This window comes from Pseudomonas sp. AP42 (assembly GCF_001728935.1).
GTDB classification, from domain to species: Bacteria; Pseudomonadota; Gammaproteobacteria; order Pseudomonadales; family Pseudomonadaceae; genus Aquipseudomonas; species Aquipseudomonas lactis.
Genome location: NZ_LYSO01000040.1, coordinates 1 through 49,102 on the forward strand (window position 1 = coordinate 1; position 49,102 = coordinate 49,102).

The 49,102-nt window shown below is 61.0% G+C and carries 41 protein-coding genes and 2 tRNA genes; 32 read left to right on the forward strand and 11 right to left on the reverse strand.

Features of this window, described 5'->3' with window-relative positions:
• Positions 1-156 precede the first annotated feature (156 nt).
• The 5 genes from A7K61_RS16115 to A7K61_RS16135 all read left to right on the forward strand — a co-directional run bounded on the left by A7K61_RS16115 (position 157) and on the right by A7K61_RS16135 (position 6,933).
• A complete protein-coding gene (locus A7K61_RS16115) occupies positions 157-765 on the forward strand; it encodes a YqiA/YcfP family alpha/beta fold hydrolase (protein WP_069557928.1) in 609 nt (202 codons plus the stop codon).
• 46 nt (positions 766-811) lie between these two features.
• Complete coding sequence (parE, locus tag A7K61_RS16120; RefSeq protein ID WP_003188026.1) at positions 812-2,716, forward strand: DNA topoisomerase IV subunit B; 1,905 nt, start codon at positions 812-814, stop codon at positions 2,714-2,716.
• Positions 2,716-3,711: an esterase-like activity of phytase family protein gene (locus A7K61_RS16125; RefSeq protein WP_047712438.1), complete on the forward strand. Its 996-nt coding sequence runs from the start codon at positions 2,716-2,718 to the stop codon at positions 3,709-3,711. Before parE ends, A7K61_RS16125 begins: the two co-directional genes overlap by 1 nt.
• Before the next feature lie 70 nt (positions 3,712-3,781).
• Complete coding sequence (gene parC / locus A7K61_RS16130) at positions 3,782-6,046, forward strand: DNA topoisomerase IV subunit A (protein ID WP_069557929.1); 2,265 nt, start codon at positions 3,782-3,784, stop codon at positions 6,044-6,046.
• Positions 6,047-6,219: 173 nt separating this feature from the next.
• Positions 6,220-6,933, forward strand: coding sequence for a membrane integrity-associated transporter subunit PqiC (locus tag A7K61_RS16135; RefSeq protein WP_032873461.1), 714 nt, complete (start codon positions 6,220-6,222; stop codon positions 6,931-6,933).
• 215 nt (positions 6,934-7,148) lie between these two features.
• Here the strand turns inward: A7K61_RS16135 and A7K61_RS16140 are convergent, their stop codons facing one another.
• Positions 7,149-8,681 (reverse strand): HAMP domain-containing protein, encoded by a 1,533-nt coding sequence (locus tag A7K61_RS16140; RefSeq protein ID WP_044270970.1) that lies wholly within the window; start codon positions 8,679-8,681, stop codon positions 7,149-7,151.
• Between the two features lie 133 nt (positions 8,682-8,814).
• Between A7K61_RS16140 and serB the strand changes: the two genes are divergently transcribed.
• Entirely contained in the window at positions 8,815-10,029 is a 1,215-nt protein-coding gene (gene serB / locus A7K61_RS16145) for a phosphoserine phosphatase SerB (RefSeq protein ID WP_003188034.1), read from the forward strand.
• A gap of 130 nt (positions 10,030-10,159) precedes the next feature.
• On the opposite strand, the gene asd is transcribed toward serB, so the two are convergent.
• The 3 genes from asd to A7K61_RS16160 are packed head-to-tail and all read right to left on the reverse strand — an operon-like array spanning position 10,160 to position 13,444.
• Entirely contained in the window at positions 10,160-11,020 is an 861-nt protein-coding gene (gene asd / locus A7K61_RS16150; protein WP_003188035.1) for an archaetidylserine decarboxylase, read from the reverse strand.
• Positions 11,021-11,035: 15 nt separating this feature from the next.
• Positions 11,036-11,851: a rhodanese-like domain-containing protein gene (locus tag A7K61_RS16155; RefSeq protein ID WP_044270973.1), complete on the reverse strand. Its 816-nt coding sequence runs from the start codon at positions 11,849-11,851 to the stop codon at positions 11,036-11,038.
• A 57-nt stretch (positions 11,852-11,908) separates the two neighbouring features.
• Positions 11,909-13,444, reverse strand: a complete 1,536-nt coding sequence (locus A7K61_RS16160) for an HDOD domain-containing protein (RefSeq protein WP_069557930.1) — start codon at positions 13,442-13,444, stop codon at positions 11,909-11,911.
• Positions 13,445-13,610: 166 nt separating this feature from the next.
• On the opposite strand from A7K61_RS16160, the gene motA reads away from it, so the two are divergent.
• A complete protein-coding gene (motA, locus tag A7K61_RS16165) occupies positions 13,611-14,462 on the forward strand; it encodes a flagellar motor stator protein MotA (protein WP_003188041.1) in 852 nt (283 codons plus the stop codon).
• Between the two features lie 3 nt (positions 14,463-14,465).
• Positions 14,466-15,485: a flagellar motor protein MotB gene (motB, locus tag A7K61_RS16170; RefSeq protein WP_034134753.1), complete on the forward strand. Its 1,020-nt coding sequence runs from the start codon at positions 14,466-14,468 to the stop codon at positions 15,483-15,485.
• Between the two features lie 58 nt (positions 15,486-15,543).
• Here the strand turns inward: motB and A7K61_RS16175 are convergent, their stop codons facing one another.
• Positions 15,544-15,939, reverse strand: a complete 396-nt coding sequence (locus A7K61_RS16175; protein ID WP_044270978.1) for a type II toxin-antitoxin system PemK/MazF family toxin — start codon at positions 15,937-15,939, stop codon at positions 15,544-15,546.
• Positions 15,940-16,225: 286 nt separating this feature from the next.
• Complete coding sequence (rsgA, locus tag A7K61_RS16180) at positions 16,226-17,257, reverse strand: small ribosomal subunit biogenesis GTPase RsgA (RefSeq protein ID WP_003188044.1); 1,032 nt, start codon at positions 17,255-17,257, stop codon at positions 16,226-16,228.
• Between the two features lie 108 nt (positions 17,258-17,365).
• On the opposite strand from rsgA, the gene orn reads away from it, so the two are divergent.
• Together orn and A7K61_RS16190 are read left to right on the forward strand one after the other, a co-directional pair.
• Entirely contained in the window at positions 17,366-17,908 is a 543-nt protein-coding gene (orn, locus tag A7K61_RS16185) for an oligoribonuclease (protein WP_069557931.1), read from the forward strand.
• Positions 17,909-18,099: 191 nt separating this feature from the next.
• Positions 18,100-18,717, forward strand: coding sequence for a trimeric intracellular cation channel family protein (locus A7K61_RS16190; RefSeq protein ID WP_169913170.1), 618 nt, complete (start codon positions 18,100-18,102; stop codon positions 18,715-18,717).
• On the opposite strand, the gene queG is transcribed toward A7K61_RS16190, so the two are convergent.
• Positions 18,714-19,778, reverse strand: a complete 1,065-nt coding sequence (gene queG, locus A7K61_RS16195) for a tRNA epoxyqueuosine(34) reductase QueG (protein ID WP_069557932.1) — start codon at positions 19,776-19,778, stop codon at positions 18,714-18,716. The two genes, A7K61_RS16190 and queG, sit on opposite strands and share 4 nt — an antisense overlap.
• 63 nt (positions 19,779-19,841) lie before the next feature.
• Between queG and A7K61_RS16200 the strand changes: the two genes are divergently transcribed.
• From A7K61_RS16200 to A7K61_RS16255, 12 genes are all read left to right on the forward strand, one after another.
• A complete protein-coding gene (locus A7K61_RS16200) occupies positions 19,842-20,702 on the forward strand; it encodes an NAD(P)H-hydrate dehydratase (RefSeq protein WP_069557933.1) in 861 nt (286 codons plus the stop codon).
• Positions 20,690-21,160: a tRNA (adenosine(37)-N6)-threonylcarbamoyltransferase complex ATPase subunit type 1 TsaE gene (gene tsaE, locus A7K61_RS16205; protein ID WP_032893846.1), complete on the forward strand. Its 471-nt coding sequence runs from the start codon at positions 20,690-20,692 to the stop codon at positions 21,158-21,160. The genes A7K61_RS16200 and tsaE overlap by 13 nt, the downstream gene beginning before the upstream one ends.
• Before the next feature lie 15 nt (positions 21,161-21,175).
• Entirely contained in the window at positions 21,176-22,597 is a 1,422-nt protein-coding gene (locus A7K61_RS16210) for an N-acetylmuramoyl-L-alanine amidase (protein WP_003188054.1), read from the forward strand.
• Positions 22,597-24,513 (forward strand): DNA mismatch repair endonuclease MutL, encoded by a 1,917-nt coding sequence (gene mutL, locus A7K61_RS16215; RefSeq protein WP_032893843.1) that lies wholly within the window; start codon positions 22,597-22,599, stop codon positions 24,511-24,513. The genes A7K61_RS16210 and mutL overlap by 1 nt, the downstream gene beginning before the upstream one ends.
• Positions 24,513-25,484 (forward strand): tRNA (adenosine(37)-N6)-dimethylallyltransferase MiaA, encoded by a 972-nt coding sequence (miaA, locus tag A7K61_RS16220; protein WP_044270989.1) that lies wholly within the window; start codon positions 24,513-24,515, stop codon positions 25,482-25,484. The genes mutL and miaA overlap by 1 nt, the downstream gene beginning before the upstream one ends.
• Positions 25,485-25,578: 94 nt before the next feature.
• Positions 25,579-25,839, forward strand: coding sequence for an RNA chaperone Hfq (gene hfq, locus A7K61_RS16225; protein ID WP_003188059.1), 261 nt, complete (start codon positions 25,579-25,581; stop codon positions 25,837-25,839).
• Between the two features lie 12 nt (positions 25,840-25,851).
• Complete coding sequence (hflX, locus tag A7K61_RS16230; protein WP_003188061.1) at positions 25,852-27,153, forward strand: ribosome rescue GTPase HflX; 1,302 nt, start codon at positions 25,852-25,854, stop codon at positions 27,151-27,153.
• A gap of 96 nt (positions 27,154-27,249) precedes the next feature.
• Complete coding sequence (gene hflK / locus A7K61_RS16235) at positions 27,250-28,425, forward strand: FtsH protease activity modulator HflK (protein WP_003188062.1); 1,176 nt, start codon at positions 27,250-27,252, stop codon at positions 28,423-28,425.
• Positions 28,425-29,291 carry a protease modulator HflC gene (hflC, locus tag A7K61_RS16240; protein WP_003188064.1) on the forward strand — a complete coding sequence of 289 codons (867 nt, stop codon included), beginning with the start codon at positions 28,425-28,427 and terminating at the stop codon, positions 29,289-29,291. Before hflK ends, hflC begins: the two co-directional genes overlap by 1 nt.
• Positions 29,292-29,584: 293 nt before the next feature.
• Positions 29,585-30,772, forward strand: coding sequence for an ATP phosphoribosyltransferase regulatory subunit (locus A7K61_RS16245; protein WP_044270992.1), 1,188 nt, complete (start codon positions 29,585-29,587; stop codon positions 30,770-30,772).
• A gap of 54 nt (positions 30,773-30,826) precedes the next feature.
• Complete coding sequence (locus A7K61_RS16250; protein ID WP_003188067.1) at positions 30,827-32,116, forward strand: adenylosuccinate synthase; 1,290 nt, start codon at positions 30,827-30,829, stop codon at positions 32,114-32,116.
• A gap of 139 nt (positions 32,117-32,255) precedes the next feature.
• Entirely contained in the window at positions 32,256-34,190 is a 1,935-nt protein-coding gene (locus A7K61_RS16255) for a methyl-accepting chemotaxis protein (RefSeq protein WP_069557934.1), read from the forward strand.
• 93 nt (positions 34,191-34,283) lie between these two features.
• Here the strand turns inward: A7K61_RS16255 and A7K61_RS16260 are convergent, their stop codons facing one another.
• The 4 genes from A7K61_RS16260 to A7K61_RS16275 all read right to left on the reverse strand — a co-directional run bounded on the left by A7K61_RS16260 (position 34,284) and on the right by A7K61_RS16275 (position 37,334).
• Complete coding sequence (locus A7K61_RS16260; protein WP_069557935.1) at positions 34,284-35,837, reverse strand: iron ABC transporter permease; 1,554 nt, start codon at positions 35,835-35,837, stop codon at positions 34,284-34,286.
• Positions 35,837-36,862 (reverse strand): extracellular solute-binding protein, encoded by a 1,026-nt coding sequence (locus tag A7K61_RS16265; RefSeq protein WP_003188071.1) that lies wholly within the window; start codon positions 36,860-36,862, stop codon positions 35,837-35,839. Before A7K61_RS16265 ends, A7K61_RS16260 begins: the two co-directional genes overlap by 1 nt.
• 144 nt (positions 36,863-37,006) lie before the next feature.
• Positions 37,007-37,093, reverse strand: a tRNA-Leu gene (locus tag A7K61_RS16270).
• A gap of 154 nt (positions 37,094-37,247) precedes the next feature.
• A tRNA-Leu gene (locus A7K61_RS16275) sits at positions 37,248-37,334 on the reverse strand.
• 224 nt (positions 37,335-37,558) lie between these two features.
• Here A7K61_RS16275 and rnr point away from each other — a divergent pair.
• The 10 genes from rnr to A7K61_RS16325 all read left to right on the forward strand — a co-directional run bounded on the left by rnr (position 37,559) and on the right by A7K61_RS16325 (position 48,918).
• Positions 37,559-40,186 (forward strand): ribonuclease R, encoded by a 2,628-nt coding sequence (gene rnr / locus A7K61_RS16280; RefSeq protein WP_069557936.1) that lies wholly within the window; start codon positions 37,559-37,561, stop codon positions 40,184-40,186.
• Positions 40,183-40,944, forward strand: a complete 762-nt coding sequence (gene rlmB / locus A7K61_RS16285; RefSeq protein WP_003188074.1) for a 23S rRNA (guanosine(2251)-2'-O)-methyltransferase RlmB — start codon at positions 40,183-40,185, stop codon at positions 40,942-40,944. Before rnr ends, rlmB begins: the two co-directional genes overlap by 4 nt.
• 325 nt (positions 40,945-41,269) lie before the next feature.
• Positions 41,270-41,686, forward strand: a complete 417-nt coding sequence (gene rpsF, locus A7K61_RS16290) for a 30S ribosomal protein S6 (RefSeq protein ID WP_034134759.1) — start codon at positions 41,270-41,272, stop codon at positions 41,684-41,686.
• A 29-nt stretch (positions 41,687-41,715) separates the two neighbouring features.
• A complete protein-coding gene (gene rpsR, locus A7K61_RS16295; protein ID WP_002551829.1) occupies positions 41,716-41,946 on the forward strand; it encodes a 30S ribosomal protein S18 in 231 nt (76 codons plus the stop codon).
• 36 nt (positions 41,947-41,982) lie between these two features.
• Positions 41,983-42,876, forward strand: coding sequence for a hypothetical protein (locus A7K61_RS16300; RefSeq protein WP_032893827.1), 894 nt, complete (start codon positions 41,983-41,985; stop codon positions 42,874-42,876).
• Between the two features lie 18 nt (positions 42,877-42,894).
• Positions 42,895-43,341, forward strand: a complete 447-nt coding sequence (rplI, locus tag A7K61_RS16305; RefSeq protein WP_003171376.1) for a 50S ribosomal protein L9 — start codon at positions 42,895-42,897, stop codon at positions 43,339-43,341.
• A 110-nt stretch (positions 43,342-43,451) separates the two neighbouring features.
• Complete coding sequence (gene dnaB, locus A7K61_RS16310) at positions 43,452-44,849, forward strand: replicative DNA helicase (RefSeq protein ID WP_003188079.1); 1,398 nt, start codon at positions 43,452-43,454, stop codon at positions 44,847-44,849.
• Positions 44,850-45,033: 184 nt separating this feature from the next.
• On the forward strand, positions 45,034-47,337 hold the full coding sequence (locus A7K61_RS16315; protein ID WP_003188080.1) for a YgiQ family radical SAM protein: 2,304 nt from the start codon (positions 45,034-45,036) through the stop codon (positions 47,335-47,337).
• A gap of 202 nt (positions 47,338-47,539) precedes the next feature.
• On the forward strand, positions 47,540-48,472 hold the full coding sequence (locus A7K61_RS16320) for an NAD synthetase (RefSeq protein WP_069557937.1): 933 nt from the start codon (positions 47,540-47,542) through the stop codon (positions 48,470-48,472).
• Positions 48,469-48,918, forward strand: coding sequence for a hypothetical protein (locus tag A7K61_RS16325; RefSeq protein ID WP_069557938.1), 450 nt, complete (start codon positions 48,469-48,471; stop codon positions 48,916-48,918). Before A7K61_RS16320 ends, A7K61_RS16325 begins: the two co-directional genes overlap by 4 nt.
• Positions 48,919-49,102: the final 184 nt, after the last annotated feature.

Genomic DNA, 49,102 nt, shown 5'->3' on the forward strand with positions numbered 1-49,102 from the left:
GACTCGCTTCGCATCGTGGTTACCGGAGGCTGCGGCTAACTGCACAGGCAAGCCAGCTCCCACAGGGGGATTCGGTGCCTGATAGATTGAGGTGCTCACAGCCGGCCTTGATCCCTGTAAACTGCGCCTCTTTGGCCCCAGCACGGAGAGCCCGGCATGTCCGCTTCGATCCTGTATATCCACGGTTTCAACAGTGCGCCGGCTTCCAACAAGGCCAGCCAGTTGACCACTGTGATGGATGCCCTTGGCCTGTCCGACCAGTTGCGTGTGCCGGCGCTGCATCACCACCCTCGTCAGGCAATTCTTCAATTGGAGCAAGCGATTGCGCAACTGGACCGGCCACTGCTGGTCGGCAGCTCACTCGGCGGCTACTATGCAACCCATCTTGCCGAACGCCATGGCCTCAAGGCGCTGCTGGTCAACCCGGCGGTCAGCCCCCATCGGATGTTTGACGGTTACCTGGGCACCCAGAAGAACCTCTACACCGATGAGACCTGGGAATTGACACAGGACCACGTCACGGCGCTGGCCGAGCTGGAAGTACCGGCGCCCCAGGATGCCGGGCGTTATCAGGTGTGGTTGCAGACCGGGGACGAAACCCTGGATTATCGCCTGGCCCAACAGTATTACCGGGCCTGTGCCTTGCGCATCCAGGCCGGTGGCGACCATGGTTACCAGGGGTTCGCCCAGCAATTGCCGGCACTGTTGTGCTTTGCCGGTATTGGCGCAGATCAGTTTCAATCCTTCGATTTTTCGTCACTGTAGAAAATCGCAGGTCACTTTTTAATCGAACGACTCACGACGAGACCCCATGGCCACTCCCAGCGCTAGCTCTTATAACGCCGACGCCATCGAAGTCCTCTCGGGCCTCGACCCGGTGCGCAAACGCCCCGGCATGTACACCGACACCAGTCGGCCGAACCACCTTGCCCAGGAAGTCATCGACAACAGCGTCGACGAAGCCTTGGCCGGGCACGCCAAGTCGGTGCAAGTCATCCTTCACGCCGACCATTCCCTGGAAGTGTCCGACGACGGTCGTGGCATGCCGGTGGACATTCACCCCGAAGAGGGTGTGCCGGGCGTCGAGCTGATCCTTACCAAGCTGCATGCCGGCGGCAAGTTCTCCAACAAGAACTACCAGTTCTCCGGCGGTTTGCACGGCGTGGGTATTTCCGTGGTCAACGCCCTGTCGACCCTGGTGCGGGTCAAGGTCAAGCGCGACGGCAACGAGTACCAGATGACCTTCGCCGATGGATACAAAGCCACCGACCTGGAAGTGATCGGCACCGTGGGCAAGCGCAACACCGGCACCAGCGTGTACTTTGCGCCGGACCCCAAGTATTTCGATTCGCCCAAATTCTCCATCAGCCGCCTCAAGCACGTGCTCAAGGCCAAGGCTGTGTTGTGCCCGGGGCTGCTGGTCAGCTTTGAAGACAAAGGCACCGGCGAGAAGGTCGAGTGGCACTACGAAGACGGCCTGCGCTCTTACCTGGAAGATTCGGTCAGCGACTTCGAACGCCTGCCCAACGAGCCGTTCTGCGGCAGCCTGTCGGGTAATAAAGAAGCGGTGGACTGGGCGCTGCTGTGGTTGCCCGAAGGTGGCGACAGCGTGCAGGAAAGCTACGTCAACCTGATCCCCACGGCCCAGGGCGGCACCCACGTCAACGGTTTGCGCCAAGGCTTGCTGGATGCCATGCGTGAATTCTGCGAATACCGCAGCCTGTTGCCGCGCGGCGTGAAGCTGGCGCCGGAAGACGTGTGGGAGCGCATCGCGTTCGTGCTGTCGATGAAGATGCAGGAACCGCAATTTTCCGGCCAGACCAAAGAGCGCCTGTCGTCCCGCGAGGCGGCGGCGTTTGTCTCGGGTGTGGTCAAGGACGCCTTCAGCCTGTGGCTCAACGAGCACCCAGAGCTGGGCCTGGCCCTGGCGGAACTGGCGATCAACAACGCCGGCCGTCGCTTGAAAGCCAGCAAGAAGGTCGAGCGCAAGCGCATCACCCAGGGCCCGGCATTGCCCGGCAAACTGGCCGATTGCGCCGGGCAAGACCCGATGCGTTCCGAGCTGTTCCTGGTGGAGGGTGACTCCGCCGGCGGTTCCGCCAAACAAGCGCGGGACAAGGAATTCCAGGCGATCCTGCCGTTGCGCGGCAAGATCCTCAACACCTGGGAAGTCGATGGCAGCGAAGTGCTCGCCAGTCAGGAAGTACACAACATTGCCGTGGCCATCGGGGTAGACCCAGGCGCGGCGGACATGAGCCAGTTGCGCTACGGCAAGATCTGTATCCTCGCCGACGCCGACTCCGACGGCCTGCACATTGCTACCTTGCTGTGCGCGTTGTTCGTCCAGCATTTCCGCCCGTTGGTGGATGCCGGTCACGTCTACGTCGCCATGCCGCCGCTGTACCGCATCGACCTGGGCAAGGAAATTTTCTACGCCCTGGACGAAGCCGAGCGCGATGGCATCCTCGACCGCCTGGTGGCCGAGAAGAAACGCGGCAAGCCACAGGTCACGCGATTCAAGGGCCTGGGTGAAATGAACCCGCCGCAACTGCGCGAAACCACCATGGACCCGAACACCCGGCGCCTGGTGCAGTTGACCCTGGAAGACTTCGCCGCCACCTCGGAAATGATGGACATGCTGCTGGCGAAGAAACGCGCCGGCGACCGCAAGACCTGGCTGGAATCCAAAGGCAACCTGGCCGAGGTGCTGGGCTGATGCGCACAGGCGTCGCCCTGGCGATCCTGATGTTGAGTGGGCTGGCGGTCACCCAGGTGGCTGCCGCCAGCGTGGCAGAGCTCAAGCTGGTCTCGGAACATCCGGTGGACGGCATGCGCGGTGGGAACCTGTCGGGCCTGGCGTTGTGTGGCAACGAGCTGTGGACGGTTTCGGACCGCGATGACGACCAGATCTACCGCCTGGATACCCGTGCGCCGACCTGGAGCGCCGAGGCAATAAAGATCGACGTGCCGCCCGTGCCCGAGTCCGGCCTGCCTTGGGGCTTGCGTTCGCGTACCAAGGCCGCTTCGTTCATACGCGGCGGTGACCTGGACTTTGAAGGCATCAGCTGTGATGCCGCAGGCAACCGCTACATTGTCAGCGAAGCCCATGCCGCGGTGCTGCAGGTGCCGGCGGCGGGCGCGCCCGAATGGTTGAAAATCGCGCCGGGGATGGTGCGCGAAGCCAGAGCCAGTGGCATGTTGCTGCACTTTAATGCCTTGTTCGAAGGCCTGGCGGTAAACCCGGAAGGCAATCAGATCTGGCTGGCTGCCGAGCGCGAACGTCGTGGCCTGGTCTCGATCAAGCGTGGGCAGAGCGTATGGGATTGCGATGGCCGTTGTGTATTGTTGAGCGAGGCCGGCCAGGAAGTGCAGCCGGCGCAGTTCCCCAACGCCAAGGCCGTGTCCAAGGACTTTGCCGACTTGTCGCTGTTCAACGGCAAGCTGTTTACCCTGGAGCGCAATGCGTTCCAGATCTGCCGACGCGACCCGCTCACGGCCAAGGTTGAGCTGTGCTGGTCGTTTGCCGACGAAGCCCTGACACCGCAGCGACGTTACCCACAGTCGTATGGCCTGGCTGAAGCCCTGTTGGTGGATGCCGACGGTGCCTGGGTCGGCATCGATAACAATTTCGGCCCGCGTGCCGATGGTGAAAAGCGTCCGATGGTCTATCGTTTCGCCGCCCCGGACGGCGGCTGGAGTGCCCAGCCATGAATCGAGATTTTTTTGAATTGAATCAGCGCAGCGGCAGTTCCACTGCGCCTTACCCCATGATGAGGCCCGCATGAGTGACATCCTCGCAGACAGTTTAGATGGCGTAGAACGCCGGTCGCTGGCTGAATTCACCGAAAATGCCTACCTCAACTACTCCATGTACGTGATCATGGACCGTGCCTTGCCGCATATCGGCGACGGCCTGAAGCCCGTGCAACGGCGCATCATCTACGCCATGAGTGAGTTGGGCCTGGACGCCGATTCCAAGCACAAGAAGTCGGCGCGTACCGTCGGTGACGTGCTAGGTAAATTTCACCCCCACGGCGATTCGGCGTGCTATGAAGCCATGGTGTTGATGGCCCAGCCGTTCAGCTACCGCTATACCCTGGTGGACGGCCAGGGTAACTGGGGTGCACCGGATGACCCCAAATCCTTCGCCGCCATGCGTTACACCGAGGCGCGGCTGTCGCGTTATTCCGAAGTGCTGCTCAGCGAGCTGGGCCAGGGCACGGCCGACTGGGGGCCGAACTTTGACGGCACCCTCGACGAACCCCTGGTGTTGCCGGCGCGTTTGCCGAACATCCTGCTCAATGGCACCACCGGTATTGCAGTCGGCATGGCCACCGACGTGCCGCCGCACAACCTGCGCGAAGTCGCCACCGCCTGCGTGCGCTTGCTCGATGAGCCCAAGGCTACGGTCGAGCAGCTCTGCGAGCATATCCAGGGCCCGGATTACCCGACCGAAGCAGAAATCATCACGCCGCGCGCCGACCTGCTGAAGATGTACGAAACCGGCAAGGGCTCGGTGCGTATGCGCGCCGTGTACCACATCGAGGACGGCGACATTATCGTGACCGCGCTGCCGCACCAGGTGTCAGGTGCCAAGGTGCTGGAGCAGATCGCCGCGTTGATGCAGGCCAAGCCGTCGAAATTGCCGCAAGTGGCCGACCTGCGTGACGAGTCCGACCACGAGAACCCGTGCCGCATCGTGATCATCCCGACCAACAGCCGGGTGGATCATGAAGTGCTGATGCAGCACTTGTTTGCCAGCACCGACCTGGAGTCCAGCTACCGGGTCAACGTCAACATCATCGGCCTGGACGGTAAGCCGCAGCTCAAGAACCTGCGCAACCTGCTGGTGGAATGGCTGGAGTTCCGCGTACAGACCGTGCGCCGCCGCCTGCAATTCCGCCTCGACAAGGTTGAGCGCCGCTTGCACCTGTTGGACGGCTTGCTGATCGCCTACCTCAACCTGGATGAAGTGATCCATATCATCCGTACCGCCGAGCACCCGAAGGCCGAGCTGATCGCGCGTTTCGAGCTGAGCGAAATCCAGGCGGACTACATCCTCGACACCCGCTTGCGCCAGTTGGCACGCTTGGAAGAAATGAAGCTGCGCGACGAGCAGGATGCGCTGCTCAAGGAACAAGCCAAGCTGCAAGCCTTGCTGGGCAGCGAAGCCAAGCTCAAGAAGCTGGTGCGCAGCGAACTGATCAAAGATGCCGAAACCTATGGCGATGACCGTCGCTCGCCTATCGTCGAGCGCGCTGAAGCGAAAGCTCTGACCGAAACCGAGCTGTTGCCCAACGAGAAAATTACCGTCGTTCTGTCGGAAAAGGGTTGGGTTCGCTCCGCCAAAGGGCATGATATTGACGCCTCCGGCCTTTCGTACAAAGCCGGTGATGGCTTCAAGACCGCTGCCGCCGGGCGTTCCAATCAGTTCGCGGTGTTTATCGACTCGACCGGGCGCAGTTATTCGGTGCCGGCCCATACCCTGCCATCTGCACGGGGGCAGGGCGAGCCGTTGACCGGGCGCCTCACGCCGCCACCGGGGGCGAATTTCGAGTGCGTACTGCTGCCGGACGATGATTCGCTGTATGTCATCGCTTCCGATGCCGGTTACGGTTTCGTGGTCAAGGGTGAAGACCTGCAGGCCAAGAACAAGGCAGGCAAGGCGCTGTTGAGCTTGCCGAACAACGCCAAGGTGATTCTGCCAAGGCCGGTGGAAGATCGTGAAAGCAACTGGCTGGCGTCGGTGACCACTGAAGGGCGTCTGCTGGTGTTCAAGATCAGCGACTTGCCGCAGTTGGGCAAGGGCAAGGGCAACAAGATTATCGGGATTCCCGGTGACCGGGTGGCCAGTCGCGAGGAGTATGTGACTGATATCGCCGTGGTCCCGGAAGGCTCTACCTTGGTACTCCAGGCCGGCAAGCGCACGTTGTCATTGCGCCCTGACGACCTTGAACACTACAAGGGTGAGCGTGGCCGGCGAGGTAACAAACTGCCACGAGGCTTCCAGCGAGTGGATGCCTTGCTGGTCGAAACGCCGGTTTAAGCGGTACTAGAGGCCTCGATCTACGATTTAACGCGTAGATCGATGCTTTCGCGCTGGAGTCATGGCGCATATTCACGGATGATATGGCCTTTCCAGCGCCGGCGTGGCCGAGCGTGTTCAGGTTATTTTTAGTATTACATTGTGGTTCGCCTTGTGGCAGCCACTTGGATGGGATGATGACTGCTCCACGCCTTCCTCTATTTTTGATGCTCGCTGGCCTTTTGGGGTTGGCGGGTTGCAGCACACACCAACCGGTGTCGCTGTACCAGCTGGACAGCGGAAGTCCGGCTCAGCCAGCTCAAACCGCTGGCATGGCAGTATTGCTGGGGCCGGTAGTCGTTGCCGACTACCTGCAACGCGAAACCCTGCTTCAACGTCAGAACGACGGCAGCCTGCAAGGTTCCACAGATGGTCGTTGGGCCGGTAGCCTGTCGTCGGATATCAATCAGTTGATGTTGCGTCAGGTCGCCGGCCAGCTGGACAGCCAGCGTGTGGTCTTGGCACCGGGACCCTCCGGGTTCACCCCGGATGTACAGGTATTGCTGACCATCACGCGGCTGGACTCCGGCAAGTCGCAACCGGCGATCCTGGATGCACAGTGGCGCCTGATCGACCGTCGCGGGCAAGTGCGGGACAACCGCATTGTGCACCTGCAGGAAGAACATGCAGGCACCACCGCGTCCCAGGTCCAGGCCCAGGGTGTGCTGTTGCAGCATTTGGCTCAGCAGTTGTCGGTGGCGCTCAAGCCATTGGCCAACCAGCCGCCGATTGCCGAAGCGCAGCCGCGTAAGCAAGCCCCGGCCCAGGCCAAGCCTGCGGCCCCGGAAAAACCGAAGATGCCGATGGCTACGCCGATTCGCACCGATCTGGAAGTGTTCAGGTTCTGATCTGAATCGCGCACAAACAAAAGGCCCGCTGAATAAGCGGGCCTTTTTATTGGGCTGCGAATACCACAAACCAAATGTAGGAGCGAGCTTGTGTAGGAGCGGGCTTGCTCGCGAATGAGGTGTGTCAGGGTCACATCAGTTGACTGACACGCCGCTTTCGCGAGCAAGCCCGCTCCCACATAAGCCCAACTCCACAGTAGGTATAACGCTATGCCTCAGGGCTTGCGGGTCTCATGCATCCGCGCCAACTGCCGTTCCAGCATCGACGGATACGGCTCCATCAACCGCTCCACACAGCTGGCACCCTCAGGGCTGGCAATCGGGCGGATACGTGCGCGTTGGCGGATCAGTGTGTCTTCGCTGATCTTGCGCTCCACCAGCAACAGGTTGCGGCTGTGCTGGGACAGGGCCAGGGCATCCTGGGCGATTTCAGTGAGCAGCAGGTCGATCTGGCTCATGCCAAACAGGTCGTCACCCACGGTTAGGCCCAACTGCAGTTGCAGGGTAATGCCGCTGTCGGCCACTTCGATCTGCAGGGCGTGGCCCAGGGCGCGCAACAGCTCGCCGCAGCAGATGGCGTTGGTCAGGTAGTCTTCGCCGCTGTCTTCGCTGTGGAACAGCATCAGCGTGCTGCCATCGTTCAGGGTATGCAGTTCGCTCTGATAGAGCGAAGCAGCCTGGTCGAGGCAGTCGCGGTAGCGTTCGAGCAGTTCGGTCAGGCGGGCACGGGGCAGGCGGCGCAGTTGCTCCTGGGCACCCAGTTGCACGGCGAGTACGGCGCTGTGCTGCGGCTCGGCGTTCTTGACCACAACCGGTTTCGGTGCGGCGACCGGGGCGGCTGCCGAGGTGTCGCGCAGGTCGGCGAACGGGTCTTCGTCGTCCAGCTCGTCTTCCTCGGCCTTGATCACATGGCGCGGTGCAGGCTTGAGGCCGGCCACCGGGGCGCTGTCGTCGAAGCCTGGGTCGCGCAGGTCGCGCACTTCAAACTCAGGCTCGTCGGTGTAGTCCTCGGCGTCGTCGTACTCAGGCTCGGGCTCGACTTCAGGCGCTTTGGGCTCCGGGGCAAAGCTGGCGTGGAGCTGGCGCGCGAGGTCGCCGATTTCGTCCTGGCGATCGGTAGCCGGGGTGTGTTCGTCGATATCCCGCAGCCAGATGCGCAGTTGCATCAACGGCGTGGAAATATGCCGGCCCAGGCGCAGGCTCAAGGCCAGGGCCAAAGCCAGCAGGATCGCGCTCAGGATGCCCATGCTCTGCAGGCTGATGGTCATGGGCTGCTGGAACTGTTGCATATCAAGGCTGATACGCAGTTGGCCGGCCTTCACGTCCTGGAACGTAATATTGCTCTGGTACAGGCCTTCGGCCTCACCGAGCAGGCCGTTTTTCGGGCGTTGCCCGGCTTCGGCCATGATCCGGTTGTCCACGCTATAGATAGCGGCGTGGGCCACCAGCGGGTTCTTGGTCAGGTTGTTGAGCAGCACGTTGAGGCTGAGGATGTCGTTGGACACCAGCAACTCAGTCGCCGAAGTGGCGGTCTGGGTTGTCAGGCTCGCGCCCAGGGCATCAGCCTGCTCGTGCATGGCCTGCTTGAACTGCAAACCCATCACGCAGGCGTAGATCACCAGGGCCAGAGCGACCAGGATCACGTTATGGCTGGCGATGCGCAATGCAATCGGTACACGGCGATGGCGCAGTGCCCGGAAGATCAGCAGGAAGAAGTTATCGGTTTTTACTGGCGTGGGCCGGTTCACTTGCGCTCGGCTCTTGGTCCGTGAAGTTGACGCGCAGTATAGCGACAGGCCCATGGCCGGCAAAGCGCTGGCTGTGCCCGATGGTCACTGAAAGTGGGTAGAATGCGGTTTTTTTCCAGCCTGGGGGTGCGCTTTGCGCGAAATTGTCCTGATCAACATCACGGGTGAAGACCGACCGGGTCTCACCGCAGCCATTACCGGCGTCCTGGCCCAGGGTGGTGTGAACATTCTCGACATCGGCCAGGCGGTGATCCACGACACCTTGTCGTTCGGCATCCTGGTGGAAATCCCCAGCACCGAACAGGCCTCCTCGGTACTCAAGGACATCCTGTTTACGGCGTATAAGCTCGATCAACAGGTACGTTTCACCCCGGTGTCCGAAGCCGATTACCAACACTGGGTCGAAGGCCAGGGCAAAAAGCGCCACATTGTCACCCTGTTGACCCGCAAGGTAACGGCGGAGCAGTTGCAGCGCGTCAGTTCCATTACCGCGCAGTACGGATTGAATATCGACCATATCGACCGTCTGTCGGGTCGCATGCCATTAGACACTCCGGCCGACAAGGGCAAGGGCTGCATCGAGTTCTCCGTACGCGGCGAACCGGCTGACGCGCAAGCGCTGCGCGCCGACTTCCTGAGCGTGGCCCAGGAACTGAACGTCGATATCGCCTTCCAGGAAGACTCCCTGTTCCGTCGCAACCGCCGCCTGGCGGTGTTCGACATGGACTCCACCTTGATCGAAGCCGAAGTCATCGACGAGCTGGCCAAGGCGGCCGGTGTGGGCGAGCAAGTGTCTGAGATTACCGAGCGGGCGATGGCCGGCGAGCTGGATTTTCGTGCCAGCTTCAAGGAACGTCTGGCGTTGCTCAAGGGCCTAGACGTGGGCGTGCTGGATTCGATCGGCGCGTCGCTGCGCCTGACTGAAGGCGCCGAAACCCTGTTCGCCGAACTCAAGCGCCTGGGCTACAAGACTGCCATCCTGTCCGGCGGCTTCACTTACTTCGCCAAGCAGTTGCAGGCCAAGCTGGGCATTGACTATGTATTCGCCAACGAGCTGGAAGTGGTGGATGGCAAAGTGACTGGCGTGGCGGTGGAGCCGATTGTCGACGCGCAACGCAAGGCCGACCTGCTCAAGGAATTGGCGCACAAGGAAGGCTTACGTCTGGAGCAGACCATTGCGGTCGGCGATGGCGCCAATGACTTGCCGATGCTGGCGATTGCCGGGTTGGGCGTGGCGTTCCGTGCCAAGCCGTTGGTCAAGCAATCGGCCAAGCAGGCGATTTCGACCTTGGGGTTGGATGGCGTGCTGTACCTGCTGGGCTTGCGTGACCGCGACGGTCAGCTCTAGGGCGCCACTCAACCCCCTGTAGGAGCGAGCTTGCTCGCGAAAATCGTCAACGATTACCCGGGCATTCTGGATGCCCGCGGTGCTCTTGAGTGCTTCGCGAGCAAGCTCGCTCCTACAGGGGTTGTGTCGATCAGGCTTTAGGCAAGGCGATACCCTGGCCCATCTGCACCGGCGTACCCGCTGCCAGTTCTTCAGCCCACTTGACCTGGTCCGGCCCGAACAGCACGATGGCGGTCGATCCCAGTTTGAAACGACCCAGTTCCGCACCTTTTTCCAGATGAATCGGCGCGCGAGCCGCTTCGTCGTAGCGGAAGGTTTTCAGCTCGCGCTTGGGCGGCGTCACCAAGCCGGCCCACACGGTTTCAATCGACGCAACGATCATCGCACCCACCAACACCACGGCCATCGGGCCGCGTTCGGTGTCGAACAAGCAGACAGCGCGCTCGTTACGGGCGAACAACTCCGGCACGTTTTCGGCGGTGGTCTGGTTGACCGAGAAAATCCGCCCTGGCACATACACCATCTCGCGCAGGGTACCGGCCAATGGCATGTGCACCCGGTGGTAGTCCTTGGGCGACAGGTAAATAGTTGCGAACTCGCCGCCCATGAACGGCGCAGCCATTGCCGCATCGCCACCGAGCAGTTCCAGCACGCTGAAGCTGTGGCCTTTGGCCTGGAAGATACGGCCATGTTCGATCGGGCCCAGTTGGCTGACCGCGCCATCGGCGGGGCTCAGGACTGCGCCTGGGGTTGGATCCAACGGGCGGGCGCCGTCTTTCAACGCGCGGGTGAAGAAGGCGTTGAAGTGCTCGTAGGCGCTCAGGTCTTCCACCAGGGCCTGGGACATGTCCACCTGGTAGCGCTTGGCGAACCAGGCAGTGAAGGCGTTCTTGAACCAGCGCACGCGGCACTCGGCGATACAGCCGGCCAGGCGCGACAGCAAGTGGTGTGGCAGCAAGTACTGGCTGAGGATAAACAACTGCTTTTTCATAACTGTCCTTAAACCTTAAATCTCAACGGGGGTGTCGGGGTGGTTGCCCCATTCGCCCCAGGAACCGGCATAACCTTTGACTCGCGGATAACCGAGCGCCTTGGCCACCAGGTAGGTGAAGCCAGAGCGGTGGTGAGTCTGGCAGTGGGTGATGATTTCTTTGTCTTTGGTCAGCCCGAGGTCTTCGAGGATCTGCGGCATGTCACGGCGGATACGCAGGTTGCGTGCCTTGTCCATGCCGGCGGTCCATTCGAAGTTCACCGCGCCGGGAATGTGGCCGCCCTTGGCTGCGAGCACTTTCTCGCCGGAATACTCCAGCGGGCCACGAGCATCCCAGATCCCCAGGTCGGCCGCGCCGAGACGGCTTTGCAGGTATTCACGGGTGGCGGTAGGGCCGTCGTGCAGCGTAAGGCTGACCGGGCCGCCGGCTGCTGGGGGCACATCGGTGGAAAGCGCGTGGCCTTCATCCAGCCATACCAGCAGGCCACCGTCGAGGTAGTGATATTTCTGGTGGCCGATCACGTCGAGCATCCAGATAAAGCGCCCGGCCCAACCGCCGCCTTCGTCGTCATAGACCACATAGGTGGCGTCCGGGGTGTGGCCTAGTTCGCCGAACAGTTTTTCCAGGTCGGCCTTGCTCGGCAGCAGGCCGGGTGCGGGCGGCTGGCCCAGTTGGGTGCGCTTGGGGTCAACGAAATGCGCGCCGGGGATATGCCCTTCGGCGTAGCGGGCGGCACTGGTGAGGTCCACCAGTATCAAGTGCTTGGAATCGAGGCGACTCGACAGGTCGGCGGATTCGATCACCAGCGGCAAGCCAGAGAAGTCAGGCATGTGAGGTCTCCTGGGCACAAATGTTGGCGATAAAGGCCGGTGATTGTAGCGCAAGCATCAGGCGCTGCGGTTGGTAAAGCTGTGCAGGGCTTTCTCGATGCATTGGGCGGTTTTGCCGAACGCTTGCACGGTAGTTTCCGAGAACGGCCCGCCGCCCTGGTCCGCCACGATCAGCATGACCACCCGGCCGTTGCAGCTCAGTGAGCGCAACAGCAGGTGCTCGCCGACAAACAGGCGACGCAGGATCGGTGGCAGCAAGGCGGAAAACTGCGCATGGTTGTCGGGGTTCAGGCGTACCTGGGCGGACTTTTCCAGCAGGCGTTGCAGCAACGTGCTGTTGACCACATCCAGGCTCAGGTGAGCCGCGTCCTTGGGCAGGCCGTCGGCCTGGTGCACACGCAAGGTGCTCAAGGCGCGATCGGCCATGAATATCAGTACCCGCTGCATGCCACTGGCCACCAGGGCTTCCTTGGCGCAAGTGGTCAGGTGCATGGCGTTGGCAAAGCGGCTCGGTTCCACCAGCAACTCGGTGCAACGCGTGCGCCACACGGCCAAGGCTTCGGCAGTCGGAGGCGGTGCAGGCAACAAGCCGCGATGGACCTTCTGCACATGCCACGGCCAGATCAGCGACAGCGCGGGGTGCCAGAGGTCGGGCATCAAGGTGGTGCGCGCGCTGGTCACCGCTTGCTGGTGGGCTTGCTGTTGCACATCGCTCAATGGCGTTTGCAGGTACAGCGCCGTCAGGTATTGCCAGCGCTCGGTGTGCGGGCAGGTCCAGGATTCTTGGGCCGACATCGCCAGGCCATTGGCCAGCAACACGGTGTTGGCCGGCTGGTTCAGCCAGCGCCGCAGGTTGGGCTCGGCATCGAGCAATTGCTGGTGGCGCAGGGCATCGTCTTGACGGGCAATGTGCAGCGCCTTGACCAGCAGGCGTTGCTCGGCCAGCAGCAACTTGTAGCCCTGTGAAACCCAGATCGGCAGGTGCCAGGCTTCGGTCAGGCCCAGGCACAGGTCGAGCAAGCGCACGCCGAACAGCTGTTGCTCGACCTGGCGCGCCGATTGGCCTTTATGGATCACCCGCAATTCCCATTCTTCCAAAAGCTTGGGGTAGGCGACGGCCATCGGCCACAGCGGCGACAGAAACAGCAGGCTGCCCCAGTGGATGTCCTGCCACAGTCGCGCCAGGCGACTGCCGAACAAACCGTTGGCTTGCTGGGATGCGTGCTGGCTGATCAGCAACAGTTGACGCAAGGCCACGGGAATTTCCCGGGCGGGTACCGAAGGCAGGCGCGCCAACAACTCCTCTGCACGTTTGAGGCCCAGGCGGTTAAGCGCGACTTCAAGGTTTTCCGCAGGTTCGGCCAGGCTGCCGTGGGCTTGGCTGTTGGCTTCGCGCATCACGCTCAACACCAGGGCCGGGCTGTTGTGCATCAGCTCCGCAATATCTCGCAATGAACTGCGGCTATCGCGAATGGCTTTGCATACGCGCTCATGACTGGCCTGGGGCACGGGCAGCAGCACGTCGTCCAGGCACTTGATCCAAGCGGCGAGGGTGGTGGGGCGGTTCGTTGGGACTGTCGTTTCAATTGCCATGATTGGGGCGCGATCATCACTTGCGTTCTACACGCCCGGAACGGGCCGAATTGGCTTTTCGCCTTAACGGGCTATAGTCTGGCGCAGTTTTGCCGATAAGTAGAACAAGAGTTTTGTGCAACACCCCCTATGTCCATGAACCCGACGGCGCAAGTACCCCTCTCCTATGGCTAAAATTATCGGCATCATTGTCGTCATCGCAAGTGTGCTCGGAGGGTACGTCCTCTCCCACGGTAAAATCGCCGCACTGATCCAGCCTTTCGAAGTGCTGATTATTGGCGGTGCCGCGTTCGGCGCATTTTTGCAGGCCAACCCAGGCTATATGACCATGCACGTGGTCAAGAAGTCCCTGGGCATGTTCAGCTCGCGCTTCTCCCACACGTTTTATCTGGAAGTGCTGGGGCTGATCTACGAGATCCTCAACAAGAGCCGCCGCGAAGGCATGATGGCGATCGAGGGTGATATCGAAGACGCCGCAGCCAGCCCGATTTTTGCCAAGTACCCGGCCGTGCTCAAAGACGAGCGCATGACCGCGTATATCTGTGATTACCTGCGCATCATGTCCTCCGGCAACATGGCACCCCACGAACTGGAAGGCCTGTTCGACATGGAGCTGTTCAGCCTCAAGGAAGAGCTGGAGCATCCTTCCCACGCCGTGACCGGCATCGCCGACGGCATGCCCGGTTTCGGTATTGTCGCGGCGGTACTGGGTATCGTGGTGACCATGGCGTCCCTGGGCGAGGGCGATCAGGCGGCCATCGGCATGCACGTAGGTGCGGCGCTGGTGGGGACCTTCTTCGGTATTCTCGCCGCCTATGGTTTCTTCGGCCCGCTCGCCACTTCCCTGGCCCACGATGCCAAGGAAGAGATCAACCTCTACGAAGCGATCAAGGCGTGCCTGGTGGCATCGGCCTCGGGCATGCCGCCGTCGCTGGCCGTGGAGTTTGGGCGCAAGGTGCTGTACCCGAAACATCGCCCGAGTTTCTCCGAGCTGGAACAAGCGGTTCGCGGTCGTTAAGCCATGGAAAACAACCAGCCGATCATCATCAAGCGCGTCAAGCGCTTCGCTGCGGGGCACCATGGCGGCGCCTGGAAAATCGCCTTCGCCGACTTTGCCACGGCGATGATGGCGTTCTTCCTGGTGCTGTGGCTGATGTCCACCGCGACGCCAGAACAGAAGATTGCCATCGCCGGCTACTTCAAAGACCCGATTGGCTTTTCGGAAAGCGGCACGCCGTTTGTCATTGACCTGGGCGGCTCGCCGGAACTGGCGCCAGAGCGCACCATCAACCCCGAAGTGCAAACGGAGTCGCCCCAGGAAAAAATTCCGATTGAGCGCGACACTGTCGAGTCCATGGCTGAGCAGGTCGAACAGGAGCGCCTGGAACTGTTGCTGCAGGAATTGCAGAACAAGGTTGAAGAAAACCCACAGTTGCTGAAGTTCAAGGACCAGATTTCCTTCGAGATCACCCCCGAGGGGCTGCGCATCCAGATTACCGATGCGGCCAACCGGCCGATGTTCGACTCTGGCAGTGCGCGCTTGAAGCCGTACTTTGAAGACATCCTGCTGGCCATGGCTGACACCATCAAGGCGGTGCCGAACAAGATCAGCATCAGCGGGCATACCGACGCCAAGCCCTACGCGGGCCAGGGCGATTTCGGCAACTGGGAACTCTCGGCCAACCGCGCCAATGCCGCCCGGCGTGCGCTGGTAGCCGGCAGCTACCCGGACCCGCAAGTGGCGCGCGTGGTGGGCTTTGCCTCCTCGCAGCTGTTTGATCCCAAAGACCCGTTCAACCCGGTCAACCGCCGTATCGACATCGTGGTGCTGACCAAAAAAGCCCAGCGTGCGATTGAGGGCGATCAACCACCGCCACCGGCACCGACCCAGGGCGACGGTGCGCCAGGCGAAGTGCCGGCCGACCCGAACGCGCTACCGCCGGAGCAGGAACCGTTGCCAGCCCATGAGCTGCGCCAGAAGCTGAACCTGTTTGATGATGGGGGCGTCAAGGATCCTACGGCGCCCGCACCTGGGTCATAATTGATCTATGCGCTGGAAACGTAAACGCCCCGATCATTCGGGGCGTTTTCATGTGTGTTCAAAGTGGGAGGTATGCTTTGACACCACTGACTACGCCTCGCATGTCGTCGGCGCACAGGCGCGGGACGAAGTACTCCCGACCTTTGGTGCGAGTCTTTCTATGCAACTTGTCGAGGCGCTCAAAGCTGACGGTATAAATCATGTCGCACTTCACCCATAGCTCTTTATAACCATCGGACTGAAGTGGATTGGTGCGTAGCAAATGGTGCCAGTCGTATTGGGTCGCTGGTGCAGTAGAGGAGATTGGCACCACGGTGCAGAGCTTGCGACTGTGGGTCGAGGTAGGAGATATCACGACGACTTTGCGGATCTTCAGCATTTCCGGGGCGACAAAGCCTCGGGTGAAGTCACACAGCAAAACGTCGCCTTGTTTGGGGTGATAGTAGAGAGCCAAATGTTAATTCCCCACAAAAAGCAAAGCCGCCCGAAGGCGGCTTCATTCGACACGCAGCGGAGCTTGCTTCGCCCCTTCTGCGCCGCTGGATCAACTCCGAAAAGGATCCAGACTCCTGCCAGCTTTCGCTGGTGACGGAGCAATTATGAGCATCAGGAAATCCGAATACAAGCTGGCTTGTGCGTATCAGCCACCCAGTTGGCTCGAATTCTTGATGCCTGCTCCTGTTAAATCAATGGGCTAGGGCTTTCAGCCCCCCGGTTTATGTGTATCAAGAAATTGACCGTCAATAACTGCTCTCAGGCAAGCTCGCAATAATCGACCGATAGCTGTTCATCCGCTGCTGCTGCACGCGCCCATCTTCCAGTGCCTTGAGCAACGCACAACCCGGCTCGCGGTCGTGTTTGCAGTCACGGAAGCGGCAGGTGCCGATCAGGTCGTTGAACTCGATGAAGCCCGCTTCCACATCGCTGCGGCTGACGTGGCCCAAGCCGAATTCACGAATACCCGGTGAGTCGATCAACTCGCCGCCGCCCGGGAAGTGGAACAACCGCGCGGTGGTGGTGGTGTGGGTGCCCTGGCCGGACAGTTCCGACAGCGGGCCCACGCGGGTTTCGACTTCCGGTAACAGGCTGTTGACCAGCGACGACTTGCCCACGCCTGACTGGCCGACGAACACGCTGATCCGCCCGTCCAACTGCTGCTGCAGCTGTTCCATGCCGTTGCCGTGGTGAGCCGACACTTCCAGCACCGGGTAGCCCAGGGTGCGGTAGACCGCCAGCAACGCATTGAGCGCCGGGGCGTTCTGCTCGTCGATCAGGTCGAATTTGTTCAGCAGCAGCAACGGGCGGATACCAGCATGCTCAGCCGCGACCAGGTAACGGTCGATCAGGTTGGCATGGGGCTCGGGCAGCGGCGCGAACACGATCACGATCATGTCGACGTTGGCCGCCACCGGCTTGAGCTGGCCACGGCTGTCGGGGCGGCGCAGTTCGGTGCTGCGCGGCAACTGGGCGACGATGACGCCGATGCCCTGGTTGCCGGCACGCCACACCACCTTGTCGCCGGTGACCAGCGCAGGCAGGTTGGCGCGCAAGTGACAACGGAATACCTGGCCTGCGAGTTCGCCTTCGAGCGCCTCGACTTCGACCTGCACACCAAAGTGCGCGATCACCAGGCCCGTTTGTTCGGGGCCCAGGTCGCCGCCCTCGAGCGCTTCCACGGCGGAGGATTCACGTTTGGCGGCGCGGGCGGCGCGTTCACCTTGAATCTTTTCGATGCGCCAGTTTTGGCGACGGTTGAGCTGGCGTTTGGCCATTGGTGTTCCGTGTCGATAATGCAAAAGTTGGGTAAAACGGTCGCGAGTCTAGCACGCCCCCGCCTGCTAAACTGCCCGGCTACGCCAAGGTGCCAAGAGAATCAAGCCATGCAAAACCCACAGAACCTGATTTGGATCGATCTGGAAATGACCGGTCTGAACCCCGACACCGACGTCATCATCGAGATGGCGACCATTGTCACCGACAGCAACCTCAACACTTTGGCCGAAGGCCCGGTGATCGCCATCCACCACAGCGAGGCCGTACTCGCCACCATGGACGAGTGGAACACCCGCACCCACGGTAACTCCGGGCTGACCCAGCGCGTGCGCGACAGCCACATCAGCATGGCCGAAGCCGAAGCCCAAACCATCGCCTTTCTGGAACAGTGGGTGCCCAAGGGCAAATCGCCGATCTGCGGCAACAGCATCTGCCAGGACCGTCGCTTCCTTTATACGCACATGAAGGGGCTGGAAAGTTACTTCCACTACCGCAACCTCGACGTGTCGACCTTGAAGGAACTGGCTGCGCGCTGGGCGCCTGAAGTCAAAGACAGCTTCCATAAAGGCAGCACGCACTTGGCGCTGGATGATATTCGCGAGTCGATTGCCGAGTTGCAGCATTACCGCAAGCATTTCATCAAGGCTTGAAGATGTAGCGCCTGGCCCGGCGTCTTCGCGAGCAAGCCCGCTCCCACATCTGTTCCTCGTTCGTCATGACAACTCGGTCAAGTGTGGGAGCGAGCTTGCTCGCGAAGGGCGCGACGCGGTCTTTAGCCAAACGCCCCCTTTTGGTGCCCTCGGCAAATGATTAGACTGCCGGCCTCTCTGTCAGGATCGCCATCATGTTGCTGATGCTCTACCTCGTCGCCATCACCGCCGAAGCCATGACTGGCGCCCTGTCCGCGGGTCGGCGTGGCATGGACTGGTTTGGCGTGGTGCTGATCGCTTGCGTGACCGCCTTGGGCGGCGGTTCGGTGCGCGATGTGTTGCTCGGCCACTACCCGCTGACCTGGGTTAAACACCCGGAATATTTGGTGCTGACCTCCGTTGCGGCATTGGTGACGATCTTTATCGCACCCTTGATGCGCCACCTGCGCTCGCTGTTCCTGGCGCTGGATGCGGTGGGGTTGGTGGCGTTCACTCTGATCGGCTGCATGACCGCCTTGGAGATGGGCCACGGCATGTTGGTGGCGTCGGTCAGCGGGGTCATCACCGGGGTATTCGGCGGCATCCTGCGGGATATCTTCTGTAACGACATCCCGCTGATCTTCCGCCGCGAGCTATATGCCAGCGTGTCTTTCCTGGCCGCGTGGTTCTACCTGCTGTGCCTGTACCTGGAGCTGCCCAGCGAGCAAGCGATTCTGCTGACGCTGTTCAGTGGCTTCCTGTTACGCCTGCTGGCGATCCGTTTTCACTGGGAAATGCCCAAGTTCGTCTACAACGACGACGTTCACTAACGCGCAGCGTGTTGCTCCAGCGCCCATTCCACGTGTTCGCGCACCAACTCCGACGGGTAGTCCCGCCGCGCCTTGAGCGCTTCCAGCACCGGAATGCTGGAGGGTGCATTGCCCAGGCCCACCGCCAGGTTGCGTAACCAGCGTTCGTAACCGGCGCGGCGCAAGGCTGAGCCTTCGGTGCTGCTGAGAAATTTATCCTCGTCCCACATAAACAATTCGGCCAGTTCAGCGTTATCCAGATTGTGCCGTGGCTTGAAATCGCTTTCGGCGGTGGGTCGGGCGAAACGATTCCACGGGCAAACGATCTGACAGTCATCGCAGCCAAACACGCGGTTGCCGATCAGTGGACGCAGGTCTTCGGGGATGGCGCTCTTGAGTTCGATGGTCAGGTACGAAATGCAGCGTCGCGCGTCCAGCACGTAAGGGCCGACGAAGGCGTTGGTGGGGCAGATGTCCAGGCACGCCGTGCAGCGGCCGCAGTGTTCGGTGGCGTGGGGTGGGTCGACCGGCAACGGTAAATCGACAAACAGTTCGCTCAGGAAGAAATAACTGCCGGCCTTGCGGTTGAGAACCAAGGTGTTTTTACCGATCCAGCCCAGGCCCGCTTGTTCGGCGATGGCTTTTTCCAGGACGGGCGCGCTGTCGACGAAGGCGCGAAAGCCGAACGGCCCGATCTGCGCCTGGATACGGTCGGCCAGTTGCTGCACGCGCTTGCGGATCAGCTTGTGGTAATCGCGGCCCAGGGCGTAGCGCGAGATGTAGGCTTTTTCTGGTTGGGCCAGCAATTGCGCCATCTGGGTGTCGCCGGGCAGGTAGTCCATGCGCAGTGACACCACGCGCAAGGTGCCGGGCACCAGCTCGTCCGGGTGCGAGCGTTTGCTGCCGTGGGCGCCCATGTATTCCATTTCGCCGTGGTAACCCGCGTCGAGCCAGCGTTGCAGGTGCTGTTCATGCTCAGCCAGGTCGAGGCCGCTGATGCCCACTTGTTGAAAGCCCAGCTCGCGTCCCCAGTCTTTGATCGATTGGGCGAGGGCGGGCAGATCGGAGGTAATAGCAGGCATGAGACACGGGAAACCACAGGTTAGATGCGTATAATTCTGCCAGACATCGGAGCTTGAAGACGCATGCCTCAGACAAAACACCCAATTACCGACGTTCAGCTGTTGTTGCCCGGCCATTTGCCGCAACTGGCTGCGCGTTCCCCGGACGCCCATAAGGGCCAGTTCGGCCACCTGCTGGTCATCGGTGGTGACCGTGGCTTTGGCGGCGCGGCGCTGCTGAGCAGCGAAAGTGCCCTGCGAAGCGGCGCCGGCATGGTCTCGCTGGCGACGCGGCCGGAGCATGTGTCGGCCGCTCTGGCTCGGCTGCCGGAGGTCATGGCCGTCGGCGTGAGCTCGGCCAACCAGTTGATGGGCCTGCTGGAAAAAATCTCGGTGATCGTCATTGGCCCAGGCCTGGGCGATGCCGCCTGGGGCAAGAGCCTGTTGTCGGTCGCGGCCAATGCCAGTCAGCCGCAGGTGTGGGATGCCGACGCGCTCAACCAACTGGCCACTGGCAGCGTCGAGCTGCCGGCCCACTGTGTGATTACCCCTCATCCGGGCGAAGCTGCGCGTTTGTTGGGGTTATCGACAGCCGAGGTTCAGGCAGATCGCCTTAAGGTGGCGCGCGCGTTGAGTCAGAAATTCAATGCAGTGGCTATCCTCAAGGGTGCTGGCAGTTTGATTGCCAGCCCTGATGGGCGTGTGTCGCGGTGTGATCAAGGCCATCCGGCGATGGCTACGGCGGGGCTCGGCGATGTGCTGGCCGGCCTGGTCGGCGCACTATTGGCTCAGGGTATGCCCGCGTACGAAGCGAGCTGCCTGGCCGTGTGGTTGCACGCGATCGCCGGAGACCGCCAGGGCAGTTTTGGTCGCGGCTTGGCTGCCAGCGACCTGATCCCCGCCATTCGTCAATTGCTGGAGGAGCAGTCGCCGTGCCTGAAGTAATTCTTTTCCTGGCAGATGAAGAGGCCATGGTCGCGTTGGGTCAGCGTATTTCGCAGGTCACGCAAGGGGCCGGGTTGATCTTTCTCGAGGGCGACCTGGGCGCAGGTAAAACCACCCTGTCCCGGGGGATTATTCGCGGCCTGGGCCATACCGGCGCGGTAAAAAGCCCGACGTTCACGTTGGTCGAGCCCTACGAGATCGGGGATGTGCGCGCCTTCCACTTCGACCTCTATCGCCTGGTCGATCCGGAAGAGCTGGAGTTCATGGGCATCCGTGATTACTTCGACGAGGATGCGTTATGCCTGATCGAGTGGCCAAATAAAGGCACAGGCTTTTTGCCAAAGCCGGACCTGACCATTACCATTACGCCGCATGAGCACGGACGTCAGCTGAAGTTGTTGCCCCAGAGCCCACGCGCTGAGTCGTGGTGTGCTGCTCTGGCATTGGAATTCAAATAATTGGTGGGGTTAGGTATGCGCTTTCGCGCGTTGGTTGCTGTCGTGGGGGTGTTGCTTGCGGCAATGACTGTCAATGCTCTGGCTGCTTCACAGGTGAAAAGTGTTCGCCTGTGGCGAGCGCCGGATAACACGCGACTGGTGTTCGACCTGTCTGGCCCGGTCCAGCACAGCGTCTTTACCTTGACGGCGCCTGATCGCCTGGTGATCGACATCAACGGTGCCAGCCTGGCCGCGCCGCTGAAAGTCTCCACCGCCAACACACCCATTACTGCGATGCGCTCGGCTCAACGTACGCCGACCGACCTGCGTGTGGTCATCGACCTGAAAAAGGCCGTGACCCCCAAAAGCTTCTCCCTGGCCCCCAACGCCCAGTACGGCAACCGCCTGGTGGTCGACCTGTTCGACAACCCCGCCGACGCCGCACCGCCGCCTGCGCCAACGCCGAGCGTGGCGACGGTGCCTGCGGTGCCGGTCAACCCTTCGCAACCCCAGGTCAAGCTGCCACCGCCGCCGCCCGCACCGGCCGGCAAGCGCGACATCATCGTGGTGATCGACGCCGGCCACGGTGGCGAAGACCCGGGGGCTTCCGGCTCACGCGGCCAGCATGAGAAAGACGTGGTGCTCGCCATCGCCCGTGAACTGCAGCGCCAGGTCAACGGTATGAAAGGCTACCGCGCCGAACTGACCCGCACCGGTGACTACTTCATTCCGTTGCGTGGCCGTACCGAAATTGCCCGTAAGAAGGGCGCGGACCTGTTCGTGTCCATTCACGCCGACGCCGCGCCTTCAACCGCTGCGTTTGGCGCCTCGGTATTTGCCCTGTCGGATCGCGGCGCTACCTCCGAGACCGCGCGCTGGCTGGCCGACAGCGAAAACCGTTCCGACTTGATCGGTGGCGCGGGCAACGTGTCCCTTGATGACAAGGACAAGATGCTCGCAGGCGTACTGCTCGACCTGTCGATGACCGCCTCGTTGACCTCCAGCCTCAACGTGGGCCAGAAAGTCCTGAGCAATATCGGGCGCGTGACCTCGCTGCACAAACAGCGCGTGGAACAAGCCGGGTTCATGGTGTTGAAATCGCCGGATATCCCGTCGATCCTGGTGGAAACCGGGTTTATCTCCAACGCCAACGAAGCGTCGAAACTGGCCAGCGCCAGCCACCAGCAAGCGTTGGCGCGCTCGATCAGCGCCGGCGTGCGCCAGTTCTTCCAGCAGAACCCGCCGCCGGGCACTTATATCGCCTGGCTGCGCGACTCCGGCAAAATCGCCCAGGGCCCGCGTGACCATCGTGTGCAACCCGGTGATACCGTTGCCATGCTGGCCGTGCGTTTCCAGGTCACGCCTGCAGCGTTGCGCAGCGCCAATAACCTGAAAACCGATGAGTTGAAGATCGGCCAGGTGTTGACCATCCCCGGCACTTCATTGGCGGCGCAGTAATGAGCGAATCCACCTTGAACAGCGGCTCGCGCATTGAATTGCTCAGCCCGCGCCTTGCCAACCAGATCGCCGCGGGTGAGGTGGTTGAGCGCCCGGCGTCGGTGATCAAGGAATTGCTGGAAAACAGCATCGACTCCGGTGCCAAACGCATCGATGTCGATGTGGAGCAGGGCGGCGTCAAGCTGCTGCGGGTACGTGACGATGGCAGCGGCATCTCTTCGGATGACCTGCCCCTGGCCCTGGCCCGTCACGCCACCAGCAAGATCCGCGACCTGGAAGACCTGGAGCGGGTCATGAGCCTGGGCTTTCGCGGTGAGGCCCTGGCCTCCATCAGCTCCGTGGCCCGCCTGACCCTGACCTCCCGCACCCGCAGCGCCGAGCAAGCGTGGCAAGTGGAAACCGAAGGCCGCGACATGGCGCCTCGGGTCCAGCCGGCGGCGCATCCGGTGGGCACCTCGGTGGAAGTGCGCGACCTGTTCTTCAATACCCCGGCGCGGCGCAAATTCCTCAAGGCCGAGAAAACCGAATTCGATCACCTGCAAGAAGTCATCAAGCGCCTGGCCTTGGCGCGTTTCGATGTGGCCTTTCACTTGCGCCACAATGGCAAGACCATCCTCAGCCTGCACGAAGCCAACGACGACGCCGCGCGTGCTCGGCGGGTGGCGGCGGTGTGTGGCAGCGGGTTCCTGGAGCAGGCGCTGCCGATTGAGATCGAGCGCAATGGCTTGAGGTTGTGGGGCTGGGTCGGGTTGCCGACGTTCTCCCGCAGCCAGGCCGACTTGCAGTATTTCTTTGTAAACGGCCGGGCGGTACGCGACAAACTGGTGGCCCACGCGGTACGCCAGGCTTATCGCGATGTGCTGTTTAACGGGCGCCACCCCACCTTTGTGCTGTTCTTTGAGGTTGACCCTTCGGTGGTCGACGTCAATGTGCACCCGACCAAGCACGAAGTGCGCTTCCGTGACGGGCGCATGGTGCATGACTTCCTGTATGGCACGCTGCACCGCGCCTTGGGCGACGTGCGTCCGGATGATCAACTGTCCGCGCCGATTGTCACAGCGGTGGTACGCCCGAGCGGTCCGGAAGCCGGCGAGTTCGGTCCCCAGGGTGAGATGAGCCTGGCGGCCAACCTGCTGCAATCGCCGCAGGCGCAGCCAGCCTACACCGCGCCAAATTCGGGTGCCGGTGCGGGTTATCAGTATCAATACACCCCGCGTCCGCAATCGACGGTGCCGGTGGCCGAGGCCCAGGCGGCGTACCGTGAGTTTTTCGCGCCGCTGCCGGGTGCCGAACCGGGTGCTGCTGTGGCGTTGCCCGAAGGCGGTGGTGATATTCCGCCGCTGGGCTATGCCCTGGCGCAGCTCAAAGGCATTTATATCCTCGCCGAAAACGCCCATGGCCTGGTGCTGGTGGACATGCACGCCGCCCATGAGCGGATCATGTACGAGCGCCTGAAGATCGCCATGGCCAGCGAAGGCCTCAGCGGCCAGCCGCTGCTGGTGCCTGAATCCTTGGCGGTGAGCCAGCGTGAAGCCGACTGCGCAGAAGAACATCACAGTGTGTTCCAGAAGCTGGGCTTCGAACTGCAACGCCTGGGCCCGGAAACCCTGGCGATCCGCCAGATTCCCGCGCTGCTCAAGCAGGCCGAGGCCAACCGCCTGGTGGCCGACGTACTGGCAGACCTGATGGAGTACGGCACCAGCGACCGTATCCAGGCGCATATCAACGAATTGCTTGGCACCATGGCCTGCCACGGCGCCATCCGCGCCAACCGCCGCCTGGCCCTGCCGGAAATGAACGGCCTGCTGCGCGACATGGAAAACACCGAGCGCAGCGGTCAATGCAACCATGGCCGACCGACCTGGACCCAGATGGGCCTGGACGATCTGGACAAACTGTTCTTGCGCGGCCGCTGATGAGCGCCTTGCCCCCCGCCATCTTCCTGATGGGCCCCACGGCCGCCGGCAAGACCGACCTGGCCATCGAGCTGACCAAGGTGCTGCCTTGCGAGCTGATCAGTGTCGACTCTGCCCTGGTTTACCGGGACATGGATATCGGCACCGCCAAACCGTCGAAAGCGCTATTGGCCCAATATCCGCACCAGTTGATCGACATCATTGACCCGGCGCAGAGCTATTCGGCGGCGGATTTTCGCACCGACGCCCTGGCAGCCATGGCCGAGATCACCGCGCGCGGCAATATCCCGCTGCTGGTGGGCGGCACCATGCTCTACTACAAGGCGTTGCAGGAAGGCCTGGCCGATATGCCGCCTGCCGATGCCCAGGTGCGCGCCGAACTGGAAGAAGAGGCTGCGCGCCTTGGCTGGCAGGCCCTGCACGACCAGTTGGCGGCGGTAGATCCGGTGTCTGCGGCACGTATTCACCCCAATGACCCCCAGCGGCTCACCCGTGCTCTGGAAGTCTGGCGTGTCAGCGGCCAGACCATGACTGAACATCGGCTGAAACAAAGTGCGCAAAGTGCTGACGCAGGCGCATCTGGACAGTCACAATTGCCCTATACTGTGGCGAATCTGGCCATCGCTCCGGCAAACCGCCAGGTGTTGCATGAACGAATTGCACAAAGATTCACACTAATGTTGGAACAGGGGTTTGTGGACGAGGTCGTAGCATTGCGTTCAAGAGGTGACCTGCATGCAGGGCTGCCTTCGATACGTGCTGTAGGCTACCGCCAAGTCTGGGATCATCTGGATGGCAAGCTGACGTCAGCCGAAATGCAGGAGCGCGGCATCATCGCCACGCGCCAATTGGCGAAGCGCCAGTTCACCTGGCTGCGCAGCTGGAGCGAGTTGCACTGGTTGGACAGCCTGGACAGCGACAATCTGTCACGCGCCTTGAAATACTTGGGAACGGTCTCCATATTGAGCTGAGTCCTTGCAATTGCCGTCTATCCTTGGGGGTGTGACGGCCATAAGCTATCTATTTTCCGATTTTTTATTATTGATCCTTAAAGGAGTGCGGCACATGTCAAAAGGGCATTCGCTACAAGACCCTTACTTGAATACTTTACGTAAAGAGAAAGTTGGGGTTTCCATCTATCTGGTCAACGGCATCAAACTGCAAGGTACGATCGAGTCGTTCGACCAATTCGTTATCCTGCTGAAAAACACCGTCAGCCAGATGGTTTACAAGCACGCTATCTCGACAGTCGTTCCAGTTCGTCCAATCCGTCTGCCTAGCGCAGCAGGTGATGAACAGGGTGACGCTGAGCCAGGTAACGCCTGATAGGAGTCTCCTTTGTTCTTTGAGCGCCACGGTGGTGGTGAGCGAGTAATCCTCGTTCACTTGGATGGACAGGACCCTGAGGCGCGCGAAGATCCGCAGGAGTTTCAGGAGTTGGCAAATTCGGCCGGCGCCGAGACCGTTGCGTTTTTTAACGTGCCGCGTCATCGGCCAACCGCCAAATACCTGATTGGCAGCGGCAAGGTCGAGGAACTGCGCGACCTGGTTCATGCCGAAGAAGCCGATCTGGTGATCTTCAATCACACCCTCACGCCCAGTCAGGAACGTAACCTCGAACGTGTTTTCGAGTGTCGCGTGATCGACCGTACCGGTCTGATTCTCGATATTTTCGCCCAACGCGCCCGCACCCATGAAGGCAAGCTCCAGGTTGAACTGGCCCAGCTTGACCACATGAGCACGCGCCTGGTTCGCGGCTGGACTCACCTTGAGCGTCAGGGTGGCGGTATCGGCATGCGTGGCCCGGGTGAAACCCAGTTGGAAACCGACCGGCGTCTGCTGCGGGTTCGCCTGCGCCAGATCAAGGGCCGCCTGGAAAAAGTACGCAGCCAGCGCGAGCAGTCGCGACGTGGCCGTTCCCGTGCGGATATCCCTACGGTGTCGTTGGTGGGCTACACCAACGCCGGTAAATCCACGCTGTTCAATAACGTGACCAAGTCGGATGTGTACGCGGCCGACCAACTGTTCGCCACCCTCGACCCGACCCTGCGCCGTCTGGACATCGACGACCTGGGGCCGATTGTGCTGGCCGACACCGTGGGTTTCATTCGTCACCTGCCCCACAAGCTGGTGGAGGCATTTCGGTCTACGCTCGAAGAGTCGAGCAATTCCGACCTGCTCTTGCACGTGATCGATGCGGCCGAACCGGATCGCATGTTGCAGATTGAGCAGGTGATGGTGGTGCTGGGCGAGATTGGTGCCCAGGACTTGCCGATCCTCGAGGTCTATAACAAACTCGATTTGCTTGAGGGCGTTGAGCCACAGATACAGCGCGACGAGAACGGCAAGCCCCAGCGGGTCTGGCTGTCGGCGCGAGATGGCAGCGGTCTGGAGCTGTTGGAACAAGCCATTGCCGAATTGCTCGGCAGCGATTTGTTCGTCGGCACCTTGCGCTTGCCGCAGCGTTTTGCTCGACTGCGTGCACAGTTTTTCGAGCTGGGCGCGGTACAGAAAGAAGAACACGACGAAGAAGGTGTCAGCTTGCTGGCTGTTCGATTGCCACGCTCGGAACTCAATCGGCTGGTCAGCCGAGAGGGTGTTGTACCGGCAGAGTTCATCGAACAACACACTTTGCAATAAAAGCCTGAGAAAGCGGTTGTGCCGCAGTAGCAGGCATTCTGTAGCATTGGTCGGCGCGCCGTGGGTGCGTCTTTGCTTTATCAGATGGAGAGCGCTATGGCTTGGAATGAGCCGGGTGGCAACTCGAATAATCAGGATCCTTGGGGTGGTAAGCGCCGCAATAATGGCGACCGCAAGGGGCCACCGGATCTCGACGAGGCCTTCCGAAAGCTGCAGGAAAGCCTGAATGGGTTGTTCGGTGGTGGGAAAAAACGTGGTGGTGACGACGGCGGTCGCACAAGCAAGGGCGGTGGCTATGGCCTGCTGGGCCTGGGGCTTGTCGTGCTGGCGGCCGTATGGCTCTACAGCGCCGTGTACGTGGTGGACGAGCAGGAGCAAGCCGTGGTGCTGCGCTTCGGCAAGTACTACGAGACTGTCGGTCCGGGCCTGAATATCTATTTCCCGCCGATCGACAAGAAGTACATGGAGAACGTGACGCGTGAGCGTGCGTACACCAAGCAGGGCCAGATGCTGACCGAAGACGAGAACATCGTCGAAGTGCCGCTGACCGTGCAGTACAAGATCAGCAACCTGCAAGACTTCGTGCTGAACGTTGATCAGCCGGAAATCAGCCTGCAACACGCAACCGAAAGTGCCCTGCGCCACGTGGTGGGTTCCACCGCCATGGACCAGGTGCTCACCGAAGGTCGTGAGTTGATGGCCAGCGAAATCAAGGAGCGTCTGCAACGCTTCCTCGACACTTACCGTACCGGTATCACCGTTACCCAGGTGAACGTACAGAGCGCAGCGGCACCGCGTGAAGTGCAGGAAGCCTTTGACGACGTGATCCGTGCCCGTGAAGACGAGCAGCGTTCGCGCAACCAGGCTGAAACCTATGCCAACGGCGTTGTGCCGGAAGCCCGTGGTCAGGCCCAGCGCATCCTTGAAGATGCCAACGGTTACCGCGACGAAGTGGTCTCCCGCGCCAAGGGTGAGGCAGATCGTTTCACCAAGCTGGTTGCCGAGTACCGCAAGGCACCTGAAGTGACCCGCGAGCGTCTGTACCTGGACACCATGCAGGAAGTCTTCAGCAACACCAGCAAGGTTCTCGTGACCGGCAGCAAAGGTGGGCAGAACAACCTGCTGTACCTGCCGCTGGACAAGATGATCGAAGGTGGTCGTAGCGGCGCCAGTGCACCGTCCACCGGTTCGAATGCCGCTGCCAACGAAGCGAGCGCCCGTGCGGCCGCTGACTTGCTGCAACAGCAAACACGTACCAGGGAGAGCCGTTGATGAGCAATAAATCGCTGACCGCCCTGATTGTGGGCGTCGTCGTGGTCATCGCTGCCTGGAACTGCTTCTACATCGTCGCTCAGACCGAGCGTGCGGTGCTGCTGCAATTCGGTCGCGTGGTCCAGGCAGATGTCCAGCCGGGCCTGCATGTGAAAGTCCCCTACGTCAACCAGGTGCGCAAGTTCGACGCCCGCCTGATGACCCTGGATGCACCGACACAGCGCTTCCTGACCCTGGAAAAGAAAGCCGTGATGGTCGACGCCTACGCCAAGTGGCGCGTCAAGGATGCCGAGCGCTTCTACACCGCGACTTCCGGCCTCAAGCAGATTGCCGACGAGCGTTTGTCCCGTCGTCTGGAATCGGGCCTGCGTGACCAGTTTGGTAAGCGCACCCTGCATGAGGTGGTATCCGGTGAACGTGATGCGCTGATGGCTGACATCACCCGTTCGCTGAACACCATGGCGGAAAAAGAATTGGGTATCGAAGTGGTCGACGTCCGCGTCAAGGCCATTGACTTGCCCAAGGAAGTGAACCGCAGCGTGTTCGAGCGTATGAGCACCGAGCGTGAGCGTGAGGCTCGTGAGCACCGCGCCAAGGGTAACGAGTTGGCTGAAGGTATCCGTGCCGATGCCGACCGTCAGCGTCGTGTACTGCTGGCAGAAGCCTACCGTGAGTCTGAAGAGGCGCGTGGTGATGGCGATGCTCAAGCCGCGGCGATCTACGCCAAGGCCTACGGCCAGGACCAGGAGTTCTACGCGTTCTACCGTAGCCTGCGCGCCTACCGTGAAAGCTTCGCGAACAAAACCGACGTACTGGTGCTGGACCCAAGCAGCGACTTCTTCCGCTACCTGGAAAAGTCCAAGTAACCAGCCCGTGATTCTGTAAGGCGCACTCCGTCGGGCGGCTAAAATGCCTGGCGGGGTGATCCTTTCAGAAAACGGGTGTATGATGCGGCAGCCGGGAAATTCCCGGCTTTTTTGCGTCTGCATGTTTGATTCGGCAGGCGTGACAGGTTTTTCGAGGAAAGTGCCCGACGAGGCCGTTTGCAGGCCGTTCGTCACGTCGCTCTTGCGCGTGGTTTATGCAAGGGGCGGGTATTTTCTGCTTCACTCAAGGCTCGGCCGAGGGCTGGCCGCCCGGATCAAAGGGGAATGGCGTAATGGCAACGGTAGACCGCTGGCTGCTGCCAGATGGCATCGAAGAAGTACTGCCACCAGAAGCTGCGCGCATTGAAGTAGCGCGTCGCCAGGTGTTGGATCTGTTCCAGAGCTGGGGTTACGAGTTTGTCGTGACTCCCCATATCGAGTACCTGGAATCCCTGCTGACCGGCGCGGGCCAGGACTTGGATCTGCGCACCTTCAAGGTCATCGACCCGCAATCGGGCCGGCAAATGGGGTTCCGTGCCGACATCACGCCGCAAGTGGCGCGCATCGATGCGCACACCCTGCGTCGTGAAGGCCCGAGCCGCCTGTGCTACGCCGGCAGCGTACTGCATGCCCAGCCACGTGCGTTGTCGTCTTCCCGTAGCCCGATCCAGTTGGGCGCCGAGTTGTACGGCGATGCCAGCCCGAGCAGCGATGTTGAAGTGATCAGCCTGATGCTGGCCATGCTGCAACTGGCAGATGTGCCGGATGTGCACATGGATCTGGGCCACGTTGGTATCTACCGTGGCCTGGCGCGCGCTGCCGGGTTGTCCGGTGAAGTGGAGCAACAGTTGTTCGATGCCCTGCAGCGCAAGGCGATCGATGAAGTGATCGCCCTCACCGAGGGTGTGCCTGCTGAGCTGGCTGGCATGCTGCGGGCGCTGGTAGACCTGTGCGGCGGCCGTGAAGTGCTGGCGGCTGCGCGTGAACGCCTGGCCAATGCGCCGGCGCCGGTCTTGGCGGCACTGGATGACGTGCTGGCGATTGCCGAGCGCTTGTCGGCACGGTTCCCGGAGCTGCCGCTGTATTTTGATCTGGGTGAATTGCGCGGCTACCACTACCACACCGGTGTGGTGTTCGCGGTGTTCGTTCCGGGTGTTGGCCAGGCCATCGCCCAAGGTGGTCGCTATGACGATATCGGCGCCGACTTCGGTCGTGCGCGTCCGGCCACTGGTTTTTCCACCGATTTGAAAACCCTGGTGACCCTGGGGCGTGCTGAGGTCGAGCTGCCGTCTGGTGGCATCTGGATGCCCGACAGTACGGACGCAGCGCTCTGGCAGCAGGTTTGCCAGTTACGCCGTGAGGGTCAGCGTGTAGTCCAGGCCTTGCCTGGGCAGCCATTGGCCGCCGCCCGTGAAGCGGACTGCGACCGGCAATTGATTCAGCAGAACGGGCTTTGGCAAGTATCGCCACTGGCTTCTTGAGTTTTCCTGCCGGCCATCGCCGGCACCAAGTTTGCGCGAATGAGGACAAGTGTTATGGGTAAGAATGTCGTAGTCCTGGGCACCCAATGGGGTGATGAGGGCAAAGGCAAGATCGTTGATCTGCTGACCGAACATGCTGCCGCCGTAGTGCGCTACCAAGGTGGCCACAACGCTGGTCACACCCTGGTCATCGATGGCGAAAAAACCGTCTTGCACCTGATCCCGTCGGGTGTCCTGCGCGAAGGCGTGCAGTGCCTGATCGGCAACGGCGTGGTGGTCGCACCTGACGCCCTGCTGCGCGAGATCACCAAGCTGGAAGAGAAAGGCGTACCGGTGCGCGAGCGCCTGCGTATCAGCCCGTCCTGCCCGCTGATCCTGTCCTTCCACGTTGCGCTGGACCAGGCCCGTGAAAAGGCGCGTGGCGAGCTGAAGATCGGCACCACCGGTCGCGGCATCGGCCCGGCCTACGAAGACAAGGTTGCACGTCGTGGCCTGCGTGTGGGCGACCTGCTCAACATGCCGCGCTTTGAAGACAAACTGCGTGAACTGGTGGATTACCACAACTTCATGCTGGTGGGTTACTACAAAGAGCCAGCCATCGAGTTTGAAAAGACCCTGGCCGAGTGCAAGGAATACGCTGAGCTGCTCAAGCCGCTGATGCTGGACGTGACGGCCGAGCTGCACGACCTGCGTCGCGCTGGCAAGGACATCATGTTCGAAGGCGCCCAGGGTTCGTTGCTGGACATCGACCACGGTACTTACCCGTACGTGACCAGCTCCAACACCACCGCTGGCGGCGTTGCGACCGGTTCTGGCGTTGGCCCGATGTTCCTGGACTACATCCTGGGTATCACCAAGGCCTACACCACTCGCGTAGGTTCGGGCCCGTTCCCGACTGAGCTGTTCGACGACGTCGGTGCGCACCTGGCCAAGCAAGGCCACGAATTCGGCGCCACCACTGGCCGTGCTCGTCGTTGCGGCTGGTTCGATGCCGTAATCCTGCGTCGCGCTATCGATGTGAACAGCATCTCGGGTATCTGCCTGACCAAGCTGGACGTACTCGACGGCCTGGAAACCATCAACATCTGCACCGGCTACAAAGATGCTGAAGGTAACGACGTTGCTCCGACCGACGCTGACAGCTACGTGGGCCTGCAGCCTGTGTACGAAGAAGTGCCGGGCTGGACTGAATCGACCGTGGGCGCCAAGACCCTGGAAGAGCTGCCAGCCAACGCTCGTGCTTACATCAAGCGCGTCGAAGCGCTGATTGGCGCACCGATCGACATTATTTCGACGGGCCCGGACCGCAACGAGACCATCGTTCTGCGTCACCCGTTCGCGTAATAAGCTGTTGATGTAACAGGCAAAGGGCTCCTTAGGGAGCCCTTTGTCGTTTCTGCCCGGCAAGCGGCACGACCCTTGCTGTGTTTCCCTCTTTCGAGGTGCTATCAAATTAGTGGCATCCGTGGTGGAGGGATTTCCAGTGTCTGCCGTTCTCTCGTTGTTACAAAGCCGTCTATTGCGGCCGGTGTTCGTTACCCTTGGTATCGCTCTTTTGGTGCAAGTGCTGGTGGCCGTCGCGCTGACGCGGAGCACGGTGACGGCGCTGGAAGCCGATTTGGGCAATCGCTTGGGCGTTGATAGCCAGAAGTTGTCTGGCGAACTGGCTCAGGCCGGCAAGGAAGTCACCTCCAGTCTGGACAGCCTGTCCGCCAGCACGCGCCAGCGACTGACAGCAGGGCTTTCCACGCGCTTGCAGGAAGAGCAAAAGCAATTGCGTGCGACGTTGGAAAAAGACCTGCAGGACTCCGCCAATGACATGGCGCAACTGCTAGCGTCGGTCGCGCCCCGTGCCATGTGGGACAGTGACGTGCCGACCCTTTCAGAGTTTGCCCGCCGGGCCCAGCGCAACCCCAATGTGCTGTTCGTGGTGTACGACGACGCCGCAGGCGAGCACCTGACCCGATACCTGAACCGCGAAAACCCGATCAACCAGGCCCTGCTGGCAAAGGGCGCAGGGGAGCGCGCCCTGGATAAGGTGCTGGACGCGGCCAAGACAGACCCGTCCGTGTATTACGTCGAAGCCTCTATCAGCCCCAACGGTGTGGAAATCGGCAAGGTGCGCATGGGTGTGTCGACCGCAGCGGTTGAGGCCGACCTGCAAGCCTTGGATAAGCGCTTTGCCGCGCTGATCGCCAGCGGTGACCAACTGGTGGGCGACAGCCTCAAGGGCGCCGCAGCTGACAGCGCCAGCGCCATGGGCGCCCGGCTGCAATCGGCGCAAGCCACTGCCACGCAAATGACGGCCAACACCGCCAGCGCCGTGCAAGACGCGGCGGGCACCCTGCGCTGGCGCATCGGCATGGGCCTGGCACTGGTGGGGCTTGGGGTGTTGCTGCTGATCGCTATCGTGCTGGGCCGGCGCGTGGTCAATCGCCTGAAGCTGCTGATTGCCGCGATGGATGACTTGGCGGCCGGCGAGGGCGACCTCACCAAGCGCGTGCAGATCAACAGCAAGGACGAAATCGGCGATATGGCCTCGGCGGTCAATCGCTTTGTCGATAAGTTGCAGCCCATCGTGCGGGAGGCGGGCGACGTGGCCCAGCGTACCGGCGTGGAAATCGGCGCCATGACGTTGCGCAATGCCGGCGCCGATGCGGCGGCGGGCTTGCAGCGTGATGAAGTGGCCGAGAGTTTGCGCGCCTTGTCGCAAATGGCCGACGAGGCCCAAGCCGAAAGCCACGCCATGCAGGCGGCTTTGCAGCAGGTGGTGGATATTCGCCAGGCCACGGATGAAAACTCACGGACCTCGGCCGAAGTCGGCAGCTTGATCGAGGCGTTGGCGGGGCAAGTGCAGGCCGGTTCCCAGGTGATCGAACGGCTCGCGCAGCAAAGCGAACAGATTGAAGTGGTGTTGACCGTGATTCACGGCATCGCCGAGCAAACCAACCTGCTCGCCCTCAACGCGGCCATCGAAGCGGCACGGGCTGGCGAGACTGGGCGTGGCTTTGCGGTGGTGGCGGACGAAGTGAGGGCGCTGGCCAGCAAGACTCAAAGCTCCACGGGCGATATTCAGGCGCATATCGTCGCGTTGCAACAGGGCGCGCGTGAGGCGGTGGAGACCATCGGCAAGGCCGGGCGTCAGGCCAATGAGGGGCTGCTGGTGCTGCGCGACAGCGTGCGCTTGCAGCAGACGGTACAGGCTTCGGTGGAGCAGGTGCATGCGGCGATTGGCCTGGCGACGCGCGCGGCTGAGCATCAGGCCCAGGGCGCGCATGCGGTGCGTGGGCGCGTCGAGGTGATTCACGCCCAGGCCGAACGTGCGGCGCAGGCGGTGGTGGAGACGACGGCCAGTGGCAAGGTGCTGGATGGGTTGGCGGCGCAGTTGAAGGCGAGTTTGGGGCAGTTCAGGGCTTGAGGTTGCCAGGGAGGGCCCCTTCGCGAGCAAGCCCGCTCCCACAGTTTGAAATGCATTCCAAATGTGGGAGCGGGCTTGCTCGCGAAAGCGGTTTCAGCGGCTCAAATACATCCGCGTCGTAAGCAGATACACCGGCAACCCCGACACCAGAATCAACAACGCCGCATACGGCGCCGCCGCTGCAAATTCCACATTCGAGGTATGCGCCCAGACGGCCGTCGCCAAGGTATTCAACCCGGTCGGGCTCAGCAGCAGCGTGGCCGTCAGTTCCTTCATCGCATCCAGGAACACCAACGCAAACGCCGCACCCAATGCCGGGAATATGATCGGCAGGGTGACTCTGCAAAACGCACTGAGCGACGATGCGCCTAATGTGCGCGCAGCCTCTTCCAGCTGTGGTGCCGCCTTGTTCAGCGCTGTACGAATCGGCGCCTGTGCCAACGGCAAAAACAGCAGCGCATAAGCAATCAGCAATAACGCCGAGGTCTGGTACAGCGCTGGCACGTAATGCAGGGCGAAATACACCAGGGTCAACGCAATCACCAGGCCGGGCAGGGCATGCAGTAAGTACGGCAAACGTTCAGCCCAGATCGCCAGTTGCCCTTTGTAGCGCACCACCAGCAACCCCACCGGCACGGCCAGTACCAGGCACAGTGCGGCGCCGCCCAGCGAGAGCGCCAGAGAAGACAGCAGCGCCTCACCGATCTCGGCCATCGGAAACGCTGCCGACGAACCGACTGCCAGCCAATACCCGAGCATGCCCAATGGGATACCACTGCCGATGATCGCCAGCGCCAGGCAATACACCTGGCCCAATGGCGCCCACTTGCCCAGTCGAACCTGCTCGGCGTGTCGCGCCGCGCCCTGGCCGATGCGCACGTGCCGGCCTTTGCCGCGTACGCGCAGCTCCAGCCACAGCAGCGTCAGGCACATCAGCAGCAGCACTGCCGAGAGCATCGCCGCATTGGCATTGCTGAATTCCAGTTCGAACTGCTGATAGATCGCAGTGGTGAAGGTCTGCAAACCGATGATCGACAGCGCGCCGAATTCAACCAGCATGTGCAGTGCGATCAAGAGTGAGCCAGCCAGCAGCGATGGCCACAGCAGCGGCAAGGTGATGCGAAAGAACACACCCCAGCGGTTGAGCCCCAGCGTGCGGGCCGACTCTTCCAGGGAAGGGTCAAGATTGCGCAGCGTTGCCGCCACCGGTAGAAACACCAGCGGGTATTTGGACAGGCTCATCACCAGGATCGCGCCGCCGAGCCCCTCGAACTGGGCGCTCAACGACACCCAGGTAAAACTGCTGACGAACGCCGGCACCGCAAACGGCAGACAAAGAATCACGCCCCAGAGGCGCCGGCCTGGCAGGTTGCTGCGTTCCAGCAGCCAGGCCAGGGACAGGCCGATCACGCCGCAGGCCAGCGTCACGCCGACCATCAGCGCCAGGGTGTTGCGCAGCAGCCCGAACACATAAGGCCGCCACAGTAGATGCACCGCCTCCGTCCAGCCCGCCTGCCAGGTTTTGAGCCCGACATAGACGAGCGGCAACAGGCTCAGGCCAACCAGCAACAGCACGGGCAGCAGCAGCCAGATCGACGGGCGTTTGCGACGGGGGGTGAACCCCGCGACGGAAAGCGATGGGTTCATCAGTTCAGGCCAACGTCACGTTCCAGTTCCAGGGCTTCTTCGGCGTTACCCAGGTCTGCGGGGGTCACTTTCGGCGGCTGCAACTCGCTAAATGGCTTGAGGCCCCGGTTCGATTCCATGCCCTTGCGCAGCGGGTACTCAGCCGACGTGTTGGTGATCACGCGCTGGCCTTCTTCGCTGGCCATGAATGCCAGCAATTGCTGAGCTTCTTTGGGATGCTTGCTGGATTTGAGTGCGGCGGCGGAGGACACGGTGATCAGGCCGCCGGCATCGCCATCGGTGAAGTAATGCAGTTGGGAGTCCAAGTTGGTTTTTTCCTTTTTAAGGGCAAACCAGTAGTAGTTGTTCACCAACACGGTGGCCACTTCGCCGTTTTCCACGGCCTTGAGGGCGACCATGTTGTTGCTGTACACCTTGCCGAAGGCGCGCAGGCCGGTCAGCCACTCTTCGGCGGCTTCGCGACCGTGCAGCTTGATGATCGCCACGGCTTGTTCCTGGAACGCGCCGCTGGTGGGCACGAAGCCAACCTTGCCTTGCCACTCGGGGCCAGCGAAATCCAGCACCGATTTGGGCAAGTCTTTTTCAGCAATCAGTTTCGGGTTGAAGGCTACGACGCGGGTGCGTGCGGTCACGCCCATCCAGTCGCCGTTTTTGCCCACGTAATCCTTGGGCAGCACATCGAGGGTGCTGGCATCGATTTTTGCCAACAGGCCTTGTTCGCCGAGCTTGTTCAGGGGTGGTGATTCTTCGGTGTAGATGACGTCGGCAGGGGAGCGCTCACCTTCTTCGACGACCTGGCTGGCCAACTGGTTGCTGCTGCCTTTGCGCACGTTGACATGAATGCCGGTCTTGGCTTCGAAGGCCTTGGCGAGTTCATCGCCGACTTCTTTGTGTTGGCCGTTGTATAAGGTCAGGGAGACCTTGTCGGCAGAATGGGCGGCGGGCGAGAGCAGGGTCAGGCTGAGTAGGGTGAGGGTCAGGCCGCGCAGAAGGGATGTCTTGAGTCGGTTGTCACGGATCATCATCCGAAGGGTTCCTCGCTTATATGCAACAAATCATTGCAAGGATAAACGATAAATCTTCTCAAGTGCGGATGAGGGGGGAATCACTGGGGAAGTTTTCAAACCCCGGAAACGAAAAAACCCGCTTTCGCGGGTTTGATCTGAATTTGGTGCCCAGGAGAAGACTCGAACTTCCACGACCTTGCGATCACCAGCACCTGAAGCTGGCGTGTCTACCAATTTCACCACCTGGGCATTATCTAACAACGTTGCCGCTGTTGATGGGGCGAACTATACGGCGGGGCTTTTGATCTGTAAACCCCTGATTCGAAAAATATAAATCAATTTTTCCGTTAAAAATCAAAGGCCTGAAACGAAAAAACCCGCTTTCGCGGGTTTGATCTGAATTTGGTGCCCAGGAGAAGACTCGAACTTCCACGACCTTGCGATCACCAGCACCTGAAGCTGGCGTGTCTACCAATTTCACCACCTGGGCAGCATCAACAACGTTGCCGTCGTCGATGGCGCGCACTATACGGAGCGATATTTGAGCTGTAAACCCCTGCCATGAAAAAAGCCTGGAAAATTTCGCCAGTGGTCGTGCAAGGTGCGCGCCGGGGGTCGCAAAGAGCTTTTAAACGCTTGTTGATACCTGAAATTTCCCGTTTCAATACGCGTATGCCAAACTAACCCGCATATAGACAAGGTGAAAACTCTCTAATGGCCGATTGGCAGTCCCTCGATCCCGAGGCCGCTCGTGAAGCGGAAAAATATGAAAACCCTATTCCTAGCCGCGAACTGATCCTGGCGCACCTCGCCGATCGTGGTTCGCCTGCTAGCCGCGAGCAGCTGGTTGAAGAATTCGGTCTGACCACCGAAGACCAGCTCGAAGCCCTGCGCCGCCGTTTGCGTGCGATGGAGCGCGATGCTCAGTTGATCTACACCCGTCGTGGCACTTATGCGCCGGTCGACAAGCTGGACCTGATCCTGGGTCGCATTGCCGGCCACCGTGATGGCTTCGGCTTCCTGATCCCGGACGACGGCAGCGACGACCTGTTCATGAGCCCGGCGCAAATGCGCCTGGTGTTCGATGGCGACCGTGCCCTGGCGCGGGTTTCTGGCCTGGACCGCCGTGGCCGCCGCGAAGGCGTGATCGTCGAAGTGGTGTCCCGTGCCCACGAGTCCATCGTCGGCCGTTACTTCGAAGAAGGCGGCATCGGCTTCGTTGTGCCGGATAACCCGAAGGTCCAGCAGGAAGTGCTGATCACCCCGGGCCGCAATGGCGCAGCCAAGGTCGGCCAGTTCGTCGAGGTGAAAATCACCCACTGGCCTACTGCGCGCTTCCAGCCCCAGGGCGATATCGTTGAAGTGGTCGGCAACTACATGGCGCCGGGCATGGAAATCGACGTTGCCTTGCGCACCTACGATATTCCTCACGTCTGGCCTGAGGCTGTGCTCAAAGAAGCCGCCAAGCTCAAGCCGGAAGTCGAAGAGAAAGACAAAGAAAAACGCATCGACCTGCGCCATCTGCCGTTCGTCACCATTGACGGCGAAGATGCCCGCGACTTCGACGATGCGGTCTACTGCGAAGCCAAGCCAGGCAAGCTGCGCCTGTTCTCTGGCGGTTGGAAGTTGTACGTGGCGATTGCCGACGTCTCCAGCTACGTGAAGATCGGTTCGGCCCTGGATAACGAAGCCCAGGTGCGCGGCAACTCCGTGTACTTCCCTGAGCGCGTGATCCCGATGCTGCCTGAGCAGTTGTCCAACGGCCTGTGCTCCCTGAACCCGAAAGTCGACCGTTTGGCCATGGTGTGCGAGATGACCATCTCCAAAACCGGCGAAATGACCGACTACCAGTTCTTTGAGGCGGTGATCCACTCCCAGGCGCGCCTGACCTACAACAAGGTCAGCACCATCCTGGAAACACCGAAGACCAGCGAAGCCAAGGCCCTGCGTACCGAATACGCTGGCGTGGTACCGCACCTCAAGCAGCTTTACTCGCTGTACAAGGTGTTGCTGGGCGCTCGCCATACCCGTGGCGCGATCGATTTTGAAACCCAGGAAACCCGGATTGTCTTCGGCTCCGAGCGCAAGATTGCGGCGATCACCCCGACCACCCGTAACGACGCGCACAAGCTGATCGAGGAATGCATGCTGGCGGCCAACGTGGCCACTGCCGAGTTCCTCAAGAAGCACGAGATTCCTGCGTTGTACCGTGTGCACGACGGCCCGCCGCCGGAGCGCCTGGAAAAACTGCGTGCCTTCCTCGGCGAACTCGGCCTGTCCCTGCACAAAGGCAAGGACGGCCCGACGCCGAAGGATTACCAGGCCCTGCTGGCCAGCATCAAAGACCGTCCGGATTACCACGTGATCCAGACCGTGATGCTGCGCTCGCTGAGCCAGGCGGTGTACAGCGCCGATAACCAGGGCCACTTCGGCCTGAATTACGAGGCGTACACCCACTTCACATCGCCGATTCGCCGTTACCCGGACTTGCTCACGCACCGGGCGATCCGCAGCGTGATCCATTCCAAGCAGAACACCCCGCACGTCAAGCGCGCCGGTGCCATGACCATTCCGAAGGCACGGATCTACCCGTACGACGAAGCGGCCCTGGAACAACTGGGCGAGCAGTGCTCCATGAGCGAGCGCCGCGCCGACGAAGCCACCCGCGACGTGGTGAACTGGCTTAAGTGCGAGTTCATGAAGGATCGTGTGGGCGAGTCGTTCCCGGGTGTGATCACCGCCGTGACTGGTTTTGGCCTGTTCGTCGAGCTGACCGACATCTATGTCGAGGGCTTGGTGCATGTCACCGCCTTGCCGGGTGACTATTACCACTTCGATCCTGTGCACCACCGCCTGGCGGGCGAGCGCACCGGTCGCAGCTTCCGCCTGGGCGATACCGTTGAAGTGCAGGTCATGCGCGTTGATCTGGACGAGCGCAAGATCGACTTCGGCATGCCTGATAAACCGGCTGAGCCAGCAGGTCGTAAAAAGCGTGGTGAAACCACAGCGCCTGCGTCCAAAGGCAAAACGGCCGCGACGAAAACCACGGCTGAGCCTGCACCTGCCAAGGCCGGTCGTCGTTCTTCCGCCAAGGACAAGGCCCCTGAAGCCTACCGCCCAAGCGACGCCGCGGCGAAAAACGCCGAGCTGCGCAAGAGCCGCGAGTTGAAGCAGCAGTTGCTCAACGAAGCCAAAAGCGGTGGTAAAGCGGCGTCTGGGGGAAAGTCCCAAGGGGCGGAAAAACCGTCGAGCAAGCCAAGTAAACACCGTAAAGGCCCGCCAAAAGCGGGTTCGGCTCCCACAAAAAGCGGCGGGTCGCGCAAACCTAAGGCCAAGTCATGAGTCTGGAAAAAATCTACGGCGTACACGCCGTAGAAGCATTGCTGCGTCACCATCCCAAGCGCGTCAAGCAGGTGTGGTTGGCCGAAGGTCGCAGCGAGCCGCGCGTACAGGCGCTGGTCGAGTTGGCTACGCAAAACAAGGTTGCCATCGGCCAGGCCGAACGTCGTGAAATGGACGTGTGGGTCGAAGGCGTTCACCAGGGCGTGGTGGCCGACGTCAGCCCGAGCCAGGTGTGGGGCGAGGCGATGCTCGACGAGCTGCTCGACCGTACCGAAGGCGCACCGTTGCTCTTGGTGCTGGACGGCGTAACCGACCCGCACAACCTCGGCGCTTGCCTGCGTTCGGCGGATGCTGCCGGTGCGCTGGCGGTGATCGTGCCCAAGGACAAGTCCGCGACCCTGACGCCGGTGGTGCGTAAGGTCGCCTGCGGCGCGGCGGAAGTGATTCCGCTGGTGGCCGTGACCAACCTGGCGCGTACCTTGGAGAAGCTCCAGCAACGCGGCCTGTGGGTCGTGGGCACGGCGGGGGAGGCCGAGGTCAGTATCTATGACCAGGACCTCACCGGCCCTACCATCCTGATCATGGGTGCCGAAGGCAAAGGCATGCGTCGCCTGACCCGTGAACATTGCGATTACCTGGTGCACCTACCGATGGCCGGTAGCGTCAGTAGCCTGAACGTGTCGGTGGCGACGGGTGTTTGCCTGTTCGAGGCCCAGCGTCAGCGTGGTGCCAAGGCTAAGGCCAAGCCCAAGAAGTAATTGCAATGTGGGGCTTGTCCCAATCCTGATGTAGGAGCGAGCTTGCTCGCGAAAAACGTCAACGATAACGCGCGCTTCCTGAATGAACGCGGTGTCTGTGAGTTTTTCGCGAGCAAGCTCGCTCCTACATTTTTTGTTTGTGGTGCTTGGGGTTGCTCAAATAATCACCAATTGCCTTGCGCCGCTTCTCCCCCTTCTCTACAATTGCGCCCCTTGCCTTCCTGGCAGGCACCGATGTGCCTCCCCTACGGCAAGATCCATAAGTGTCATTCACTCCTTGTCTGACCGTTTTTGAGCGGCAGGCTACAACCCGTAAGGAGCATTCATGCGTCATTACGAAATCATCTTTTTGGTCCACCCGGATCAAAGCGAGCAAGTCGGCGGCATGGTTGAGCGTTACACCAAGCTGATCGAAGAAGACGGCGGCAAAATCCACCGTCTGGAAGATTGGGGCCGTCGTCAACTGGCCTACGCAATCAACAATGTTCACAAGGCTCACTACGTGATGCTGAACGTTGAGTGCACTGGCAAGGCCCTGGCCGAGCTGGAAGACAACTTCCGTTACAACGATGCAGTGATCCGTAACCTGGTCATCCGTCGCGAAGAAGCCGTTACCGGCCAATCCGAGATGCTCAAGGCTGAAGAAAACCGCAGTGAGCGCCGTGAGCGTCGCGACCGTCCTGAAGAAGGCGCTGATGATAGCGTTGAAGACAGCGACAACAGCGATAACGCTGACGAGTAATCCACGGACCTTATTAAGGAGCCTATCAAATGGCACGTTTCTTCCGTCGTCGTAAATTCTGCCGTTTCACCGCTGAAGACGTGAAAGAGATCGATTACAAAGATCTCAACACTCTGAAAGCCTACGTATCCGAGACCGGCAAAATCGTTCCAAGCCGTATCACCGGTACCAAAGCACGTTATCAGCGTCAGCTGGCCACCGCTATCAAGCGCGCCCGCTTCCTGGCCCTGCTGGCCTACACCGACAGCCACGGCCGCTGAGACCGGGCAGTCGACAAGTAGTAAGGGATTGAATGCATGCGCGCCTTAGCTGAGTTCATCATGCGCGGTCGCGTGCAGGCCACTCTGGTAGTGGCTGGATGTGCGGCATTGCCGTTGCTTTATTGGTTGGGTGCTGCCGCAGGTTGCCTTGTGCTGCTGCGGCGCGGTTTGAAGGACGCCCTTGGCGTTCTTGCCCTGGGTTTGTTGCCGGCCTTGATCTGGTGGCTGCAAATGGGTGATCCACGGGTACTTCTGGTACTGCTGGGGTCATCGAGCCTTGCGTTGGTTTTGCGCGCAAGTGAGTCCTGGGTCCGTACGCTGCTGGTCAGCGTGGCATTGGGGTTGGTGTACTCAGTGATGCTTGGCGCGGCTTTCCGCCCGCAAATCGAGGCGCTGGCGCAGGAGATCGTCAAGATCCTGCCGTTGGCCCTCGGGGATCTCTACCAGCAGTTGTCGGTAGATGAGCGAGCGCGGTTTGCGTCACTGATTGCTCCGGTTCTGACCGGCCTGATTGCGGCTTTGTTGCAGGTCGTCAGCGTGCTGAGCCTGATTCTTGGGCGTTATTGGCAGGCGTTGTTGTACAACCCGGGTGGTTTTGGTCGCGAGTTTCGCAGTATCAGAATCCCAGCGGGGCCGGCGATGTTGCTGCTGGCGTGCATGGTTGTCGGGCCGAACTTCGGCCCACAGATGGCCTTGCTGGCGCCGATTTGCAGCGTACCGCTGGTGTTTGCCGGGCTGGCCCTGATTCATGGGCTTGCTGCGCAAAAGCGACTGGCCAAGTTTTGGCTGGTGGGGTTGTACGTCACGCTGGTGCTGTTCATGCAGCTGATCTATCCGTTACTCGTGGTCTTGGCCATTGTTGACAGCCTGATTGATTTTCGCGGTCGTCTGGCGTCGAAAGACGCCGATAACGCGAACGGTGAAGGTTAAAAGTTAGAGGATTTTCACATGCAACTGATCCTTCTGGAAAAAGTCGCCAACCTGGGCAACCTGGGCGACAAAGTGAACGTTAAGGCCGGCTACGGTCGTAACTACCTGCTGCCATACGGCAAAGCCACCGCTGCAACCGCTGCCAACCTGGCTGCGTTTGAAGAGCGTCGTGCTGAGCTGGAAAAAGCCGCAGCAGACAAAAAAGCGTCGGCCGAAACTCGCGCTGCCCAACTGGCTGAGCTGGAAGTGACTATCACTGCCACCGCTGGTGACGAAGGCAAGCTGTTCGGTTCGATCGGCACCCACGACATCGCTGATGCACTGACCGCCTCCGGCGTTGAAGTGCAGAAGAGCGAAGTTCGTCTGCCGAACGGCACCATCCGCAACGTAGGCGAATTCGACGTAGCCGTGCACCTGCACGCTGAAGTTGAAGCCACCGTACGCGTTGTCGTGGTAGCAGCTTAAGTCGCACCTAACTGACTGGCACCTCGCGTGTCAGCCGGTTAACATCGGGCACGATCCTGTTTACAGGTCGTGCCTTTTGTTTTTCTACACACCCCAAATTCCAAGTGGCCATGAACGAAATCTCCGCTCCTGAGCAATACGATCTGCAAACCGCTGCCCTGAAGGTGCCGCCGCATTCCATCGAGGCCGAACAGGCCGTGCTCGGTGGTTTGATGCTGGACAACAACGCCTGGGAACGCGTGCTGGATCAAGTCTCGGACGGTGATTTCTATCGCCATGACCACCGCTTGATCTTCCGCGCCATTGCCAAGCTGGCCGACCAGAACTCGCCGATCGACGTGGTCACCCTGGCCGAGCAGTTGGACAAGGAAGGCCAGACCTCCCAAGTCGGCGGCCTGGGCTACCTCGGTGAGCTGGCAAAAAATACGCCGTCCGTCGCCAACATCAAGGCCTACGCCCAGATCGTCCGCGAGCGCGCCACGTTGCGCCAGTTGATCGGCATCAGCACCGAAATCGCCGACAGCGCCTTCAACCCCGAAGGCCGCACTGCCGCCGAGATCCTTGACGAAGCCGAGCGCCAGATCTTCCAGATCGCCGAGGCCCGCCCGAAAACCGGCGGGCCGGTCAGCGTCAACGACCTGCTGACCAAGGCCATCGACCGCATCGACACCTTGTTCAACACCGATGCCGCGATTACCGGGATTTCCACCGGTTACACCGACCTCGACGAAAAGACCAGCGGCCTGCAGCCGTCCGACTTGATCATCGTCGCCGGCCGTCCGTCCATGGGTAAGACCACCTTCGCGATGAACCTGGTGGAAAACGCCGTGTTGCGCAGCGACAAGGCGGTGCTGGTGTACTCCCTCGAGATGCCAGGCGAATCGCTGATCATGCGTATGCTTTCGTCCCTGGGCCGTATCGACCAGACCAAGGTGCGTTCCGGTCAGTTGGAAGACGACGACTGGCCGCGCCTGACCTCGGCGGTCAACCTGCTCAACGACCGCAAGCTGTTCATCGATGACACCGCCGGTATCAGCCCTTCCGAAATGCGCGCACGCACCCGGCGCCTGGTGCGTGAGCATGGCGACATCGCCCTGATCATGATCGACTACCTGCAGTTGATGCAGATTCCCGGTTCCAGCGGCGACAACCGTACCAACGAGATTTCTGAAATCTCCCGCTCCTTGAAAGCCCTGGCCAAGGAATTCAACTGCCCGGTGGTGGCGCTGTCCCAGCTCAACCGTTCCCTGGAACAACGTCCCAACAAGCGCCCGGTGAACTCCGACTTGCGGGAATCCGGAGCGATCGAGCAGGACGCCGACGTGATCATGTTCGTGTACCGCGACGAGGTGTACCACCCCGAGACGGAGCACAAAGGCATTGCCGAAATCATCATCGGCAAGCAGCGGAACGGCCCGATCGGGTTTATCCGGTTGGCGTTCATCGGCAAGTACACGCGTTTCGAGAACCTGGCGCCGGGCAGCTACAACTTCGACGACGACGAGTAGTTTCAAGCACCTGTAAGGGCCTCATCGCAGGCAAGCCAGCTCCCACCTTTGGAATGCATTCCCCTGTGGGAGCTGGCTTGCCTGCGATGGGGTCACCACAATTCCGACTACTGCCGTCGGAATTGGTCAAATTTTGTGCTATATTCCGCGCCCGCGATTTTTCATCTTCACACCGGTCACCGTCATGCAAACAGCCAAGCCGTTATTTGACTATCCCAAGTACTGGGCCGAATGTTTCGGTCCTGCGCCATTCCTGCCGATGAGCAGGGAGGAGATGGATCAGCTTGGCTGGGATTCGTGCGACATCATCATCGTCACCGGTGATGCCTATGTTGACCACCCCTCGTTCGGCATGGCGATCATCGGCCGGCTGCTGGAGTCCCAGGGCTTTCGCGTCGGGATCATCGCGCAACCGAACTGGCAGTCCAAAGACGACTTCATGAAGCTCGGCGAGCCGAACCTGTTCTTCGGCGTCGCGGCCGGCAACATGGACTCGATGATCAACCGCTACACCGCCGACAAGAAAATCCGCTCCGACGACGCCTACACCCCTGGCGGCATGGCCGGCAAACGCCCGGACCGTGCGAGCCTGGTGTACAGCCAGCGTTGCAAGGAAGCCTATAAGAACGTGCCGATCGTACTCGGCGGTATCGAAGCTTCCCTGCGTCGGATTGCTCACTACGACTACTGGCAAGACCGCGTGCGCAACTCGATCCTGATCGACGCCACCGCCGATATCCTGCTGTACGGCAACGCCGAGCGGGCCATCGTCGAGGTTGCCCAGCGCCTGTCGTGGGGCCACAAGATCGAAGACATCACCGATGTGCGCGGTACCGCGTTCATCCGCCGTGATACGCCAGCCGGCTGGTACGAAGTGGACTCCACGCGTATCGACCGTCCGGGCAAGATCGACAAGATCATCAACCCGTACGTGAATACCCAGGACACCCAGGCCTGCGCCATCGAGCAAGAGAAAGGCCCGGTGGATGACCCGGAAGAAGCCAAGGTTGTGCAGATCCTGGCCAGCCCGCGCATGACCCGTGACAAAACCGTGATCCGCCTGCCCTCGGTGGAAAAAGTCCGCGGCGACGCGGTGCTCTATGCCCACGCCAACCGCGTGTTGCACCTGGAAACCAACCCAGGCAACGCCCGCGCCCTGGTGCAGAAGCACGGTGAAGTGGACGTGTGGTTCAACCCGCCGCCCATTCCCATGACCACCGAAGAAATGGACTACGTGTTCGGCATGCCCTACGCCCGCGTACCGCACCCGGCGTATGGCAAGGAGAAGATCCCGGCCTACGACATGATCCGTTTCTCGGTGAACATCATGCGTGGCTGCTTCGGCGGCTGCACCTTCTGCTCGATTACCGAGCACGAAGGCCGCATCATCCAGAACCGGTCCGAAGAGTCGATCATTCGCGAAATCGAAGAGATCCGCGACAAAGTGCCGGGCTTCACCGGCGTGATCTCCGACCTCGGCGGCCCGACCGCCAACATGTACCGCATTGCCTGCAAGAGCCCGGAGATCGAATCCGCTTGCCGTAAGCCATCATGCGTGTTCCCTGGCATCTGCCCGAATCTGAACACCGACCACTCGTCGTTGATCCAGCTGTACCGCAGTGCTCGTGCGTTGCCGGGTGTGAAGAAGATCCTGATCGCTTCTGGCTTGCGCTACGACCTGGCCGTCGAGTCGCCGGAATACGTCAAAGAGCTGGTCACCCACCACGTCGGTGGCTACCTCAAGATCGCCCCGGAACATACCGAGGAAGGTCCGCTCAACCAGATGATGAAGCCGGGCATTGGCAGCTATGACAAGTTCAAGCGCATGTTCGAGAAGTACACCAAGGAAGCGGGCAAGGAGCAGTACCTGATCCCGTACTTCATCGCTGCCCACCCCGGGACCACCGATGAAGACATGATGAACCTGGCCCTGTGGCTCAAGGGCAATGGCTTTCGCGCCGACCAGGTGCAGGCGTTCTACCCGTCGCCGATGGCCACCGCCACCGCGATGTACCACTCGGGCAAGAACCCGCTGCGCAAGGTCACCTACAAGAGCGACGCGGTGACCATCGTCAAGAGCGAGGAGCAGCGCCGCCTGCACAAGGCGTTCCTGCGTTACCACGACCCGAAGGGCTGGCCGATGCTGCGTGAAGCATTGACCCGCATGGGCCGTGCCGACCTGATCGGGTCGGGCAAGGACCAGTTGATCCCGCTGCACCAGCCGTCCACTGACAGCTACCAGAGTGCCCGGCGCAAGAACTCGACGCCGGCCGGCAGCCATAAGGTCGCCAAGGAAACCACCACCAAGATCCTCACCCAGCACACCGGCCTGCCACCCCGTGGCAGCGACGGCAGCAACCCGTGGGACAAGCGCGAACAAGCCAAGGCTGCGGCCCAGGCGCGCAACAAGCAGGCGGCCAAAGAGCGCAGTGATGCGGCCAAGGGCAAGGGCGGCAAGCCTACGCGCAAGCCGGTAGTGCCGCGTTGATCGACGCCTGAAATGCAAAACGCCAGCCTCGTGCTGGCGTTTTGCTTTCTGGTCGGTGCTGAGTCTGTTTGGTAAGGTGGCGCCCATTAGATTGCTATCGCAGGCAAGCCAGCTCCCACAGGGGAATGCATTTCAAGTGTGGGAGCTGGCTTGCCTGCGATGAGGCTGGTCTGGGCACTCTCAATTTCAAGGAAGAACACTTATGGGCAACCCCTTGCTCAACATCGGCATGGACTCCAACCGCTCACAATTCATGGCGCGCCAGCGCATTGAAAGCCAGATCAACCTGCCACGGCTGTTCGCCGTCATCGACGCCGACCCCAGCATCGTCGGTGCTGGCGTGGTGTACATCGACGCCGACTTCAACGTAATCACCCTGCGCGAATTCAAGCCCATCTGCAGCATCAAGCCCAAGCGCATCATTTTGCGCGAGGCGCAGAAGTACATCTCGCCGGCGCAGTTTGTCGAGCAGGTGAAGACCGACCCCCGTGAAGGGCGCCTCCAGAAGGAGGCTTTTGACATGGGCCTTTCCTGCAGCGCGGCAGTCATCGGCTGGATCGTAGTATTCAGTGGCAGCGTCGCCGTCCCCTTCACCGCCGGCGCCAGTGCTTTTGTGGTGGGTATTGGCGTCACGGCCGCGCTGGCCAGCAGTGCTCAGTGCGGATTTGGCGTGGCCCGTACCTATAACGAGATCCTTGACCCGGAGGCCAACGACCGCATGGACGACGCCCAGTGGTACGGCGCGGTGTCACCGATTCTCGATGCTGCATCGTTGGTCGGTATCGGAACGGGAGCCTTCACCACATTAAGGCTGCTCAAGGCTAAAAAGGCCGCCGCCTTGGGCAAGAGCTGGTATGAGCTGCTCAAGGGCTTGAATCGCCAGGAGCGCAAGAAGTTGACCCAGGAATTGCTCAGCCTCAAAGACCCGAGCCTGACCCCCAAGTTGCTCAAATTGCAGCAGCGCGCCGGCACGTTGCCCAAGCGCTACAGCTCCACGGAAATCCGCCATGCCACGCTCACCCAACTCAAGGACGCCTTGGGCGGCATGTTGGGTATTTGGGGCAGCTATCGAACCGGTCACGTCGGCTCGGCGTCGACGCTTGCCATTGGCCTGTATGAGGAATTGACGGAATGAAGGGGTTTCCCGATAGGCGCAGTTTCCTTGCGCGTTATTTTCCGGTGTTCATGGGCACCATCTTCATGGCGATTTTTTCCGGCTCAGTGGCGGTCTCCACGGCGGGCGTGACCTATTTGCGCGGGGTTGAACCGGCGCTCAAGGCCAACTATTCCGGGGCTGCAATCCTGGTGCTGGTGGCGGTGCTGGTGTTTGGCAATGTGATGATTGCACGCGGGTACCCCTGGGCGACCCGGCTGGTGGCGGGCTACCTGGCGTGTTGCCTGCTGTTCGTGTTGCCGATGATTCAATATGGCCTCAATACCCTGGTGTACGGCTCGGCGGTGTTGTTTCCGCTGCTGGGTTTGTTGCTGCTCAACAGCAAGCGCCATCGTGAAATGCGCCAGCGATTACTCGAAATACGTCACCTGCGTCGGGCGGCGATTGCGCAACGCAAGGCCCGTTGATTAGGTAGGTTTATTGGCGGTAGGTGGCCTGTTTGTTAGGGTGGCGCCCATCAGATTGCTATCGCAGGCAAGCCAGCTCCCACAGGGGAATGCATTTCAAGTGTGGGAGCTGGCTTGCCTGCGAAGACGGCCTGACAGTCGACACAGTCATACCGAGTACATATCCATTCCTGCGGTAACGGCC

Excerpts from the sequence above, each read along its gene's own strand:
- motA (WP_003188041.1), top strand. The coding sequence starts at position 13,611 with ATGGCTAAAATTATCGGCATCATTGTCGTCATCGCAAGTGTGCTCGGA.
- hfq (WP_003188059.1), top strand. The coding sequence starts at position 25,579 with ATGTCAAAAGGGCATTCGCTACAAGACCCTTACTTGAATACTTTACGT.
- rlmB (WP_003188074.1), top strand. The coding sequence starts at position 40,183 with ATGAGTCTGGAAAAAATCTACGGCGTACACGCCGTAGAAGCATTGCTG.
- queG (WP_069557932.1), bottom strand. The coding sequence starts at position 19,778 with ATGCCTGCTATTACCTCCGATCTGCCCGCCCTCGCCCAATCGATCAAA.
- A7K61_RS16135 (WP_032873461.1), top strand. The coding sequence starts at position 6,220 with ATGATGACTGCTCCACGCCTTCCTCTATTTTTGATGCTCGCTGGCCTT.
- rnr (WP_069557936.1), top strand. The coding sequence starts at position 37,559 with ATGGCCGATTGGCAGTCCCTCGATCCCGAGGCCGCTCGTGAAGCGGAA.
- A7K61_RS16125 (WP_047712438.1), top strand. The coding sequence starts at position 2,716 with ATGCGCACAGGCGTCGCCCTGGCGATCCTGATGTTGAGTGGGCTGGCG.
- A7K61_RS16210 (WP_003188054.1), top strand. The coding sequence starts at position 21,176 with ATGCGCTTTCGCGCGTTGGTTGCTGTCGTGGGGGTGTTGCTTGCGGCA.
- A7K61_RS16160 (WP_069557930.1), bottom strand. The coding sequence starts at position 13,444 with ATGGCAATTGAAACGACAGTCCCAACGAACCGCCCCACCACCCTCGCC.
- A7K61_RS16155 (WP_044270973.1), bottom strand. The coding sequence starts at position 11,851 with ATGCCTGACTTCTCTGGCTTGCCGCTGGTGATCGAATCCGCCGACCTG.
- parC (WP_069557929.1), top strand. The coding sequence starts at position 3,782 with ATGAGTGACATCCTCGCAGACAGTTTAGATGGCGTAGAACGCCGGTCG.
- A7K61_RS16200 (WP_069557933.1), top strand. The coding sequence starts at position 19,842 with ATGCCTCAGACAAAACACCCAATTACCGACGTTCAGCTGTTGTTGCCC.
- rpsF (WP_034134759.1), top strand. The coding sequence starts at position 41,270 with ATGCGTCATTACGAAATCATCTTTTTGGTCCACCCGGATCAAAGCGAG.
- motB (WP_034134753.1), top strand. The coding sequence starts at position 14,466 with ATGGAAAACAACCAGCCGATCATCATCAAGCGCGTCAAGCGCTTCGCT.
- hflC (WP_003188064.1), top strand. The coding sequence starts at position 28,425 with ATGAGCAATAAATCGCTGACCGCCCTGATTGTGGGCGTCGTCGTGGTC.
- A7K61_RS16300 (WP_032893827.1), top strand. The coding sequence starts at position 41,983 with ATGCGCGCCTTAGCTGAGTTCATCATGCGCGGTCGCGTGCAGGCCACT.
- mutL (WP_032893843.1), top strand. The coding sequence starts at position 22,597 with ATGAGCGAATCCACCTTGAACAGCGGCTCGCGCATTGAATTGCTCAGC.
- hflK (WP_003188062.1), top strand. The coding sequence starts at position 27,250 with ATGGCTTGGAATGAGCCGGGTGGCAACTCGAATAATCAGGATCCTTGG.
- orn (WP_069557931.1), top strand. The coding sequence starts at position 17,366 with ATGCAAAACCCACAGAACCTGATTTGGATCGATCTGGAAATGACCGGT.
- A7K61_RS16245 (WP_044270992.1), top strand. The coding sequence starts at position 29,585 with ATGGCAACGGTAGACCGCTGGCTGCTGCCAGATGGCATCGAAGAAGTA.
- miaA (WP_044270989.1), top strand. The coding sequence starts at position 24,513 with ATGAGCGCCTTGCCCCCCGCCATCTTCCTGATGGGCCCCACGGCCGCC.
- parE (WP_003188026.1), top strand. The coding sequence starts at position 812 with ATGGCCACTCCCAGCGCTAGCTCTTATAACGCCGACGCCATCGAAGTC.
- rplI (WP_003171376.1), top strand. The coding sequence starts at position 42,895 with ATGCAACTGATCCTTCTGGAAAAAGTCGCCAACCTGGGCAACCTGGGC.
- A7K61_RS16325 (WP_069557938.1), top strand. The coding sequence starts at position 48,469 with ATGAAGGGGTTTCCCGATAGGCGCAGTTTCCTTGCGCGTTATTTTCCG.
- asd (WP_003188035.1), bottom strand. The coding sequence starts at position 11,020 with ATGAAAAAGCAGTTGTTTATCCTCAGCCAGTACTTGCTGCCACACCAC.
- A7K61_RS16315 (WP_003188080.1), top strand. The coding sequence starts at position 45,034 with ATGCAAACAGCCAAGCCGTTATTTGACTATCCCAAGTACTGGGCCGAA.
- A7K61_RS16115 (WP_069557928.1), top strand. The coding sequence starts at position 157 with ATGTCCGCTTCGATCCTGTATATCCACGGTTTCAACAGTGCGCCGGCT.
- A7K61_RS16320 (WP_069557937.1), top strand. The coding sequence starts at position 47,540 with ATGGGCAACCCCTTGCTCAACATCGGCATGGACTCCAACCGCTCACAA.
- rpsR (WP_002551829.1), top strand. The coding sequence starts at position 41,716 with ATGGCACGTTTCTTCCGTCGTCGTAAATTCTGCCGTTTCACCGCTGAA.
- A7K61_RS16260 (WP_069557935.1), bottom strand. The coding sequence starts at position 35,837 with ATGAACCCATCGCTTTCCGTCGCGGGGTTCACCCCCCGTCGCAAACGC.
- A7K61_RS16265 (WP_003188071.1), bottom strand. The coding sequence starts at position 36,862 with ATGATGATCCGTGACAACCGACTCAAGACATCCCTTCTGCGCGGCCTG.
- dnaB (WP_003188079.1), top strand. The coding sequence starts at position 43,452 with ATGAACGAAATCTCCGCTCCTGAGCAATACGATCTGCAAACCGCTGCC.
- A7K61_RS16250 (WP_003188067.1), top strand. The coding sequence starts at position 30,827 with ATGGGTAAGAATGTCGTAGTCCTGGGCACCCAATGGGGTGATGAGGGC.
- rsgA (WP_003188044.1), bottom strand. The coding sequence starts at position 17,257 with ATGGCCAAACGCCAGCTCAACCGTCGCCAAAACTGGCGCATCGAAAAG.